Annotated in this window: 52 protein-coding genes (2 of these 52 cut by a window edge); 26 read left to right on the top strand and 26 right to left on the bottom strand. The window is 64.7% G+C overall.

Features of this window, described 5'->3' with window-relative positions; translation table 11 throughout:
* Positions 1 to 168, bottom strand: partial view of an efflux RND transporter periplasmic adaptor subunit gene (locus LPW30_RS01800; protein WP_239679918.1) — the 5' end (the start) only. Its footprint begins 969 nt before the window's first position; 168 of the gene's 1137 nt are visible here — the first part of the coding sequence; the start codon lies at positions 166 to 168; its stop codon lies off the left edge, out of view.
* A 203-nt stretch (positions 169 to 371) separates the two neighbouring features.
* Here LPW30_RS01800 and LPW30_RS01795 point away from each other — a divergent pair, with 203 nt between their 5' ends.
* Positions 372 to 761 (top strand): hypothetical protein, encoded by a 390-nt coding sequence (locus LPW30_RS01795; RefSeq protein ID WP_025280357.1) that lies wholly within the window; start codon positions 372 to 374, stop codon positions 759 to 761.
* Positions 762 to 815: 54 nt separating this feature from the next.
* Here LPW30_RS01795 and LPW30_RS01790 read toward each other — a convergent pair whose 3' ends face one another.
* The 4 genes from LPW30_RS01790 to LPW30_RS01775 form a co-directional block, all read right to left on the bottom strand.
* Positions 816 to 1817, bottom strand: coding sequence for an acrylyl-CoA reductase family protein (locus LPW30_RS01790; RefSeq protein ID WP_239679917.1), 1002 nt, complete (start codon positions 1815 to 1817; stop codon positions 816 to 818).
* A 5-nt stretch (positions 1818 to 1822) separates the two neighbouring features.
* A complete protein-coding gene (locus LPW30_RS01785; protein WP_239679916.1) occupies positions 1823 to 3238 on the bottom strand; it encodes an OmpP1/FadL family transporter in 1416 nt (471 codons plus the stop codon).
* Between the two features lie 50 nt (positions 3239 to 3288).
* The gene (locus LPW30_RS01780; RefSeq protein WP_239679915.1) at positions 3289 to 5109 is read right to left on the bottom strand and encodes an AMP-dependent synthetase/ligase; all 1821 of its coding nucleotides are present in this window, start codon (positions 5107 to 5109) and stop codon (positions 3289 to 3291) included.
* A 166-nt stretch (positions 5110 to 5275) separates the two neighbouring features.
* On the bottom strand, positions 5276 to 5797 hold the full coding sequence (locus LPW30_RS01775) for a protein disulfide oxidoreductase (RefSeq protein WP_239679914.1): 522 nt from the start codon (positions 5795 to 5797) through the stop codon (positions 5276 to 5278).
* A 137-nt stretch (positions 5798 to 5934) separates the two neighbouring features.
* Between LPW30_RS01775 and nadA the strand changes: the two genes are divergently transcribed.
* Both nadA and LPW30_RS01765 read left to right on the top strand, forming a co-directional pair.
* Positions 5935 to 7014, top strand: a complete 1080-nt coding sequence (gene nadA, locus LPW30_RS01770) for a quinolinate synthase NadA (protein WP_274520683.1) — start codon at positions 5935 to 5937, stop codon at positions 7012 to 7014.
* A 39-nt stretch (positions 7015 to 7053) separates the two neighbouring features.
* The gene (locus LPW30_RS01765) at positions 7054 to 8247 is read left to right on the top strand and encodes a hypothetical protein (protein WP_239679913.1); all 1194 of its coding nucleotides are present in this window, start codon (positions 7054 to 7056) and stop codon (positions 8245 to 8247) included.
* Between the two features lie 19 nt (positions 8248 to 8266).
* On the opposite strand, the gene LPW30_RS01760 is transcribed toward LPW30_RS01765, so the two are convergent.
* From LPW30_RS01760 to def, 9 genes are all read right to left on the bottom strand, one after another.
* The gene (locus LPW30_RS01760) at positions 8267 to 9214 is read right to left on the bottom strand and encodes an LpxL/LpxP family acyltransferase (RefSeq protein ID WP_025280350.1); all 948 of its coding nucleotides are present in this window, start codon (positions 9212 to 9214) and stop codon (positions 8267 to 8269) included.
* Positions 9207 to 9548, bottom strand: a complete 342-nt coding sequence (locus LPW30_RS01755) for a tetratricopeptide repeat protein (protein ID WP_063464042.1) — start codon at positions 9546 to 9548, stop codon at positions 9207 to 9209. The genes LPW30_RS01760 and LPW30_RS01755 overlap by 8 nt, the downstream gene beginning before the upstream one ends.
* A gap of 72 nt (positions 9549 to 9620) precedes the next feature.
* A complete protein-coding gene (trkA, locus tag LPW30_RS01750; protein WP_025280348.1) occupies positions 9621 to 10994 on the bottom strand; it encodes a Trk system potassium transporter TrkA in 1374 nt (457 codons plus the stop codon).
* Positions 10995 to 10997: 3 nt separating this feature from the next.
* A complete protein-coding gene (locus tag LPW30_RS01745) occupies positions 10998 to 12371 on the bottom strand; it encodes a sigma-54-dependent transcriptional regulator (protein WP_025280347.1) in 1374 nt (457 codons plus the stop codon).
* Positions 12368 to 14575 carry a sensor histidine kinase gene (locus LPW30_RS01740; protein WP_239679912.1) on the bottom strand — a complete coding sequence of 736 codons (2208 nt, stop codon included), beginning with the start codon at positions 14573 to 14575 and terminating at the stop codon, positions 12368 to 12370. The genes LPW30_RS01745 and LPW30_RS01740 overlap by 4 nt, the downstream gene beginning before the upstream one ends.
* Positions 14560 to 15153, bottom strand: a complete 594-nt coding sequence (locus LPW30_RS01735) for a DUF4390 domain-containing protein (protein WP_239679911.1) — start codon at positions 15151 to 15153, stop codon at positions 14560 to 14562. The genes LPW30_RS01740 and LPW30_RS01735 overlap by 16 nt, the downstream gene beginning before the upstream one ends.
* The gene (rsmB, locus tag LPW30_RS01730) at positions 15150 to 16445 is read right to left on the bottom strand and encodes a 16S rRNA (cytosine(967)-C(5))-methyltransferase RsmB (RefSeq protein ID WP_239679910.1); all 1296 of its coding nucleotides are present in this window, start codon (positions 16443 to 16445) and stop codon (positions 15150 to 15152) included. The genes LPW30_RS01735 and rsmB overlap by 4 nt, the downstream gene beginning before the upstream one ends.
* 8 nt (positions 16446 to 16453) lie before the next feature.
* On the bottom strand, positions 16454 to 17383 hold the full coding sequence (fmt, locus tag LPW30_RS01725) for a methionyl-tRNA formyltransferase (RefSeq protein WP_239679909.1): 930 nt from the start codon (positions 17381 to 17383) through the stop codon (positions 16454 to 16456).
* Positions 17383 to 17943 (bottom strand): peptide deformylase, encoded by a 561-nt coding sequence (def, locus tag LPW30_RS01720; protein ID WP_025280342.1) that lies wholly within the window; start codon positions 17941 to 17943, stop codon positions 17383 to 17385. Before def ends, fmt begins: the two co-directional genes overlap by 1 nt.
* Positions 17944 to 18126: 183 nt before the next feature.
* On the opposite strand from def, the gene LPW30_RS01715 reads away from it, so the two are divergent.
* The 6 genes from LPW30_RS01715 to hemF all read left to right on the top strand — a co-directional run bounded on the left by LPW30_RS01715 (position 18127) and on the right by hemF (position 25116).
* Entirely contained in the window at positions 18127 to 19263 is a 1137-nt protein-coding gene (locus LPW30_RS01715; protein WP_025280341.1) for a LysM peptidoglycan-binding domain-containing protein, read from the top strand.
* A gap of 93 nt (positions 19264 to 19356) precedes the next feature.
* Complete coding sequence (dprA, locus tag LPW30_RS01710) at positions 19357 to 20484, top strand: DNA-processing protein DprA (protein WP_239679908.1); 1128 nt, start codon at positions 19357 to 19359, stop codon at positions 20482 to 20484.
* 14 nt (positions 20485 to 20498) lie between these two features.
* The gene (locus LPW30_RS01705) at positions 20499 to 20972 is read left to right on the top strand and encodes a DUF494 family protein (protein WP_025280339.1); all 474 of its coding nucleotides are present in this window, start codon (positions 20499 to 20501) and stop codon (positions 20970 to 20972) included.
* A gap of 31 nt (positions 20973 to 21003) precedes the next feature.
* Positions 21004 to 23583: a DNA topoisomerase I gene (locus tag LPW30_RS01700; RefSeq protein ID WP_239679907.1), complete on the top strand. Its 2580-nt coding sequence runs from the start codon at positions 21004 to 21006 to the stop codon at positions 23581 to 23583.
* Between the two features lie 15 nt (positions 23584 to 23598).
* Positions 23599 to 24162, top strand: a complete 564-nt coding sequence (gene tsaC / locus LPW30_RS01695; RefSeq protein WP_025280337.1) for an L-threonylcarbamoyladenylate synthase type 1 TsaC — start codon at positions 23599 to 23601, stop codon at positions 24160 to 24162.
* A gap of 18 nt (positions 24163 to 24180) precedes the next feature.
* Entirely contained in the window at positions 24181 to 25116 is a 936-nt protein-coding gene (hemF, locus tag LPW30_RS01690) for an oxygen-dependent coproporphyrinogen oxidase (protein WP_239679906.1), read from the top strand.
* Here hemF and LPW30_RS01685 read toward each other — a convergent pair.
* The 3 genes from LPW30_RS01685 to LPW30_RS01675 are packed head-to-tail and all read right to left on the bottom strand — an operon-like array spanning position 25107 to position 29972.
* Positions 25107 to 26657, bottom strand: a complete 1551-nt coding sequence (locus LPW30_RS01685) for a SpoVR family protein (RefSeq protein ID WP_025280335.1) — start codon at positions 26655 to 26657, stop codon at positions 25107 to 25109. The two genes, hemF and LPW30_RS01685, sit on opposite strands and share 10 nt — an antisense overlap.
* Before the next feature lie 56 nt (positions 26658 to 26713).
* Positions 26714 to 27997, bottom strand: a complete 1284-nt coding sequence (locus LPW30_RS01680; protein ID WP_025280334.1) for a YeaH/YhbH family protein — start codon at positions 27995 to 27997, stop codon at positions 26714 to 26716.
* Between the two features lie 31 nt (positions 27998 to 28028).
* Positions 28029 to 29972 (bottom strand): PrkA family serine protein kinase, encoded by a 1944-nt coding sequence (locus LPW30_RS01675; protein ID WP_025280333.1) that lies wholly within the window; start codon positions 29970 to 29972, stop codon positions 28029 to 28031.
* A gap of 390 nt (positions 29973 to 30362) precedes the next feature.
* Between LPW30_RS01675 and LPW30_RS01670 the strand changes: the two genes are divergently transcribed.
* The 5 genes from LPW30_RS01670 (at position 30363) to LPW30_RS01650 (ending at position 36840) form a co-directional block, all read left to right on the top strand.
* Positions 30363 to 30725 (top strand): cysteine-rich small domain-containing protein, encoded by a 363-nt coding sequence (locus tag LPW30_RS01670; protein ID WP_025280332.1) that lies wholly within the window; start codon positions 30363 to 30365, stop codon positions 30723 to 30725.
* Between the two features lie 174 nt (positions 30726 to 30899).
* Positions 30900 to 32585, top strand: coding sequence for a magnesium-protoporphyrin IX monomethyl ester anaerobic oxidative cyclase (gene bchE, locus LPW30_RS01665; protein ID WP_025280331.1), 1686 nt, complete (start codon positions 30900 to 30902; stop codon positions 32583 to 32585).
* Between the two features lie 163 nt (positions 32586 to 32748).
* Positions 32749 to 34239, top strand: a complete 1491-nt coding sequence (locus tag LPW30_RS01660; protein ID WP_239680007.1) for a cobyric acid synthase — start codon at positions 32749 to 32751, stop codon at positions 34237 to 34239.
* Positions 34236 to 35771: a cobyric acid synthase gene (locus LPW30_RS01655; protein WP_239679905.1), complete on the top strand. Its 1536-nt coding sequence runs from the start codon at positions 34236 to 34238 to the stop codon at positions 35769 to 35771. Before LPW30_RS01660 ends, LPW30_RS01655 begins: the two co-directional genes overlap by 4 nt.
* An 85-nt stretch (positions 35772 to 35856) precedes the next feature.
* Positions 35857 to 36840 carry an NAD(P)/FAD-dependent oxidoreductase gene (locus LPW30_RS01650; RefSeq protein WP_025280328.1) on the top strand — a complete coding sequence of 328 codons (984 nt, stop codon included), beginning with the start codon at positions 35857 to 35859 and terminating at the stop codon, positions 36838 to 36840.
* A gap of 207 nt (positions 36841 to 37047) precedes the next feature.
* On the opposite strand, the gene LPW30_RS01645 is transcribed toward LPW30_RS01650, so the two are convergent.
* The 4 genes from LPW30_RS01645 to LPW30_RS01630 all read right to left on the bottom strand — a co-directional run bounded on the left by LPW30_RS01645 (position 37048) and on the right by LPW30_RS01630 (position 40428).
* A complete protein-coding gene (locus LPW30_RS01645; RefSeq protein ID WP_025280327.1) occupies positions 37048 to 37383 on the bottom strand; it encodes a hypothetical protein in 336 nt (111 codons plus the stop codon).
* A 6-nt stretch (positions 37384 to 37389) separates the two neighbouring features.
* On the bottom strand, positions 37390 to 37923 hold the full coding sequence (locus LPW30_RS01640; RefSeq protein ID WP_238624705.1) for a hypothetical protein: 534 nt from the start codon (positions 37921 to 37923) through the stop codon (positions 37390 to 37392).
* A gap of 23 nt (positions 37924 to 37946) precedes the next feature.
* Entirely contained in the window at positions 37947 to 38672 is a 726-nt protein-coding gene (locus LPW30_RS01635; RefSeq protein WP_239679904.1) for a DUF4197 domain-containing protein, read from the bottom strand.
* Positions 38673 to 38859: 187 nt separating this feature from the next.
* A complete protein-coding gene (locus tag LPW30_RS01630) occupies positions 38860 to 40428 on the bottom strand; it encodes an FAD-binding domain-containing protein (RefSeq protein ID WP_239679903.1) in 1569 nt (522 codons plus the stop codon).
* 253 nt (positions 40429 to 40681) lie between these two features.
* Between LPW30_RS01630 and LPW30_RS01625 the strand changes: the two genes are divergently transcribed.
* Positions 40682 to 41932, top strand: a complete 1251-nt coding sequence (locus LPW30_RS01625; protein ID WP_239679902.1) for an FAD-binding domain-containing protein — start codon at positions 40682 to 40684, stop codon at positions 41930 to 41932.
* Between the two features lie 42 nt (positions 41933 to 41974).
* Here the strand turns inward: LPW30_RS01625 and LPW30_RS01620 are convergent, their stop codons facing one another.
* Together LPW30_RS01620 and vapB are read right to left on the bottom strand one after the other, a co-directional pair.
* Entirely contained in the window at positions 41975 to 42388 is a 414-nt protein-coding gene (locus LPW30_RS01620) for a type II toxin-antitoxin system VapC family toxin (protein WP_239679901.1), read from the bottom strand.
* Positions 42385 to 42615, bottom strand: a complete 231-nt coding sequence (gene vapB, locus LPW30_RS01615; RefSeq protein ID WP_239679900.1) for a type II toxin-antitoxin system VapB family antitoxin — start codon at positions 42613 to 42615, stop codon at positions 42385 to 42387. Before vapB ends, LPW30_RS01620 begins: the two co-directional genes overlap by 4 nt.
* 249 nt (positions 42616 to 42864) lie before the next feature.
* Between vapB and tcuA the strand changes: the two genes are divergently transcribed.
* On the top strand, positions 42865 to 44238 hold the full coding sequence (tcuA, locus tag LPW30_RS01610) for an FAD-dependent tricarballylate dehydrogenase TcuA (protein WP_239679899.1): 1374 nt from the start codon (positions 42865 to 42867) through the stop codon (positions 44236 to 44238).
* Here the strand turns inward: tcuA and LPW30_RS01605 are convergent.
* Positions 44227 to 44838, bottom strand: coding sequence for a class I SAM-dependent methyltransferase (locus tag LPW30_RS01605; RefSeq protein ID WP_239680006.1), 612 nt, complete (start codon positions 44836 to 44838; stop codon positions 44227 to 44229). The genes tcuA and LPW30_RS01605 overlap by 12 nt on opposite strands.
* Positions 44839 to 44906: 68 nt before the next feature.
* Here LPW30_RS01605 and LPW30_RS01600 point away from each other — a divergent pair, with 68 nt between their 5' ends.
* The 6 genes from LPW30_RS01600 to LPW30_RS01575 all read left to right on the top strand — a co-directional run bounded on the left by LPW30_RS01600 (position 44907) and on the right by LPW30_RS01575 (position 50732).
* Positions 44907 to 45188, top strand: coding sequence for a type II toxin-antitoxin system mRNA interferase toxin, RelE/StbE family (locus LPW30_RS01600; RefSeq protein ID WP_025280284.1), 282 nt, complete (start codon positions 44907 to 44909; stop codon positions 45186 to 45188).
* 1 nt (position 45189) lies between these two features.
* Positions 45190 to 45450: a helix-turn-helix domain-containing protein gene (locus LPW30_RS01595; RefSeq protein WP_025280283.1), complete on the top strand. Its 261-nt coding sequence runs from the start codon at positions 45190 to 45192 to the stop codon at positions 45448 to 45450.
* Between the two features lie 33 nt (positions 45451 to 45483).
* Complete coding sequence (locus LPW30_RS01590) at positions 45484 to 47415, top strand: SLC13 family permease (RefSeq protein ID WP_239679898.1); 1932 nt, start codon at positions 45484 to 45486, stop codon at positions 47413 to 47415.
* 14 nt (positions 47416 to 47429) lie between these two features.
* The gene (gene tcuB / locus LPW30_RS01585; protein ID WP_239679897.1) at positions 47430 to 48551 is read left to right on the top strand and encodes a tricarballylate utilization 4Fe-4S protein TcuB; all 1122 of its coding nucleotides are present in this window, start codon (positions 47430 to 47432) and stop codon (positions 48549 to 48551) included.
* 91 nt (positions 48552 to 48642) lie between these two features.
* Positions 48643 to 49314 carry a RadC family protein gene (gene radC / locus LPW30_RS01580; protein ID WP_238624698.1) on the top strand — a complete coding sequence of 224 codons (672 nt, stop codon included), beginning with the start codon at positions 48643 to 48645 and terminating at the stop codon, positions 49312 to 49314.
* A complete protein-coding gene (locus LPW30_RS01575) occupies positions 49311 to 50732 on the top strand; it encodes a carotenoid oxygenase family protein (RefSeq protein ID WP_239679896.1) in 1422 nt (473 codons plus the stop codon). The genes radC and LPW30_RS01575 overlap by 4 nt, the downstream gene beginning before the upstream one ends.
* 7 nt (positions 50733 to 50739) lie before the next feature.
* Here the strand turns inward: LPW30_RS01575 and LPW30_RS01570 are convergent, their stop codons facing one another.
* Entirely contained in the window at positions 50740 to 52158 is a 1419-nt protein-coding gene (locus LPW30_RS01570) for a phospholipase D-like domain-containing protein (protein ID WP_239679895.1), read from the bottom strand.
* A 173-nt stretch (positions 52159 to 52331) separates the two neighbouring features.
* On the opposite strand from LPW30_RS01570, the gene LPW30_RS01565 reads away from it, so the two are divergent.
* Positions 52332 to 54155, top strand: coding sequence for an ABC transporter transmembrane domain-containing protein (locus LPW30_RS01565; RefSeq protein ID WP_238624695.1), 1824 nt, complete (start codon positions 52332 to 52334; stop codon positions 54153 to 54155).
* Between the two features lie 60 nt (positions 54156 to 54215).
* Here the strand turns inward: LPW30_RS01565 and LPW30_RS01560 are convergent, their stop codons facing one another.
* Positions 54216 to 55106 carry a universal stress protein gene (locus LPW30_RS01560; protein WP_025280276.1) on the bottom strand — a complete coding sequence of 297 codons (891 nt, stop codon included), beginning with the start codon at positions 55104 to 55106 and terminating at the stop codon, positions 54216 to 54218.
* Positions 55107 to 55355: 249 nt separating this feature from the next.
* On the opposite strand from LPW30_RS01560, the gene LPW30_RS01555 reads away from it, so the two are divergent.
* The 3 genes in view from LPW30_RS01555 to LPW30_RS01545 are tightly spaced (at most 33 nt apart) and all read left to right on the top strand, a layout consistent with a single transcriptional unit that may run on beyond the window.
* A complete protein-coding gene (locus tag LPW30_RS01555) occupies positions 55356 to 56504 on the top strand; it encodes an MFS transporter (protein WP_239679894.1) in 1149 nt (382 codons plus the stop codon).
* The gene (locus LPW30_RS01550) at positions 56497 to 56943 is read left to right on the top strand and encodes a hypothetical protein (RefSeq protein ID WP_025280274.1); all 447 of its coding nucleotides are present in this window, start codon (positions 56497 to 56499) and stop codon (positions 56941 to 56943) included. Before LPW30_RS01555 ends, LPW30_RS01550 begins: the two co-directional genes overlap by 8 nt.
* A gap of 33 nt (positions 56944 to 56976) precedes the next feature.
* Positions 56977 to 57081, top strand: the beginning of a protein-coding gene (locus LPW30_RS01545) for a bifunctional alpha/beta hydrolase/OsmC family protein (RefSeq protein ID WP_025280273.1). Its footprint extends 1125 nt past the window's final position; only the first 105 of its 1230 coding nucleotides appear in the window; it begins with the start codon at positions 56977 to 56979; its stop codon lies beyond the right edge, outside the window.

The raw sequence follows: 57081 nt of genomic DNA, 5'->3' as shown, positions 1-57081 counted from the left end.
GGAGGTCATGTCCTCGGGGGGCTCAAGGGTGAGGGCCAGCACCGGACGCTCCGGGGGATCCTCACGCATCTCCGGGGGCTGGTCGCAGGCGCCGAGCAGCATGGTGGCGGCGAGCACTAGCAACAGGAGCCCGATGGCATCCCTGGTAGGCGTGGTGTGGTTGGGCATGGGTCGTTTCCTTTCTTGCTGCGCCACAGTGTAACGAGGCATGGTGTTGCCGGGCCATCCTAGTCGTAATGCCAGCTTCGTGGCCGAGGGCCGCTCCCGAAGGGAGCTTGTGGCCTTGCGGTAACGGGGGCACATTTTTTCGGGGTGGCTGATAATTCTCACTGACGCATTCATCAGAAAGCGCTAATGTGAGCACCATGAAGATGAATCGTTCAATACTGTTTGTGTGCCTGATTCCGGCACTGTTGGCCGTGACCCTGCTGGGCTCCGGTTGCCGCCACGATCAGGGCGCATCCATGCCCGACCGCACCCTGATCGTCCATGTTCAGAACCGCACTTCCGAGACCATCCCCAAGGTGGAGATCGGCTATGCCAATGTGGACACCCAGCAGACCACCACGCTCCTGCAACTGGAAGCGGGAAAGACCCGCACCATCGTGCTGAACCACGAACCCGGTCTGGGCTACAACGTGGAGGCCCATCTGGCCAATGGCAATGTGCTGGAGATCTGCGGTGGTCGGCACCGGGAGAGTCGGGTGATGCGCGAAGTGATCACTCAGGAGTCGATCCTGTCGGGGATCGGCAAGCCTTGATGGTGCCTGTTTGAGGGCTTCGGCCGGGAAATGGGGTGAGGGTGGTCTTTGGAATTATCGCTGAAGATCCACCAGGATCCGCCCGTGCACATCCCCTGCCAGCATCCGCTTGCTGGCTGACTCCAGATCCTCCAGCCCGATCTCCTCGGTGACGATGTCATCCAGATGAGGGATGGCCCAGTCGGTAGCCAGACGCCCCCAGACCGCCGCGCGTCGCTCCGTGGGATAGTTGCTGGAACTCACCCCAAGCAAGGATACACCCCGCAGGATGAAGGGCATCACCGTGGTGCGCAGCTCCGCTCCGCCCGCCAGCCCGATGGTGACGATATTGCCCCACTCATCCACCGTGCGGGTGAGCCAGCCCAGGATCTCGCCGCCAACGGTATCCACCGCCCCCGCCCAGCGGGCCGTCTCCAATGGGCGCCAGCCCTGGGAGAGACCACGGCGGTCCATCACCTTCACCGCGCCCAGGGACTTGAGCCAGTCATGCTGGCGGGTCTTGCCGGACAGGGCCACCACCTCGTAGCCCTGGGCGGCCAGCAGGCTCACGGCAAGGGAACCCACTCCGCCACTGGCCCCCGTGACCAGGATGGGCCCCATGCCCGGGTCCTGATCGTTGGCGCGCAGGCGCTGCAGGGCCAGGGCCGCCGTGAAACCGGCGGTGCCCAGGATCATGGATTGCCGAAGGTCCAGACCCTTGGGCACGGGCACCACCCAGTCGGCGGGCACGCGGATGCGACCGGCAAAACCGCCATGGTGGATCTCGCCCAGCCCGCAACCGGTGACCAGCACGGGATCGCCGGCCTTTAAGCCGCTCTCCTCGGCGGCGGAGAGCACTTCGCCGGCAGCATCGATGCCGCCGACAAGGGGCGAGCGCCGCAGCACCCGACCGCTGCCGGTGATGCCCAGGGCGTCCTTGTAGTTGAGCGAGGAGTAACGGACCGCCACCTCTACCTCCCCGTCCATCAACTCCGACGGTTCCATGTCCGTGAGGCTGACACGATGGGACCCAAGGACCTCGTCACGGATCAGCAGGGCTGGGAAAGTGGAGGTCATGACGATCAGAACCGATAGCGCACGGCGGCGGCGAGGATGTGGACGTGGCCTTCGGTGGTGCCGGTGAGGTCGACGGTGGAATCAAGGGGCAACCCACCTCCACCAGGCGATGGAAGTTCAGCATCCTCGAAGAATTCCCTTCTCAAATCCAAAGACTCCCGGGATATATCGATGTAGGTGTAAGCCACGTCAAAGCCCCAGTTGGGCCCCTGCTCGTAACTGGCCCCGAACGAGTACCATGTACGGTCACCATCGGGGGTGCGGGTGGTGCGATACCCGTCCTGGGTGGGCGTACGGTCATACTGGAGGCCACCGCGCAGGGTCCAGCGGTCATCAAGTTGGTATTCGGCGCCGACGGACAGTGCCCAGCTGTCCTTGTAGTTTTGCTCGACCACATTGTCCCGGCGGTCGGAATCGAAACGGACGCGAATCTCATCGAAGTTGGACCACTTGAACCACTTGTACTGGGCCATCAAGGTCCAGCGATCATTCACTTCCTGACGGAGACCCAACGCCACCATATCCGGCAAGTGCAAGTCAGCACTGCCATCTTCACTGAATCCCTCGTTCCCCAGCGCCGCCAGGGTCTGTGGACTGCGCACCCTGGCCTTACCGTCCAGGGTGTGCTTGATACCCTGTCGATAGTGCAAACCCACCCGGGTCGTATCGGTGGCCTGCCACATCAGGCCTAGATTGAAACCGTAGTCCCAGCTATCAGCGTCCAAACGCTGCTCTCCATCAGTGACAACCGAGGGACCCTCGGGACCTGCCCCGGGATCCGGGATGGCGTTCTTCAACGTGGCATCCGCATACTGGATATCGATACCTCCACCAATCGCCAGTCGATCCGTAAGCCGGTAAGCCAAGCTTGGCTGCAGGTTGAGCACCTTCAGGTCGGTTTCGGTGGAATCGTAGCGGGCGAAGAAGTCATCGTCATAATGATTGGCCAGGCCGAACGGGGCAGTGAGGCCAAATCCAAACCAGATACGGTCATCATGCTGGTGTGAGATGAATAGGTTGGGGACAGGTGTGGGGTCGTAGGGGTTACCGCCCCCCCCGCCTTCATATGAGCCGTTGTACCCGGGGATTGGCCCACCCATTTCTGGTGGTAACGGTAAGCCTTGACCGCTGGCCGTCGACCCCCCATCGCTCACATCCGCCTTCGGCACCAGCAAATGCACCGCCGCCTGCACCTCGGTGCCCGGCAGGAACACCATCCCCGCCGGGTTGAAGAAGATGGTGCTGGAATCCTGAGCCACCGCCGCCTCGCCGGCGAAGGCGCGGCCCAGGCCGCTGACGCTCTGCTCCTGAATGTAAAAGCCCGCTGCCTTCACCGGTGAGTGCCACAGGGTGGCTCCGGACAGGGCCAGCGCGCCAGCCACGGCGCAGGACAGGGCGTTGCGAGACTGAATGAAAGACATGTATCCCCCTTGGGTGATTCTTTTATGATTTTTATAGGTTCGGCAACGGATCAGCGCTTGCTGTGGGCCTCGTACATGGCCTCGATCTGCTTGCTGTAGCGCTCCAGGATCAGCGCACGCTTGAGCTTCATGGTGGGTGTGAGCAGGCCGTTGTCCACGTCCCAGGGCTCCAGGGTGGGCGTGAGGCGGCGTACCTGGGCGTAGCCATGGAAATCGGTCAACTGCTTGCCGGCCCGCTCCAGCAGGGCCTTTTCCACCTTGCGGCTGTACAGATCCTCGCTGCTATCCGGATCCACCTCCAGCTCCTCGGCCAGCTTTTTCCACTCATCCGGGCCGAGCACCACCAGGGCGGCGAGATAGGGCTTGCCCTCACCCAGCACCATGGCCTGCTCAAAGATGGGATCCAGGGTGATGGCCATCTCCATGTCCGCCGGGGGCACCTTCTCGCCGTTGCCCAGCACCAGGATCTCCTTGATGCGACCGATGATGAAGATATGGCCCTGCTCGTCGATGCGCGCCTTGTCGCCACTGTGCAGCCAGCCGTCCTTGTCGATGGTGTCGGCGGTAGCCTCCTCGTTGTTCCAGTAGCCCTGCATCACCGAGGGGCCACGCACCAGCAATTCCTCATCCTTGCAGATGCTCACCTCCACGCCGGGCAGTGCACAGCCCACACTGGCGGGAACATTATCGTCGGGCCGGTTGACGGCCACCACCGGGCTGGCCTCGGTCATGCCAAAGCCATGGAACACGGGCAGCCCCAGGCCGATGAAGAATCGGGCGATGGGCGGGGGCAGCGGCGCGCCGCCGCAGACGGCATAACGCAGACGCCCGCCCAGGCGCTCTGTCACCTTGCCGGCAACGATCTTTTTCAGCAGCGGCCATAACAGCAGCTTGGGATGCCAGCCGACTCGGCCCTGCTCGTGCTCGAAGCGGTGCCAACCCACGGAAACGGTGGTGTGAAACAGGAAGCGGGCGAAACCGGACTTCTCCTCCAGGCCCGAGGTGATGCGCCCGTAGATGCGCTCGTAGATGCGCGGTACAGAGATGAGCACGGTGGGGCGCAGGTTCATCAGATCCTCCGCCAGACCCTGCACCGAGCGGGCAAAGGCCACCTGGGCACCCACCATCATGGGCATGTAGCAGCCGCCGGTGCGCTCCAGGGTGTGGGACAGGGGCAGGAAGGAGAGGAACAGGTCCTCGCCACCCATGGGGGCGCACTGCTGAGCGGCATAGGCGTTCTGCAGGATGTTCTGGTGGGTGAGCATCACCCCCTTGGATCGGCCCGTCGTGCCCGAGGTATACACCACGGTGGCCAGGGAGTCGGGATCCACATCACGGGTGATCAGTTCATGATCGCCCTCGGGGGCCCATTCATCCAGGGACTTGAGGCGCGTGTCCTCGGGGAATTCTCCCGGGTCCACCGCTTGCACGGTGACGATGCGATTGACCGTGTCCAGCCGCTCGCGAACCTCCTGGAGGCGCTTCCATTGCTGTCGACCGCCCAGGAGCAGTAGCTTGGCCCCGGCATCCTTGAGGATATAGGCGATGTTGTCGGGCCGGTCATCGGTGTATAGCGGCACCGTGATCAGGCCAAGGCCAAGGCAGGCCTGGTCGAAGATGACCCATTCCTGGCAATTGCGCAGCATGACGGCGACGCGGTCGCCCGGAGAAAGGTCTTCCTTTTGCAGTGCCGCCTGCCAGCGGGCCACCTGCTCGCTCACCTCCTGCCAGGTGCGTGACACCCATTCGGAAGTGGCCTGATCATACTGTTTGTAAGCCACCGCATCGGGGCTTCGCTTGACTCGCTCCCTGAACAGTCCGGCCAGGGTCCTCGCCTCCCCTGGCGTGACCACGTGATTGGGCTCGCCCATGTTGACTCCTCTGCTGACGGGGTACTTGGCCCCGGGTTCTTGCCCTGGAGGGGATCCCGCTCTGCGCCGCCTCATCGCGAGACCGCGCATGATTTCCCCGGGTTTCGCCTGAATATATCGCGACTGCCCAGTATAATCACTGGATGGGCCATTTTGGTGTGCTGTGTCAGTTCAACGCGTCGGCGGCCCACAGGCGGGCCCGCAGACCCCAGCCGGTGGCAAAGCCACGCTGGCGAAAGCGCACCTCGCCATCGGCGTTCACCACGAAGGTGGCCGGCACCGCCCCCACGCCGAATCGGGCGGACAGGGCACCGGTCTCGTCCACCAGCACCGGATGGGTATAGTCGTTCTCCTGCATGTATTCCCGCAGCGCCTGGGCATCCCCGGACTGCATGGCCACGGTGAGCACGGGCCAGTCCTGACTGATGGATTCGATGGCCGGCTGTTCCACCCGGCAGATGCCGCACCAGGTGGCCCAGAAATGCACCAGCACCGGCTGGCCCTGATAGTCCGACAGGCTCACCGGTGAGCCGTCCAGCAGCACGCCCTGCAGCGGCGGCGCCTCGCCGGAGACCATGTCCCGCTGCAGCCAGGCCTTGATGGCCAGAAACACCAGCAGGATGATGATCAGTTCCAGTCCGCGGCGCAGCCAGCGCCGCCGTCCGGTATGCTTGGGAGTGTCACTCATGGCTGGGAGATGGGCGCCTGCCGCGCAAATGAAGGGTTGATCGAACGCCATGGGAAGAACATGACGGGTTGATACCGGTCAAAACCATTATCAACAGGCCCAAGGCCTGCCCGCAAGCCAACGGGGACTCAAGATTCATGACCACATCCACCGTACAACCGCTGCGCCACTTCAAGGTTCCGGAAACCGCCTGGGTGGAACGGCAGATGCCTCACTACACCGGCGCCGAGCGCGAACGGGTGATCGAGCGCATCAAGACCCTGCTCAAGGAGCAGGAGGCCACCCTCGTGGCCCACTATTACGTGCACGAGGACCTGCAGATGATCGCCGAGCAGACCGGCGGTTGCGTGTCCGACTCCCTGGACATGGCCCGTTTCGGCAAGGAACACCCGGCCTCCACCCTGGTGGTGGCGGGCGTGCGCTTCATGGGGGAAACAGCCAAGATCCTCAGCCCTGAAAAAAGGGTGATCATGCCCACCCTGGAGGCGGAGTGCTCCCTGGACTTGGGCTGCCCGGCAGATGAATTCATCGCCTTTTGCGATCAGCATCCGGATCGCACGGTGGTGGTTTATGCCAACACCTCTGCCGAGGTGAAGGCGCGCGCCGATTATGTGGCCACCTCCAGCATTGCGGTGAAGCTGGTGGAGCACCTGAAGAACGAGGGCAAGAAGATCCTCTGGGCTCCCGACCGCCACCTGGGGGCCTATATCCAGAAGACCACCGGTGCCGATATGGTGCTGTGGGATACCGCCTGCGTGGTGCACGATGAGTTCCGCACCCGGGCCCTGGTGGACCTGAAACAGGAGCACCCGGATGCCGCCGTGCTGGTGCACCCGGAGTCCCCCGCCGGGGTGATCGAACTGGCCGATGCGGTGGGCTCCACCTCACAATTGATCAAGGCGGCCCGGGAACTGCCCCATGAGACCTTGATCGTGGCCACCGATAGCGGCATCTTCTACAAGATGCGACAGGCGGCACCACACAAGACCTTCCTGGAGGCGCCCACTGGCGGGCATAGCGCCACCTGTCGCAGCTGCGCCCATTGCCCGTGGATGGCCATGAACGGCCTGGGCAATCTGCTGGAGGTGCTGGAAAAGGGTGGCAACGAGATCCACGTGGACGAAACCGTGCGCCAGGGGGCGCTGCGCTCGACCCAGCGCATGCTGGACTTCGCCAGCAGCCAGCACACGCTGGTGCTGGGACGTGGGGACGCCTGATCCCATGGCGCTGGCGGATCGCTGCCTGGCCACGCGCTCATGAGCAGCAAGGCAGGAGCGCAGCCCGTCATCCCCATGGCGGTGTTTCGCAAGATGGTGGCTCAGTTGCCGGCGGAGGAGCTGTCCCGCCTGCCGCCAGAGAAGCTGCCGGAGAACATCCCCCTGGATCTGGTGGACGAGGCACCTTACTACTCCCGTCGCGCGGTGGAGGGGCTGATCCTGTCGGCCAACGCCTATCATCTGGAGCGGCGGCTGCACATCCAGGAGCAATACGGTCCAGAGGTGATGAGCGCCCTGGACAAGTCCCAGGTGGTGGGCAACACCGCCAATGTGAAGATCTTCTGGCAAAAGCTGGAGGACCTGGGACGGATGTACGAGCAATGGCGCAAGGATCCAGGCCCGCAGAATCTGGACCGTCTTGGCAATCAGATCCGCACTCTCAATGCACTGCTGCTGGACGTGCGCGCCGAGAACGCAGACACCACCCGTTCTGCGCAGTTGCTGCGGGAGCAGGTCTGTGGTCCGGAGCTTGAAGCCATGTTCCAGCAGGCCATCGAGCGCTTGCACGAGCACAGCGAGCGCATCGAGAACCTGCTGGCCCGGTATTTCCGCATCCGCATCACGGTGGCCCAGCACGAGATGCAGGTGCGGCTCAAGCAGATCAACACCCTGGACCGGCAGGCGGAGAACCTGCGCGAGCAGATCGAGGATCTGCGCACCCAGCTTGAGGACTCCCAGACCCTGTGGCGCCGCGCGGTCAAGCGACTGCACGCCGACCAGCAGGCCGAGCATCTGCAGTCGCGCATCATGGCACTGGCAGGTGAACTACGCTCCCGCGAGGTGAGCATTTCGGAGACCCAGCTCACCCAGTGGCTGGATGCGCTGGTGGACGCGGCCCTGCACCCCCTGACCCGACCCTCGGTCTCCAGCCATATGGGCGACGGGCGCATGGCCCTTTACAGCCTGCTCAGCCGCTATTGTCAGCAGCAGGAGAACTCTGCCCGACAGATCGCCCGCAACCCCTTCCTGCAGGTGGACCCGGCCCAGGCCATCCGTTTCGTGCTGCTCTCCGAGCAGTTCATCCTGGATTATTTTCGCAAGAAGCGGAACGAGACCACGGCCTGGATCAGCGACGTGGCCCAGGTAAAGAGCGAGGATCTGGACGGTCTGGAACGGGAAATACTCAGCGAGTTGAAACGTTCAAGCCGGTTCAAGCGCAAGCCCGGCGGGTGAGGACCTGAAGCGGCCGGTTTCAATACACCTTGGGCTCACCTCGCGGGCGGGTCTTGAAGAACCGCAGCGTCCACAGATACTGGGCCGGATCGCGACGAATCAGGGCCTCCAGGGCGGCATTCATGCGGGCTGCATCCTGCACGTCGTCGCCGGTGGGAAAATCCGTCAGGGGTTTGGCCATCACCATCTCGTAACGGTCCGCATCGATCCGATAAAAGCCCATGCTGGGCACCACCGGCGCGCCGGTGAGGCGCACCAGGCGGCCCAGCGCGGGGATGGTGGCCTTGGGTTCGCCAAAAAACGGGGCAAACACGGTGTGTGCGGGCCCCAGGTCCTCGTCCGCCAGATAGTAGAACACCTTCCCCTGCCGGGTGTGACGAATGGCCGGACGCAGGCCCTGATCCCGGGCAAAGACGGCAGCACCATACTGGGAACGGCTGCGGGTGTTGATCCACTCGATGATGGGGTTCTTCATGGGCTTGGCAAAGGAGACACCGCCGCATTCCAGGCTCAGCCTCAGGCCACCAAAATCCAGGGCCGGGGCATGGGCGGCGCAGACGATGGCCGGCTGACCCTGGCGCTGCATCTCCAGCACACCGGCTTCATCCACCAGATGGATGCGCGCCCGATGGCGCCGATGGCTGCCAAACCAGAGCAAGGGATAATCCACGAAACACTGCCCGAGAATGCGGAAATGCTGGCGCAACACCTTCTCGCGTTGTTCTTCCGACCATTCGGGAAAGCACAGCCGCAGGTTCACACGACCCACATGCCGACGACGCCCGCCAGTCACCCAGGCCAGCCAGCCCACTGCCCGCCCCGCGACCCGGCCCACGGGCCGTGGCAGCCACATGATCACCCAAAGCAGGGCAATACCCAGCCAGGTGCCCCAGTAGCGCGGGTGCAGCATGGCCCATTCGAAGCAGGTGCGGTAGCCCTCCGGGGCCTGCACCGCGGTATCAGTCATGGCTCCCCTCTTCCGCCGCGATCCGTTTTTCCACTCGTTTGCGGAAAATCCGCATCTCCTTGGCCGCCTGAATATCCCCTCGTGACTCGGCCACGGTGATCCCTTCATTGTAGGCATCCAGGGCCTCGAACAGCGCCCCACTCTCGTCCAGGGCCCGCCCCAACAATTTCCAGGCGGCAGAGTAGGCCGGATCATGGCCCACAGCGGCCCGCAGATGGATGGACGCCTCTCCGGGGCGACCGTCGGCCAGATAGGCATTGCCCAGGGAAAAGCGCAGCAATTGATTATCCTGACCGTCGGCCAGCATGGCCTCGAAGCGTTCGATATTGGTCATGTTTGGCCCGTTCGTTTTACAGAATGTGCAACAAGTATAACGTCAACCGAAGCGGGCAAAACCCGGAGAGGCCTACAGGAATGTCACGCTGACCTGAAACAGGCGCTCCACCTCGTTGACGCGCTGCTTGTCGGTGAGGAACAGAATCACGTGGTCCTCCGATTGCACCACGGTGTCGCGGTGGGCAATGATCACCTCATCGCCGCGCACCAGGGCGCCGATGGTGCAGCCCTTGGGCAGCTTGATCTCCTCCACCCGGCGGCCGACCACCTTGGAGGTCTTGCGGTCCCCATGGGCCACCGCTTCGATGGCCTCGGCGGCGCCGCGACGCAGGCTGTGCACGGCCACCACATCGCCGCGGCGCACGTGGGTGAGCAGGGCGCCGATGGTCACCTGCTGGGGGGAGATGGCGATGTCGATCACGCCGCTCTGTACCAGTTCCACATAACTGGGGCGGTTGATCAGTGACATGACCGTACGCGCGCCCAGGCGTTTGGCCAGCATGGCGGAGAGGATGTTGGCCTCGTCATCATCGGTGACTGCCACGTAGACGTCCGTGCCCTCGATGTTCTCCTCCATGAGCAGTTCCTTGTCGGCAGCATCCCCCATCAGCACCACCACGTGATCCAGGGTTTCGGCCAGCTCCTTGGCCCGCGCCGGGTTGCGTTCGATGAGCTTGACGGAAAAATGGGGTCCCAGGTTCTGGGCCAGGCGCTTGCCGATGTTGCCACCCCCGGCAATCATCAAACGCCGATAGGGCTTGTCCAGGCGCCGCAGTTCACTGGTGACGGCCCGGATATTACGCCGTGCGGCGATGAAGAAGACCTCATCATCCACCTCGATGACCGTGTGGCCCTCGGGGAAAATGGGCTTCTCGCGCCGGAAGATGGCTGCCACCCGGGTCTGCACACCCGGCATGTGGGTGGCAAGATGCCTGAGTTCCTTACCCACCAGGGGGCCCCCATGATAGGCGCGCACCGCCACCAGGGAGACCCGCCCGTCGGCAAAGTCCAGCACCTGCAGGGCACCGGGATGCTCGATGAGGCGCTGAATATAATTGGTCACTACCTCCTCGGGACTGATGAGCACATCAATGGGCAGCGACTCCGGGCTGAACAGGGCCCGGTACTGCAGATACTCCAGGCCCCGCACCCGGGCGATCTTCGTGGGGGTATGGAACAGGGTGTAGGCCACCTGGCAGGCCACCATGTTGGTCTCATCGGAATTGGTGACCGCGATGATCATGTCCGCATCCCTGGCGCCGGCGCTGATGAGCACGTCCGGATGGGAGGCAAAGCCAACGATGGTGCGCAGATCCAGGCGGTCCTGAAGGGCCTGCAGGATGTCCGGGCGGGTGTCCACGACGGTGATGTCGTTGGCCTCGTTGGCCAGGTTGTGGGCCACCGTGCTGCCCACCTGGCCCGCGCCCAGTATCAATATCTTCATGGTTCAGTCCCGGGACTTCTTCGGCTCGATGCCAAGGGCGCGCAGTTTACGATACAGATGCGTGCGTTCAAGCCCCACCCGCTCTGCCAGCCGGGTCATGTGACCATCCACCTGCTCCAGCTGACGCAGCAGGTAGTCCCGCTCGAACTGTTCGCGGGCCTCGCGCAGCGGCAGTTGCGTATTGGGCTCCGGGCTCTCCCGGTGTTCCACGGGCTGGGGGGCAATCCCGGTCAGCGCCGCCTCCACCTCGGCCGCATCCACCTCATCAGCATTGCCCAGGATCAGCAGGCGCTGCACCAGGTTGCGCAGTTCACGGATGTTGCCCGGCCAGGGGTGGCGAGCCAGGCGGGCCCGGGCACCGCCGCTGAAATGGCGCCGTGGCAGGCCCTCCTCCTGGTGAAAGGCCTGAACGTAATGCTCCAGCAGTTCCGGTATATCGTCCACATGCTCGCGCAGCGGCGGGATGTGCAGGGGCACCACGCTGAGGCGGTAGTAAAGATCCTCGCGGAACTGCCCGGCGGTCACCCGGGCACGCAGATCCTCCTGGGTGGCGGCCACCACGCCCACATTGACGGCAATGGGATCGCTGCCCCCCACACGGGTCATGCGCTGTCCCTCCAGGGCGGTGAGCAAGCGACCCTGGGTGTGCAGGTCCATCTGTGCCACCTCGTCCAGGAACAGGGTGCCGCCGCTGGCCTGCTCCAGCAGACCGTAGCGGATACGATGTCCCTGCTCCTGACCAAAGATCTCCACCACCGCCTCGTCGGCGCTCATGGCCCCCACCGGCACCTCCACGAAGGGCCGCGCAGCCCGGGCGCTGCAGGCGTGCAGGTAACGGGCGAAGGTCTGCTTGCCCACCCCGGCCTCGCCGGTGATCAACACCCAGGTATCATGCTGGGCAATGCGGCTCACCTGATCGCGCAGGGCCTGCATGGCGGTGCTGGACCCCTCCGGCTCGACGGTGTTGTGGGAACGCCGGCGCAGGCCGATGTTCTCCCGGGTGAGACGGTCGGCTTCCAGGGCCCGCTCCACGGTGAGGGTGAGCTTGGCCAGGGAGAGCGGTTTTTCCAGGAAATCATAGGCCCCCAGGCGAGTGGCCTCCACGGCACTCTCCACGGTGCCATGGCCCGACATCATGATCACCGGGCTGGGTTGCCCCCCGGCCTCGATCCATTCCTTGAGCAGGGAAATCCCATCCCCATCGGGCATCCAGATGTCCAGCAGAATGAGGTCGAAGCGGCGCTTGCGGCGCTGCTCACGGGCCTCCTCCACGGTACCGGCCACGGCCACGCCATAGCCTTCGTCTTCCAGGATTTCCTGTACCAGACCCCGAATATCCGGTTCGTCATCCACCACCAGGATGTAGGATTCGCTCACACTGCCTCCCGAGACTCATGGGTATCGGCAGGGCTGTTTTCGGAGAGCGGCAGGTTGATGCTGACCACCACGCCACCCCCGGGGCGATTGGCCGCCCGCACCATGCCGTTATGCTCTTCAACCAGTTTCCTGACGATGGCCAGGCCAAGCCCGGTGCCCTTGGGCTTGCTGGTCACATAGGGTTCGAACAGCCGTGTCATCATGTCTTCCGACAGGCCGCGGCCATTATCCAGCACGAGGATTTCCACCATGTTGCGGTGACCGTCCACCTCCTGGCGGGTCTGGAGCGTCAGGCGGCCATCGTCCATCCCTTCCAGGGCCTCCAGGCCGTTCTTGATGAGATTGTGCAGCACCTGACGCAAGCGGCCCGCATCTGCCCGCAGTGGCGGCAGGCGCTCATCCAGGCTCAGCTCCACACGCACGCCAATGTCGCCGTGACGATACAGCTCGGCCACCTCGCGCACCAGTTGATTCAGATCCAGGGGCTTGATGGCCAGGGCCGGGGGCCGGGCATACTCACTGAAGGCGTTGACCATGGCCTTCATGGCCTCCACCTGATTGATGATGGTCTGGGTGGAACGCTGCAGCATGCTGGCCTCGGCCTCCTGGAGATGCGGGTGCAGCTTGCGCTCCAGTCGCTCGGCAGAGAGCTGGATGGGAGTGAGCGGATTCTTGATCTCGTGAGCCAGCCGCCGGGCCACCTCTGCCCAGGCAGCATCCCGCTGGGCCTGGATCAGGGTGGTGATGTCGTCGAACACCACCACCGGGCCGCCGCGCAGCCCGCTGCTATGGGACAGCCAGACTCCCCGGCACATGAGCACCTTGCGACCTCCGGAACCGAAGGCGGTGAGCTGCTCGCTCCACTCAGGCCGTCGCGAGGAGAAATGCGGCCCCAGTTCTTCCTGAAATCGCTCCACCACCCCGGAGTGGCGGGCAATCTCACCCAGGTCATGGCCCAGATGGCGCTCCAGATCCACCTCCAGGATCTGCGAGGCGGCGGCATTGGCGGTGCGCAGGGTGAGGCGGCGATCCAGGGTGATGACCCCGGAGGAGAGATTCTGCAACACCGCTTCCAGGTACATGCGCTGACTCTCGGCCAGGCGCCGGCTGCGTTCCACCTCGTCGCGGGTGGCGGCCAGGGTGGCGGTCATGGCATTGAACGAGCGCACCAGAAAACCCAGTTCGTCGTTCTGGGTGACGGGGAGCTTCTTGTGATATTCACCGGCCGCCACGGCGCGGGTGCCCTCGGCCAGTTCCTGGATGGGCGCCACCAGACGTCCGGCCGAGTACAGCGCCCCCCAGACCGCGGCCATCACCGACACCAGCAGGGCCAGGGACAGGGTGATGGTGAAGCTCTGCTTGATGGGGCCCCGCAGATAAGCGAATTCCTTGTACTCGGAGAAGGCATCCTGGACGCTGTCGGCCAGCACACTCATGCGTGGCGCCACCGGATACACCGCCTGCAGGATGCGGCCGTCCCCGGAAGGAGTGCGGCTGGGCACGGGCGCAACCACGCGGATGTGCAGACCATCGTCATACACCGGCTCCAGGGCCGAATAGGTGCGTCCCTGGGAGAGGATCATCAGCACCTCCCCGGCGGGCAGTGTGGGCAGGCGCTGCAGGGTGGCGCCACTGGTGTAGGCGATGATGCGATTGTCGGCGCCGAACAGGGTGAGTTCCATGGCCCGGCTGTCATCGCGCATGTCTCCCAGACGCAACGCCGCCAGGCCCTGGGAGACGTCCATCAGGTCCCGGGCCAGGGACTCGGTCTCCTGGGTGTGCTGGCGCACGCGCAGATCCAGGGAGGAGCGGGACAGCTCAAGGGCATCCTCCAGGGCCTTTTCCACGCGCACGTCGAACCAGCTGTCGATCCCCTCGTCCAGAAAGGTGATGGAGAAGTAATACACCACCATCACCGGCACCAGGGCCAGCCCCACGAAAAGGGTCACCAGCTTGAGGGTGAGCCGCGACCCGGGCTCATTGCGCAGCACCCGGCGGGTCACGAGAAACAGCTTGGTGCCGATCAGGGCGGCCATGAAAACCAGGGCCAGCGAGTTGAACAGCAGCAACCAGATGTAGAGACGCTCGAAGCGTTCGGAGTTCTGGGCCGCATCGCCCATCACCAGCAGCGACAACAGCAGCACCACGAAGATGATGCCCATGGGCACCAGGCCCAATGATAATCGTCTCAGCGCAGTGACCATGTGTACCAGTCGCTCGCCGGGCTCCAGTCACGCATCACGTAACCGCGCACACGCAATGGCAGGGGCAAGGCATCCACCCGGAGCCGGGCGCGCACCCGGGCCTCATATTCCTGCCCATCCTGGAGCAGCGAGGCATCCAGCAGCGGCAGCTCATCCAGTTCCCCCAGGGTGAACAAGGCCGACTCCAGACGGTAGAAGGTGCGCTTCACGCCCGTATTCAGATGGGTGAGCACGTACAGGCGGCTCAGGGCATGATATTCCAGGCGATAACGCTGAGAGAGCTCGGCCACGGTGGCGTCCCAGATCCAGTCCCGCCCGCGGCTGATCTCCACCTGCACCTCGAAGGTGAGCTTCACCCCATTGTGCAGCGCCTCCTCCAGATTGGGGGTGAGGCGGTAATCGATGGTGGCGTTGAGCAGATACAGGCCGTTGGCCAGTTCGGTGTGGGCGGATCGGACCTTCAGGGGCGCGTCACCGGACAGGGCGTTGATCGGCAGGGCCACCAGCACGGACAGCAGGCACGACAGCAGCAGCGCCCGCAAGCCGTGTATTCGGGCCTGTGACGCCAGGAGGGTCAATGTTTGATCAGCCGGGCGTAATAGAAACCGTCCATTCCCTGATCACCGGAGAGGATCTGGCGACCCGCAACCTGAGCGCGGCCCCAGGGCGCCTGCAGGGGGGATTCGCTGGCCGAGGGTTCGTCCTGGAGAAATTGGGCCACGGTCAAGGCGTTTTCATCCGGCAACAAGGAACAGGTGACATACAAAAGCATACCCCCAGGTGCCAGCAGGGGCCAGAGCGCACGCAGCAATCGGGCCTGCTCGGCAGCCAGGGCGGGGATGTCCGCGTCCCGGCGCAGCAGCTTGATGTCCGGGTGTCGACGGATCACCCCGGTGGCGGAACAGGGGACATCCAGGAGGATGCGATCGTATGGCGCCCCCTGGTGCCAGTGGTCCGGCTCGGCCCCGTCGCCGCTCACCAGGCGGGCCTGATACCGGCCCCGCTCCAGGTTCTCCCTGACCCGATCCAGGCGCCCGGCATGGGCATCCAGCGCCGTGACATCCAGGTCGCCACCGGCGTGTTCCAGAAGGTGCAGGGTCTTGCCCCCCGGGGCCGCACAGGCATCCAGCACCCGCTGCCCCGGGCGGCAGTCCAGCAAGGGTGCCGCCAGTTGCGCGGCGGCGTCCTGAACCGATACCTCGCCGTCCTGAAAACCAGGCAGGGCCTCCACGGCCACCGGTTCGGACAGGGTGAGGGCCGAGGGCACGTGTTCATGAGGCTGTGCCTGGACACCCTGCCTTTCCAGCCGGGCCTGATAATCCTGGCGCGATCCCCGGTGCAGATTCACCCGAAGGGTCATGGGGGGATGGGCGTTCATGGCCTGACAGAGGCGGTCGGTATCATCCCCATAGGCCCGCTGCAAACGGGCGAACAGCCAATCCGGCAGGGCATGACGCACGGCGGGCGAGGCATCCACCTGCTGCCCCCGGGCCTCACCCTCGCGCTGGGCCCGGCGCAGTACACCGTTGATCAGGCCCACGGCCCAGCGCTTGCGCAGGCTGCGGCCCAGGTCGGCGGTCTGCTGGATGACGGCATAGTCGGGAGTGTTCATGTACTGCATCTCGAACAGTCCCATCAGCAGGGCACAGGCCACGTCCTGATCCCTGCCCCGCAGGGGTTTGTCCATCCAGCCATCGAGCATGGCCTGCAGGCGGCGGTGCCAGCGCAGGGTGCCGTAGCACAGGGCCTGGGTCAGGCCCCGATCCCGGGGTGGCACCTGCTGCAGATGATGTGGCAGGGCATCGGAGAGGGAGGCACCGTCCTTGAGGACGCGCAACAGAACCTTGAGGGCCGCTTCACGGGGTGACATGTGTTGTCCTATTGTCCCAGCACGCGGCCCAGCAGGGAGCGTCCATTCAGGAATTCCCGGGCCGACAGCGGCTTGCCGCCCGGCAATTGCAGGCGGGTGATGCGCAGCAAACCCTCGCCGGTGGCCACGTCGATGCCCTGGGGGCCTTCGGCAACCACCGTGCCCGGCGCCGCCGTGGCCTGTCCCGCAGGCAGTTCCGACATCCACAGGCGCAAGGGCTGCCCTTCGTGAAGGGTCTGGGCCACAGGCCAGGGGTTGAAGGCGCGCACGCGACGATCCAGACAGACGGCTCGCCGTGTCCAGTCCAGTCGGGCCTCGGCCTTGCTGAGCTTCTCGGCATAGGTGACCCGGGCCTCGTCCTGGGGGTCTCCCCGCAGCGATCCGGCCTCCAGGCCTTCCAGGCCCTGGAGCAGCAATTGCGCGCCCTGGGCCGCCAGCGTGTCATGCAGCGTGGCCGCTGTGTCCTGTTCGGTGATGGGGCAACGGGATTTGAGCAGCATGTCGCCGGTGTCCAGCCCCGCGGCCATCTGCATCAGGGTGATACCGGTCTCGTCATCTCCGGCCAGCAGGGCACGCTGTATGGGGGCGGCTCCACGCCAGCGGGGCAGCAACGAGGCATGCAGGTTCACGCAGCCCAGGCGGGGGATGTCCAGCACGGCCTGGGGCAGAATCAACCCATAGGCTGCCACCACCATCAGGTCCGGGGCATGGGCCCGCAGGGTTTGCTGATCGGCCTCGTCACGCAGGCGCTCGGGCTGTTCCACGGGGATTCCATGGGCCTGGGCCAGTTGCTTGACGGGGCCGGGCTTGAGCTTGCGCCCCCGCCCGGCGGGGCGGTCCGGCTGGGTGTAGACCGCCACCACCGTGTGGGGGGAGTCGATCAGGGCCTGCAGGGCGGGCACGGCAAAATCCGGCGTGCCGGCATAGACAATCCGCATCAAACCGCCTCGCGCTGCCGCGTGGCCCGATTGGGGGTGCCGTGGCGGTTGGTCTTTTCCAGTTTCTTGCGGATGCGATCGCGCTTGAGCTTGGACAGATGGTCGACGAAGAGCTTACCGTCCAGATGGTCGATCTCGTGCTGGATGCACACCCCCAGCAGGCCACTTGCTTCCATCTCGAAGCGCTTGCCATTGCGGTCCAGGGCCCTCACACGGATGCGCTCGGCACGAGTCACCGGTTCGTAGTAGCCCGGCACGGACAGGCACCCCTCCTCGCAATCTGCCTCTCCCCAGCGATCAACGATCTCCGGGTTGATGAAGCACAGAGGGCGCAGGCCCTGGCCCGAGCGCTCCTCGGAGCCCTCCTCGGCCACGTCCATCACGATCACGCGGCGCAGGACGTTCACCTGAACGGCCGCCAGGCCAATGCCCTCGGACGCGTACATGGTCTCGAACATGTCGTCCACGAGCTTGCGGATCTCACCATCCACAACTTTGACCGGGTCGGCCTGACGACGCAGCCGGGGATCGGGAAAACGCAGGATTTCTAGTAGTGCCATGACCGCCTATCCGCTCAATGGGTGTATTTGTGCAGCGTCAAAACCATTTCTGCTAAAGTTGTGATTTCATCAGAACATGCCGTCCGAGCTTGCGCTCAGGGGAGCCGGGACGGCCGCAACCCGCCGTGGATCGGCGGGAAAACCGCATCCGGGCCATTGGCGCCCCGGCGACGAGGGGGAACGATGTTCGCTCCATATCCGCTGCGTGTCGGACACGCGATGTCCGTCGTGACGCTTATTCTAGCGTTCCTGGCCTCGGGTTGCGCCACCGCGCCCGAACCTTCACCGGAACCGGAGCCCGAACCGCCCCGGGTGCAGGCACCACCGGAGCCCGAACCGGAACCGGAAATCCGCATTCAGCCTACCGCCCCCGAACGCTACGTGGTACAGCCGGGCGACACGCTCTGGGACATCTCCAACCACTTCCTGCGCGATCCCTGGTACTGGCCGGAGTTGTGGGTGGCCAATCCGCAGATCCCCAATCCCCACCTGATCTACCCCGGCGATATCATCACACTTTACTACGTGGATGGGCGTCCGCACCTCACGGTGGATGGCGGCCCTCGCGTGCGGCCCACGGTGAGACTCTCGCCCCGGGTGCGTGCCGAACCCCTTCCACCCAGCCTGGATGTGCCCATTCAGGCGCTGCAACAATTCCTGGTGCGTCCTCGTATTGTGACAGAGCAGCAGATGGAAGATTCCGCCTATCTGCTGGCCTCTCAGGACGAACGCATGGTGTTTGGTGCCCATGACCGCGTCTATGCCCGACGTCTGGCCGAAGATCCCCTGGGCACCCGCTACAATGTCTACCGCGCCGGCGGAGAACTGCGCGACCCGGTGACCGGTGAGATGCTCGGTTTCGAGGCCATCCCCGTGGGCGACGCCGAACTGGTGCGTGAAGGCGATCCGGCCACGGTGGTGCTGACCCGCAGCGACCGGGAGGCCCTGACCGGCGACCGGCTGCTACCCCAGGACGACAGCGACCAGGCCTTCCTGTTCACCCCCAGCACGCCCGACCCTGATGCCGAAGGGCAGATCATCTCCCTGTTCGATGCCATCAGCCAGATCGCCCGCTTCCAGGTGGCCGTGATCAACCTGGGCGAACGCGAGGGCATTGAACGCGGGCATGTGTTTGCCACCTATCAGTCGGGTCGCCAGGTGCGCGACCGCTTTGCCGGGCGCGGCAACGAGACCGTGACCCTGCCGGACGAGCGGGTGGGCCTGATGATGGTCTTTCGCACCTTCGAAAAGGTGAGCTATGCCCTGGTGATGGAGTCCACACATCCCATCGAGCGCGGCTATGCCGTCAAGCATCCCTGATCACTGACGATCCCTCGGGGCGAGACCTCCGGTTTCGCCCCGATCCGGGATGCCCCTTCTCTTCCCCCTTCAAGCTTGAGACCTGTACAGACCATGGACACGGCCGTCCTCTCCTCCTGGCTTCACCTGTGGCATACCCCCGGCGTCGGGCCCGCCCTGTTCCGGCGCATCCTGGAACAGTACGGCACTCCCGAGGCCTTCCTGCGAGCCCCACGCGGGGCCTGGCGGGAACTGGAGCTGCGTGATGAGGCCATCGCCGTCCTGGAACAGGATGCCCCGCCACCGGGCGTGACCGCCGACCTGGACTGGGCGGCGAGCGATCGGCACCACATTCTGCTCCTTGAGGATCCCGGTTACCCGCCCCGCCTGCGGGACATCGCCAGCCCCCCGCCTGTACTGTATGTGGTGGGGGACCCCCAGGTGCTGCATTGGCCCATGCTGGCGGTAGTGGGCAGCCGTCACCCGACCCCGGGCGGTCGCGAGACCGCCAAAGCCTTCAGTGCCCACCTGGCGCGCCAGGGCCTGGTGATTGCCAGCGGCCTGGCCCAGGGGGTGGATGGCGCCGCCCATGCCGGGGCCCTGTCGGCAGGAGGTCTGACAGTGGCCGTCACCGGCACGGGGCCGGACCGCATCTACCCCGGCGCCCACCGGTCGCTGGCCCAGCGCCTGGTGGCCGAGGGGGCCATGGTCACGGAGTTCCCCGTGGGCACGCAGGTCAAGCGGGAGCACTTCCCCCGTCGCAACCGCATCCTGTCGGGCCTGAGCATCGGCACCCTGGTGGTGGAGGCTGCGGCCCGCAGCGGGTCCTTGATCACCGCGCGCCGCGCCGTGGAACAGGGCCGCGAGGTCTTCGCGATCCCCGGCTCCATCCACAACCCCATGGCCCGGGGCTGCCATCGTCTCATCCGCGAGGGCGCCAAACTGGTGGAAACGGCCGATGACATCCTGGAAGAACTGGGAGCCCAGGCGCTGGTCCCCGCCGCATCCCTGCCCAGCGCCAGGTCTGCCTCCGTGGGTAAAGGCCCCCATGACGATGCGTCCGGGGAGACGGAACCGGACCATGCCAGGCTGCTGGAAGCCATGGGGCACGACCCGGTTTCGGTGGATCAGCTCGTGGGACGCACTGGATTGACCGTGGCCATGGTTTCCTCCATGCTGCTGCTCATGGAGTTGCGCGGCCAGGTGGCCTCCCTGTCCGGTGGTCGTTACGTCCGCCTGTAGCCGGAATAGCGAAGATGAAAGAGAACGTGCTCGACGTACTGATGTATCTGTTTGAAAATTATATAGACGACGATACGGAGCTGGAGCCGGATCGCGAGCAGCTGCACAACCTGCTGCTGGACGCCGGCTTCCCGGTCGCCGAGATCAACAAGGCGTTTGACTGGCTGGAAAACCTGGCCAGTCAGGACTCCTCGCTCAGGACCCTGCACACCGACTCGGCGCTGCGCCTCTATACCGAGCCCGAAATGAACCGCATGGACGCCACCAGCCGTGGCTTCCTGCTGTTTCTGGAGCAGAACGGCGTCTTGAGCCCCTCCACCCGCGAGGTGGTGATCAACCGGGTCATGGACCTGGACACGGAAGAAATCGGCCTGGATGAACTCAAATGGATCACCCTCATGGTGCTCTTCAACCAGCCCGGCCAGGAGGCCGCCTACACCTGGCTCGAGAGCCTGATGTTCGAGAACCCGCCGGAGTATCTGCACTGACCCCCTGCCACACAACACAGGTAGCCAGGACATGAGCAAGCACCTGGTCATCGTCGAATCGCCCGCCAAGGCCAAGACCATCAAGAAGTACCTCGGAAACGATTTCGAGGTACTGGCTTCCTATGGTCACGTTCGTGATCTGGTGCCCAAGGAGGGCGCTGTGGATACCGAAGATGGTTTCCGCATGAATTACCAGGTGATCGAACGCAATGAAAAGCATGTGGAGAGCATCGCCAGGGCCCTGAAAAAGGCTGACAGCCTGATTCTGGCCACTGACCCCGACCGCGAAGGAGAGGCCATTTCCTGGCATCTCTACGAGTTGCTGAACGAACGGGGCTTGCTCAAGGGCAAGGACGCCCAGCGGGTGGTATTCCACGAGATCACTCAGCGGGCGGTGCGCGAGGCCATTGAGCACCCCCGTGGCCTGTCCAACGACCTGATCAACGCCCAGCAGGCGCGCCGCGCCCTGGACTATCTGGTGGGCTTCAATCTTTCGCCGCTGCTGTGGAAGAAGATCAAGCGCGGCCTCTCCGCCGGACGGGTACAGAGCCCGGCCCTGCGCATGATCGTGGAGCGTGAACAGGAGATCGAGGCCTTCGTCAGCCAGGAGTACTGGACGGTGGATGCCCATGCAGCCAAGGACGCCGAAGGCTTCACGGCCCGGCTGCAGGTCTATGCGGGCAAGAAGCTGGAACAGTTCGACATCAACAACGAGGCCGATGCCCAGAAGGCCCGCGAAATCCTGCTGTCGTCCGCGAACGGTCGCCTGCATGTGGCCAAGGTGGAAAAGAAACAGCGGCGCCGCAACCCGGCCGCCCCCTTCACCACCTCCACCCTGCAGCAGGAGGCCTCGCGCAAGCTCGGCTTCTCCGCCAGCCGCACCATGCGTGTGGCCCAGCAGTTGTATGAGGGCATCGACCTGGGCAGCGGGCCCATCGGGCTGATCACCTACATGCGGACCGACTCCTTCACCCTGTCCAATGACGCCATTCAGGAAATCCGGGGGCTGATCGAGGAGCGTTACGGCAAGCAGAAGGTGCCGGATAGCCCGCGCATCTACAAGACCAAGTCCAAGAACGCCCAGGAGGCCCATGAGGCCATCCGTCCCACGTCGGTGCAGCGCCTGCCCGACGAGGTGAAATCCCATCTCTCCCAGGACCAGGCCCGGCTCTACGACCTGGTGTGGAAACGCACCGTGGCCTGCCAGATGATCCATGCCACCCTGGACACCGTGGCGGCCGATCTGCAGGCGGGGAGCGCCGATCACGTCTTCCGGGCCACCGGTTCCTCCGTGCGCGACCCGGGCTTCATGGCCGTGTACCGGGAAGACCAGGATGACACCAAGGTGGAAAGCGACGAGCGCCTGCTGCCGGAACTCAAGGAAGGCGAGGATATCGACCTGCGGGACGTGCAGGCGGATCAGCACTTCACCGAACCCCCGCCGCGCTACTCCGAGGCCAGCCTGGTGAAGGCCCTGGAAGAGCATGGCATCGGACGTCCCTCCACCTATGCCTCCATCATCAGCACCCTGCTGCAGCGGGAATATGCCGAGTTGGTGAACCGGCGGTTCATACCCACGGACATCGGCCGCATCGTCAACACCTTCCTCACCCAGCATTTCACCCAGTACGTGGACTACGACTTCACGGCCCGGCTCGAGGATGAACTGGACGAGATTTCCCGGGGCGAGAAGGAGTGGGTGCCGGTGATGGAACGGTTCTGGGACCAGTTCCACGAACAGGTCAAGGAGAAGGACGCTTCGGTCACCCGGGAAGAGGCCGTGCAGGCCCGGGAGATCGGCACCGATCCCAAGTCGGGCCGACCCGTCTCGGTGCGCATGGGCCGCTACGGGCCCTTCGTGCAGATCGGCACCAAGGACGACGAGGAAAAGCCCCGTTTTGCAGGGCTGCGCCCCGGACAGAAGATGGACAGCATCACCATGGACGAGGCCATGGCCCTGTTCAAGCTGCCCCGCGAACTGGGCGAGACCCCGGAAGGGGAACCGGTGCTGGTGAACATTGGCCGTTTTGGCCCCTACGTGAAATTCGGGGATCGCTATGCCTCCCTGAAGAAGGAAGACGACCCCTACACCATCGAACTGCCCCGTGCCCTGGAACTGGTGGCCGAGAAGAAGGAAATCGACGCCAACCGCTTCATCAAGACCTTCGAGGAAGAAGGGATCCAGGTGCTCAATGGCCGCTATGGCCCCTATATCACCAACGGTGCCAAGAACGCCCGCATTCCCAAGGATCAGGAACCCAAGGACCTGACCCTGGAGCAATGCCAGGAACTGCTCGCCGCCGCGCCTGAAAAGAAGGGTCGCGGTCGCAAGGCCCCGGCCAAGAAGGCGGCGACCAAGAAGGCAGCCACCACCAAGAAAACCACGACCAAGGCGAGCACCACGAAGAAGGCCTCGAAAGCATCGTCGGACACCGGCAAGACGGCCACGAAGGCCGCCAGCAAGTCCACCACCAAGGCCAAGACCGCCAGCACCAGCAAGAAGTCCACGGGCAGCGGCACCAAGGCCAAGGCGTCCACGGGGAAAGCGAGCACCCGTCAAGGCAAGAAATCGGCCGAGGACAGCACGGCCGGCGTCTCCAGCGGCACCTGATCACAGGCAACGGGAATGGCCAGACTGACCCGGGACGTGCAGCACGCCGCCGCCATGATTCGCGGTGGAGGCTTGGTGGCCTACCCCACCGAGGCCGTGTTCGGGCTGGGCTGCGATCCGCGTAATGAGCTGGCGGTGCACCGTCTGTTGACCGCAAAACACCGCCTGCCGGACAAGGGACTGATCCTCATCGCTGCTGATTTTTCCCAGCTGGCGCCCTTTCTGCGTCCCGTGGAGGCAGCCCTCCAGGCGCGGGCCATGGCCACCTGGCCGGGCCCCGTCACCTGGCTATGGCCATGCCGCCCCGACGTGCCCCCCTGGCTCACCGGGGATCGGGACGTACTGGCCGTGCGGATGACCGATCACCCCCTGGCCGCGGACCTCTGCCACCAGGCCGGTCGTGCCCTGGTCTCCACCAGCGCCAACCGCTCCGGAGAGCCCCCGGCCCGGGACGCGCACACCGTGCAGCAGACCTTGGGCAAACTGCTGGACACCATCCTGGAAGGTGATACCGGAGGCCGTGACAAACCCAGCGAGATCAGGGACCTGGTCACGGGAGACATCGTTCGGGATGGCTGACATGACTGAACAGGGATCATGAGCGACGCGCCCCGACTCACGCCCATCCTGGACTACTTCCGTCACCTGCAGGCACACATCTGCCGGCACTTGGCGGAAGTGGACCCCCATGCCCCCTGGGTGGACGATCGCTGGGAACGTGCCGAGGGTGGCGGTGGACGCAGCCGGGTGCTCAAGGGCGGTGCAGTCTTCGAACAGGCAGGGGTCAACTTCTCCCACGTGCGCGGCGCCCGCCTGCCGCAGACCGCCAGCGCGCGACGACCGGAACTGGCCGGACGCAGCTTCGAGGCCACCGGTGTCTCGCTGGTGATCCACCCCCTGAACCCCCATGTGCCCAGCTCCCACGCCAACGTGCGTTTTTTCCTGGCCGAGAAGCCCGGCGAGGTGCCGGTGTGGTGGTTCGGCGGTGGCTTCGATCTCACGCCCTATTACGGCGTGGAGGCCGACTGCGTGCACTGGCATGAGAACGCCCGACGGGTGTGTGAGCCCTTCGGGGAGGATGTCTACCCGCGGTTCAAGGCGGGCTGCGATGAGTACTTCTTCCTGAAGCACCGCAACGAATCACGAGGGGTGGGCGGCCTGTTCTTCGATGACCTGAATGCCTGGGGTTTCGAGCGCTGCTTCGAGTTTGTCCGGCGGGTGGGGGATGGCTATCTGGATGGCTTCGGGCCCATCGTCGAGCGCCGCAAGGACACGCCGTACACCCCATCGCAACGGGATTTCCAACTGTACCGGCGAGGACGCTACGTGGAGTTCAATCTGCTCTACGACCGGGGGACGCTGTTCGGTCTGCAGTCGGGGGGGCGCACCGAGTCCATCCTCATGTCCATGCCACCGCTGGTGCGTTGGGAATACAACCATCAGCCGCAGCCGGGCAGCCCCGAGGCGGAACTGGTGGAACGATTTCTCCAGCCCAGGGACTGGCTGAATCCCTCAGACCGCCATCAGGGCTGAGTGGGCTCCACGTCCACGAACTCATTGATCACCGTATCCGTGCGGGCATCCACCTCGTACAGGCGCACGGCATAACCCCACAGATTGGCCAGGTGCTGGAGCACGCGCCGGGCGTCCTTTTCCTCCAGCAGACGGCCATCCTGGGCACGATGCTCCAGGATCAGCTTGCGATCCCCCGCCAGGTCAACGTCCACCACCTGGATGTCCGGCTCGTGCCGGGCCAGATCGTACTGGGCCGACAGGGCCCGGCGCACCTCCCGGTAGCCCGCATCGTCGTGGATGGCCTCCACCTTCAGGTGGGGCTCGGCCGCGTCGTCATGAACGGCGAACAGACGCATGTCCCGCATCACCTTCGGCCCCAGGAACTGCAGGATGAAGCTCTCGTCCCGATATTCCGCCCAGGCGTGCTTCCAGGTGCCCAGGAAATCCCCGTTGCCGGCGATGTCCGGGAACCAGCGCCGATCCTCTGCCGTGGGAGCAAGGCACATTCGCTTGAGGTCCTGCAGGATGTTGAAGCCCAGGGCATAGGGGTTGATGCCCGAGAAGCGCGGGTCGTCGAATTCCGGCTGGAACACCACGTTGGTGTGCTGGTGCAGGAATTCCATGAAGGCCCCTTCGGTCACCTGCCCGGTCTCGTACAGCCGGTTCATGATGTGATAGTGCACCGAGGTGGCGCAGCCTTCGTTCATCACCTTGGTCTGCTTCTGCGGGTAGAAATACTGCGACACCATGCGCACGATGCGCAGGATCTCTCGCTGCCAGTGCTCCAGCTTGGGGGCCCGTTTTTCCAGAAAATACAACAGGTTTTCCTCGGGCAGACCCAGGGCCTGATGACGTGCACTCACATCCTGGGCGCCAGGCTCCTCATCTTCGTCACCACGACGCGGCAAGGTGCGCCACAGGTCGTTGAAGGTCTGTTCCTCGTAGCGGGCCCGGTCCCGCTTGCGCTGCATTTCCTGCACCAGATTCAGTGGCTGTCGACGCGGGTAACGGTGCACCCCGTGGGACATCAGGGCGTGGGCGGCATCCAGCACCCGTTCCACCTCCCAGCGTCCGTAGCGTTCCTCGCACTGGGCCACATAGGACTTGGCGAAATCCAGGTAGTCCAGTATGCCCTCGGCATCGGTCCAGGACTTGAACAGGTGATTGTTCTTGAAAAAATGGCTGTGCCCGAAGGCTGCATGGGCCATGACCAGGGTCTGCATGGTCATGGTGTTCTCTTCCATGATGTAGCACAGGCAGGGATTGGAGTTGATGACGATCTCGTAGGCCAGACCGGTCATGCCCTTGCGGTAATACATTTCGTCGCGGGCAAAGTGCTTGCCGAAGGACCAGTGACGGTAGAACAGGGGCATGCCCATGGAGGAATAGGCATCCAGCATCTGCTCGGAGCTGATCACCTCCACCTGGCTGGGATAGGGATCCAGGCCCATCTCGTCCACGGCGATGCGCTCGATGGCGTCGTGGGCCCGTTTGATCAGGGCGTAATCCCAGTCGGCGCCGGTGTAGAGCAAGCAGGCATCATCAGTGATGGTGTTCATGGTATCTGGTCTCCTGATTGTCCGGTCATTCGGCCCTCTCCCACCACAGCGGGCACCTACCTTCTCAACTCCACCGGCGTGAACAGGTCCCGGAAGACCGGGAAGATGTCTCCCCGGTTGCGCACCTTGCGCATGGCCAGGGGGCGTCCGGAAGTTGCCAGGCGCTCGTACACCTGCCACAGGTCCGTGGTCATCTCCCAGCCGCGGTCCTCGGCCACCTCGATGTAGGCGAAATACCGGCACACCGGCAAGATCACCGACTCCATCATCTCCAGCACCGCCGGGTTGTCAGCGGGGGTGTTGTCCCCGTCGGAGGCCTGGGCGGCATAGATGTTCCAGTCCGCCGGGTCGTAGCGATCCGCCACCACCTTGCGCATCTCCTCCAGGGCCGGCGACACCAGGGTGCCGCCCGTCTCCCTGGAGTAGAAGAAGGTGTCCTCATCCACCTCCTGAGCGATGTGCGTGTGGCGTATGAAGACGATGTCCACATGCCGGTAACGCCGCTGCAGGAACAGATACAGCAGCATGAAGAAGCGCTTGGCCAGATCCTTCATGTCCTCGGTCATGGAACCGGAGACGTCCATCAGACAGAACATCACCGCCTGGGAGATGGGCCGGGGTACCGGGGTGAACCGGTTGTAGCGCAGGTCGATGGGGTCGATATAGGGGATGGACCGGGTCCGCCGGGTGACTTCCTCCCGCATCTGGATCAGGTCCCGCAGCCGCTCGGGCTCCTTGCCGGTGCGCTCCAGGCGGTCGATCTCCTCGTCCAGGGCGCGGGTCTCCTCCCGCTTGGGACGACGCAGGGCCAGGCGGCGGGACAGGGAATTGCGCATGGTCCGTGCCAGATTGAGATTGGAGGGCGAACCGGACACGGAATAACCGGCGCGCTGAATGCCGTGACGCTCCACCTTCGTCACCTGGGTGTGCGCCAGGTCGGGCAGCTCCAGGTTTTCGAAGAAAAGATCCAGAAACTCGTCCTGACTCACGGTGAACTGGAACGGATCTTCCCCCTCGCCCTGGGGGCTGCCGCCACGGCCACCGCCCCCCTGGCCACCTTCGGGTCGAGCGATGGTGTCTCCGGCGACGAACTCCTTGTTGCCCGGGACCACATGGTCACGCACGCCACGGCCGGTACCCTTGCGGAAGCTGGGCTCCTGCAGGCCGTCGGCGGGGATGCTGATCTCCTCCCCGCCCTGACCGATGTCCGCCACCTTGCGACGCGACGACACATCCCGCACCGCGTCCAGGATCTGACGCTTGGCACGGCCGATGAAGCGCTGGCGGTTGGCCAGGCTCTTGTCCTTGGGGTTCAGACGGCGGTCGACGATATTCACCACAGGGGGCGCACCTCCCGCAGACGGGGCTTGATCAGCCTGCCTGCTTGACTCGCATGTACCATTCCACCAACCGGCGGACCTGGCGTTCGGTATAGCCGCGTTCCACCATACGCTGCACGAAATCGTTGTGCTTGCGCTCCATCTCCGAGTCCGTCTTGGCCCCGAAGCTGATCACCGGCAGCAGGTCCTCCACCTGGCTGAACATGCGCTTCTCGATCACCTCGCGGATCTTCTCGTAGGAGGTCCACGAGGGCATCTTGCCGCCCTGAGCCGCCTGCGAACGCAGCGCGAACTTGACCACCTCGTTACGAAAATCCTTGGGGTTGGCGATGCCGGCGGCCTTCTCGATCTTGGTCAGCTCCTGATTCAGGGACTGACGATCCAGAAGCTGACCGGTGTCCGGATCCTTGAAGTCATGGTCCTCGATCCAGGCATCGGCATAGGCCACGTAACGCTCGAAGAGGTTCTGCCCGAAGTCGCTGTAGGACTCCAGATAGGCCTTCTGGATCTCGTTGCCGATGAAGTCCGCGTACCGTGGCGCCAACTCGGCCTTGATGAACTCCAGATAACGCCGTTCGGTTTCCTCCGGGAACTGCTGGCGACGAATGGACTGCTCCAGCATGTAAAGCAGATGCACCGGGTCGGCCGCCACCTCGCGGGTGTCATAGTTGAAGGTCTCGGAGAGCACCTTGAAGGCGAAGCGGGTGGACACCCCATCCATGCCCTCGTCCACGCCGGCCATGTCCCGGTATTCCTGCATGGACTTGGCCTTGGGATCGGTATCCTTGAGGCTCTCGCCGTTGTAGACCCGCATCTTGGAGAACAGGTTGGAGTTCTCGTGCTGACGCAGACGGGTGAGCACCGAGAACTTGGCCAGCATGTCCAGGGTGGCGGGAGCGCAGGAAGCATCGGCCAGTTCACTGCTCTGGATAAGCTTCTCGTAGATCCGCGTCTCCTCGTTCATGCGCAGGCAGTAAGGCACCTTGACCACGGAGATGCGGTCGATGAAGGCTTCGTTGTTCTTGTTGTTCTTGAAGGCCTGCCATTCCGATTCGTTGGAGTGGGCCATGATGATCCCCTGATAGGGGATGGCACCGATGTTCTCCGAGCCCACGTAGTTGCCTTCCTGGGTGGCGGTGAGCAGGGGGTGCAGCATCTTGATGGGGGCCTTGAACATCTCCACGAATTCGAGGATGCCCTGGTTGGCCCGGTTCAGGCCGCCGGAGTAGCTGTACGCATCGGTGTCGTTCTGGCTGTAGAGTTCCAGCTTGCGGATGTCCACCTTGCCCACCAGCGACGAGATATCCTGGTTGTTCTCGTCGCCGGGTTCCGTCTTGGACACGCCGATCTGCCGCAACCGGGAGGGGTACATGCGTCCCACGGAGAATCGGGAGATGTCGCCACCGAACTCGTCCAGGCGCTTCACCGCCCAGGGGGACATCAGCCCGCTCAGGCGCCGACGGGGAATCCCGAAACGCTCTTCCAGATCCTGCCCCATGGCGGGATCGAACAGCCCCAGGGGGCTCTCGAACACCGGCGATACCTCATCACCGGCCTTGAGCACGTAGATGGGGAATTTCTCCATGAGCGCCTTGAGCCGCTCCGCCAGGGACGACTTGCCGCCCCCCACCGGCCCGAGCAGGTAGAGGATCTGCTTGCGCTCCTCCAGGCCCTGCGCCGCATAGCGGAAGAAACCCACAATGCGCTCGATGGTCTCTTCCATCCCGTAAAAGTCCTCGAATGCGGGATACACCTTGATGGTGCGGTTCATGAAGATACGACCCAGACGCTCGTCCTTGGCGGTGTCCACAACCTTCGGCTCACCGATGGCCTGTACCAGGCGCTCGGCGGCAGTGGCGTACCGCATGGGGTCGTCCCGGCATCCTTCCAGGTACTCACTCAATGACATGTCGGCCTCCTGCCGCTTCTGATAGGAACGTGCATACTGAGCAATCAAGGCTTCGGCCGAATCCATCGCAATCACCCCCTTGTTGGAGTCCGATCTCACTGTGCATTCCCCATGCAAGGGAGATACCACAGTCAGCAATTGTCGCACCCGAGTCACCAGGCTGCCCCGTCGCGAACGGGGCCCGGATGGGGACAGCCTGCATGGGATCGTGGGTGGGATGCCCGGGCCTTCTCAAAGCGTGGCCCGTGGCTCGTCTGTTGAGTTGGACGCTGACCCGGGCGCGCAGTTCCTGTGCATACCCGGGTTTTTGCCTCAGGATTGTGCAGGCGGACCCCACACCGGCAAGCCGTTAAGATACCGTGCCGGACGTTTACTGAGCATAGACCATGGCAGCGAGCATTCAGTGCCCACTGGCCGAAGACCCAACTTCCCCGATCCCGGGGACCGGAGTTCAACATGGAACCCAAAGACAGCACCCGAAACGAGGCCTTCAAGGGTTTCACCAACGACGCCTGCCCGTTCATGCCCTGCCACCAGGGGGTGAAACGCGAATTCAATTGCCTGTTCTGTTACTGCCCCCTGATTGCCTACGAATGCCCCGGCCCCTACCGCGTGATCACCGACCGCCACGGCATGCGACGCAAGGATTGCAGCCCCTGCAACCTGCCCCATAACGGCTATCTTCAATCGTGGAGCTTCATCCAGAAATGGCTGGAGCGACCGGTGCTTTGGGACGGTCACGAGCAGACCCGTTATCAGGTGGACCTGCCCGAGGATGCCGAGCCCCGGCGTGGTGGGCCGCAAGGGGAGACTGATTGACGGAGATCAGGTGAAGCCAGGGCCAGGATACCCAACTGTCCACCGAGGTTGACAGTCTTTAAAACGCGCGGGTAGGATCAAGCGATCCGGGGACCCAAGGAATCTGCCCCGCCTGTATTGTTCGTCTCCGCCCGCCGGGCGGGGGCGATGAATCCTTTTCGCGGGAGCGTACGTATGCGAATCCTCTTCGTCCATCCGAACTACCATTCCGGTGGCGCCGAAATCGCCGGTAAATGGTCACCCGCCTGGGTGGCCTACCTGGCCGGGTATCTCAAGACTCATGGCTACGAGGACTACACCTTCGTGGATGCCATGACCGACGAGATCTCCGACGAGGATCTGCGCAAGATCTTCGCCGAAGCCCAGCCGGATATCATCGCCTGTACCGCCGTGACCCCCGCCATCTACAAGGCGGAGGAAACCCTCAAGATTGCCAAGGAAGCCTGCCCCAATGCGGTCACGCTGCTGGGCGGCATCCACGCCACCTTCATGTTCCAGCAGGTGCTCACTGAAGCCCCCTGGATCGATGCCATCATCCGAGGCGAAGGCGAAGCCGTCACCCTGGACCTGGTGCGCACCGTGGACGAGGGTCGCTGGCCCGAGGCCCGCAGCGAAGTACGCGGCATTGCCTACGTGGAAAACGATCAGGTGGTGGCAACCCCCGCCGCCCCCACCATCCGGGACGTGGACTCCATCATCCCCGACTGGGGCGTGCTGGACTGGAAGAAATACATCTACATCCCCATGGGCGTGCCGGTGGCCACCCCCAACATGGCACGCGGCTGCCCCTTCACCTGCAGCTTCTGCTCCCAGTGGAAGTTCTGGCGTGACTACCGGGTGCGCGATCCCAAGAAGGTGGTGGACGAGATCGAGATCCTGGTCAAGGAGCATGGCGTCGGCTTCTTCATCCTCGCCGACGAAGAGCCCACCATCAACAAGGCCAAGTTCGTGGAGTTCTGTCAGGAACTCATCGACCGCGACCTGGGCGTGCTCTGGGGCATCAACACCCGCGTGACCGACGTCATGCGCGACGAGGATCTGCTGCCCTTCTACCGCAAGGCCGGTCTGGTGCACATCTCCCTGGGCACCGAGGCGGCGGCACAGCTCAACCTGGACCTGTTCGTCAAGGAAACCACGGTGGCCCAGAACAAGCGCGCCATCGAACTGCTGCGCAATGCCGGCATCGTCACCGAGGCCCAGTTCATCGTCGGCCTGGAGAACGAGACCGCCGAGACCCTGGAAGAGACCTTCAAGCTGTGCATGGACTGGAATCCCGACATGGCCAACTGGGCCATGTTCACCCCCTGGCCCTTCTCGGATCTGTACACCGAGATGGGCGACAAGGTGGAGATCCACGACTTTGCCAAGTACAACTTCGTCACCCCCATCATGAAACCCGCGGCCATGACCCGGGGCGAACTGCTGGACCGGGTGATGCACAACTATCGCCGCTTCTACATGAAGAAGGCCTTCCTGGGCTATCCCTGGGAGCGCAACCCGCTGCGTCGCAAGTACCTGCTGGGTTGTCTCAAGGCCTTCTTGAAGAGTGCCTTCGAGCGTCGCTTCTACGACCTGGGCAAGGCCGGTTACTGGGGCCCGCAGTCCCGCAAGACGGTGGACTGGAAGTTCGACCACTCCCGCAAGCTGGTCAAGCCGGACGCCCAGCTGGAAGAGCAGATCGTGAAGTGGAAGAGCGCCCCGGCCCGCAAGCGCGGCGGCAAGCCCGCCAAGGCCGGTGCGGCTGCCGAGGCCACGCAGATGGATCCGTCCCAGGTGAAGATCTGCGGCGGTGGCGATCAGCAGCTTGAAGAGAGCCTGGATGACGCCAAGATCAAGGAGAAAATCAAGGAAAACGCCTGACCCCTCGGGCTGACCTGCTCTAACCTGATCCGCAATTGTAAAGGGCGCCCCATGGGCGCCCTTTTTCTGTCCGCTGAGGAAAAACCCCGTGATCGATGACCCTACTGCCCCCATCGACTTCCCTGCCCTGCCCCAGGCCGGCCCGCGCCAGGCGAAGGCGCTGATGATCCAGGGCACCAGCTCGGACGTGGGCAAGAGCCTGCTGGTGGCCGGCCTGTGCCGGGCCTATGCGCGACGGGGCCTGAAGGTGCGACCCTTCAAGGCCCAGAACATGAGCAACAACGCCGCCGTCACCGCCGACAGCGACCTGCCGCCGGGAGCCGACGGCCAGGTACCCCGGGGCGAGATTGGTCGGGCCCAGGCGCTGCAGGCCCGGGCCTGCGGCGTGGAACCCTCCATCCACATGAACCCGGTCCTGCTCAAGCCCCAGACCCTCATCGGCTCCCAGGTGGTGCTGCGCGGCCGGGTGCTCGGCAACTGCCGCGCCAAGGTCTACCACAAGATGAAGCCGCAGTTGCTGCCGGCGGTGCTGGACAGCTTTCACCGCACCGCCGCCCAGGCGGACCTGGTGCTGGTGGAGGGTGCCGGCAGCGGTGCCGAGGTGTACTTGCGCAAGTCCGACATCACCAACATGAAGCTGGCGGAACTGGCCGACCTGCCCGTGGTGGTGCTGGGCGACATCGATCGCGGCGGTGCCCTGGCGGCCATCGTGGGCACCCATGCCCTGCTCAACGACGATGAAAATGCCCGGGTGGTGGGTTACATCATCAACAAGTTCCGGGGCGATCTCTCCCTGTTCGAGCCCGCCTGCGAACTCATGACCCAGCGCACCGGCTGGCCCTGGCTGGGTGTGGTGCGCTGGTTTGAATCCGCTTCACGACTGCCGGCGGAGGACTCCCTGGCCCTGGAGCGACCGGCGGAAGGTGAGGGACACGGTCTCAACATCGCCGTACCGCAGCTCTCCCGGGTGGCCAATTTCGACGATCTGGATCCCCTGGCGGCCGAACCGGGCGTGAGCGTGAACTGGGTGAAACCCGGCACGCCGATCCCCCGGGAAACCGATGTGGTCATCCTGCCAGGCTCCAAGTCCACCCGCGCGGATCTTGAAGTGATGCGCCGCGAGGGCTGGGACATCGACATCCTGGCCCATGTGCGCCAGGGCGGGCGCGTGGTGGGCCTGTGCGCCGGATTCCAGATGCTGGGCCGTGTGGTACGCGACCCCCAGGGCATCGAGGGTGAGCCCGGCGAGACACCGGGGCTCGGGCTCCTGGACGTGGAGACCGAGATCAGCGGCGAGAAACAACTCATCGACCTGGATGCCAGGGATCAAGCCAGTGGCTGTCGTGTCACCGGCTACGAGATGCACATGGGCCGCACCCACGGCGCCGGCCTGGATCGCCCCTGGCTGATGCTGGAGGACAAACAGGGCAAGCCCCGGCCTGAAGGCGCCATGTCTGCCGATGGTCGGGTCACCGGCGCCTATGTGCACGGCATCTTCGGCAATGATGATTTTCGCGCTCACTGGCTGCGCCGCGTGGGAGCCGAGGCCTCCACCCTGGACTACGAGGCCCGCGTCGAGGCGGCCCTGGAAGCCCTGGCGGATCACTGCGAGGACAACCTGGATCTGGACGCACTGCTGGCGCTGGCGCGATGACATCTAAGCTGAACATGGCCCGGGTGCTCATGATCCAGGGCACCAATGCCGATGTGGGCAAGAGCCTGGTGGTGGCCGGCCTGTGCCGGGCCTTCACACGGCGCGGCCTGACCGTGCGCCCCTTCAAGGCCCAGAACATGAGCAACAACGCGGCGGTCACGGTGGACTCGGATGCGCCGCCCCGGGCCGATGGCACACCGGTGCGCGGCGAGATCGGCCGGGCCCAGGCCCTGCAGGCCCTGGCCTGTGGCGCACCCAACTCGGTCCATATGAACCCGGTACTGCTCAAGCCCCAAAGCGACATGGACAGCCAGGTGGTGCTGCGGGGCCGGGTGCTCGGCACCTGGTCCGCTGCCGGCTATCAGACCATGAAGACGGACCTGCTGCCCGCCGTGGTGGACAGCCTGCACCGCCTGGCCGCCGAGTCGGACCTGGTGCTCATCGAAGGGGCCGGCTGCGGTTCGGAACGCTATCTGCGGGCCCGGGACATCACCAACATGGGCCTGGCCGAAGCAGCGGACATCCCGGTGATCCTGCTGGGCGAAGATGCCCGGGGCGGCATCACCGCCTCCGTGCTGGGATCGCACCAGCTGTGGACTACCTCGGAACGGGCCCGCGTCCAGGGTTATCTGGTGAACCGCTTTCGCGGCGATCCGGCCGTCTTCGCCCCCGCTGCCGAGGACATGACCCGCGCCACCGGCTGGCCCAACCTGGGCCTGATCCGCTGGTTCGACGGCGCCGCCCGTCTGGCCCAGGAGGACTCCCTGGCCCTGGACCAGCAACATTCAAGTTCAGGTCCCGGCCTTCGCATCGTCGTCCCGCGCCTGCCCCGGGTGGCCAATTTCGACGACCTGGATCCCCTGGCCGCCGAACCGGGGGTGGACGTGCGCTGGATCCCACCGGGCCAGCCCCTGCCCCGGGATGCGGACGTCGTCCTGCTGCCCGGCTCCAAGGCCACCCGCAGCGACCTGGAATGCCTCTACCGGGAAGGCTGGCATCATGACATCCACACTCATGTGCGCCATGGCGGCCACGTGGTGGGCCTGTGTGCCGGCTACCAGATGCTGGGTCGGGTGATCCGCGACCCCGAAGGGATCGAGGGACCGGCCGGCGATACCTCCGGCCTGGGCCTGCTGGACATGGAAACCACCCTCACCGGCGACAAGCGCCTGCTGGACCTGGACGCCCGCGACCGGCTCAGCGGCGAGGCCCTCACCGGCTACGAGATGCACATGGGCCGCACCGCCGGCCCCGCCCTGGAGACTCCCTGGTTGATCCTTGAGGACACCGAAGGCACCCGCCCCGAAGGTGCCCGATCGGCCAACGGGCGCATCATGGGGGGTTACGTCCACGGCCTCTTCGCTGCCGACGGCTTCCGCCGCCACTGGCTGGAAGGCCTGGGTGCAAAAACCTCCGGGCTCAATTACGCTGAACGCGTGGACGCCACGCTGAATGCCTTTGCCGACCAACTGGAAGCGGACCTGGACCTGGATCGGCTCTGGGAGCTGGCGCAGCCACCGGGGCTCAAATAGCGCCAGAGGGACCGCTGTCAGGGGATACGGCGTCGGAGATAACCTGCGAGAAAATGATGACATCACTGGTATTCGAGGCCTGCCCATGAACCGTATTGCGATCATTGGTGCCGGTATGGCCGGACTGGCTGCCGCACGACGCCTGGCAGACCAGGGGCATGACTGCACGGTGCTCGAAAAAAGTCGGGGCCTGGGCGGGCGCATGGCCACCCGCCATGCCGACGCATTGCGATTCGATCACGGGGCGCAATACTTCACTGCGCGAGGCGAGTCACTGAAGGCATACGTGCGAGGCTGGCAGCAGGAGGGGGTCGTCGCGGAATGGGGACCAGACCGACTGGTCGGTTGCCCCGGCATGACCGCGCCGGCCTGGGCCATGGCCCGCGGCCTGAGCATTCATCGCAACTGCCGGATCACACATCTGGAACACCGTCCGGAGGGCTGGCAACTGCACACCGAGCCAGGACCGGATCATGAGGCCCTGGCAAAACCCTTCGACGCCGTGCTGCTGGCCATTCCCGCACCCCAGGCCATCACCCTGGCCGCCACCGCGGGGATCGAGTTCCCGGCGATGGCGCAGGTGCGCTACGCCCCCACGATCACGTTGATGGCCGCGTTCGATCACCCCCTCTCATTGCCCGATGTGGCATTCGAGCCCACCGAGGGGCCGTTGGCATGGATCGCCCGCAATGCCACCAAGCCGGGGCGGGACACCGAGCCTGAGACTGTGGTGGCCCACGCCGGCAGCGAATGGTCACGGACCCATGTGGACACGCCTGCCGAGGAACTGGGCGAACCCCTGCTGGAGGCCTTGCGCGCCATTGTGGGCAAGGCGCAACCGTTCCATTGGCAGGTTCACCGCTGGTTGTATGCCCGTGTGGAACAGGCGGCCGGAACGCCATGCCTGTGGGATGCCCAACAGCGGATCGGCGCCTGCGGCGACTGGGCCCTCGGCGCCCGAGTGGAAGCGGCCTTCGACAGCGGCGAGGCACTGGCTGCCGCGGTGATCCGGTCCACAGGGGTCGACCAGGGGCAGGCCAAAGGACCCAACCCGGGACCCTCTGCCTGACAGCCACCATTCCTTCCTTGACCGGGAAGCCCCTGGGCGCTCGCAAACTACGAGCGGATGTGAGCGCCGCACGTCTTTTGCGTGTGCTGCAGGCACTGTGTTTGGGTCGGATCTCATGTCATCGAGTTGCACCCGACACGCTTTGTCTTCACCTGCTTGAGCCCCTTGCCTGCCCGGATCATTCAGAATCGGCATGGTTGTCCGAAATCATCTCCGCCGCCCACCTTTCGGCTTGAAGCCATCCGGCTTGCTGGCAATCCAGCGGGTGAACGTGCTGATGTCCGGGTGGCTGAGCAGGGCCTCCAGGGTGTTGTACTCCCGCTCCAGGGTTTTCTCATCCAGTACCCGGTGAACCTGGCTGTGACATGGGCGGCAGACCCAGATGACCCGCTCCCGCACCTCCACACGATCGAACATCCGCTTGTTGCGCCGATTCCGGTGACGGGCCCGCGGAATCAAATGGTGGCGCGTCAGATGCTCCACGGTCCGCCCGCAGAGCTGGCAACCAGTCGAGTGAACGTCTTCCGGCTCGGTGGTCGACATGGCCGGTCATGACTTGGGCAGCACATGCCCGCCGATGACCTTCGATTCGCCCCCCGCCTCGCCTTCGATAATCGACGACAACAGGCCATAAGCGACCCTCCAGTGCGTCGCCCCTACCTGCACACCGGCTGTCTTCGGGTTCAGCTTGGTCACCTCCCCGAACAGCTCGTTTCCCTTGCGGTCCTTGAAGGCCACCTTGTCACCGATCCGGAGGGTATTTCGGTCCAGTTTGCCGCCGGGATTCGAGATGGCCACATCGGCGCCATCGAGGTTGATGAAGTGGAGCGGGATGCTCCAGCGCTGGCCATCGTGGCGGTCGGCCACCAGGGCCCTGGTGGTTTTCAATTCGATGATGCTGGCCTCGATCAGGCGGTTTTGCTGTGCATCAAAGTACTCGATCTCCTGCCCCACCTTCAGCGCACGCCGAATCTGCAGGATCCTTTGAGGGTCTTCCAGGTTCCGCTGAATGGCCTGCTGGAGACGGTAGAGTTCGAAAAGGGACGCCTTGTTCAAGGCCTCAAGGATCTGGGAATAGTTCATCAGTCTGCGCCCTCCGTCGCCGCTTACCGCCCGAACAGGTGTCTGAGCATCTGACCGCCCTGCCCCACCGGGTCCTCCCGGATCATGCCCTCGCGTTCCGCCATGAGTTCGAACAGGCCCTCCACGGTCTTGTCGTTCACGTAGGCATCCAGGTCGAAATCCCGCAGCCCACTCATCCCCGGCAGCCGGTTGCCGACGCGGTCGATGAGACGGGAGAGCGCCTCGGTGGCGCCAGTCTCTTCCAGGGCGCGCCGGGTCTCGGGGAGCAGGGCCTGAGTGACCCGCTCTCCCTGTCGATCCTGCAGATGCCGAGTGGCCCCATCGGAGGACCCCAGGATGGGTTGCACATCCTCGAAGCGCACATCCCGGATAGCCTCGGCCAGGATGGGGCGCGCGGCCGGCGCGGCCCGCTCCGCTGCTTCATTGATGGCCGCTTCCAGATCGTCGAGTTGCTGCGACAGGCCCAGGCGACTCAGCAGGCTCTGTGCGTCTTGCAGCACCCCGGGCAAGGGGATTTTGATGCCCGGATTGTCCAGGAACCCGCCACTTTGCGAAGCTGCGGATACGGCGTGATCACTGCTGCTGCCGAGCAACTCCCTCAGGCCCTCCACCTGCCCCGATGCAGGCCTTTCGGCGTCGCCGCCCGGCAAGGCTCCGCGAAGACGATCCGCCCAGTCGGCCTGAGCAGCCATCGGCAGCGCCAAGGCCATCACCAGGGCAGCAATCAAGCCAGTGGAATGGATCTTCATCGTATATTTCCTCTTCATTGTGCTGCCTCTTCAGTGCTGCCACGGTGCCAGATCAGAGGGTGACGCATCAGGTGCTTCATGTCTCCCCCGCACAGCCATGCACTCGCCGACGGGAGCATTTTAACCCGGGCGGAGGCATGGCTGAGGCACAAGTAACCCGCATTGGGAAGCGGTGGCCGTCCCTCGTTCAGCGGTCCGTTTCGGGGAAGAGATCGAGCTGACCGGGAGCGGGCGGGGTGCGTCGGGTGGTGGTGCGTGCAGAGGGTCGGCGACGGCTACCATGGCGCTGTTGGATGCCGTCACGCTCCTGGCGCGATGCCGCCTCGCCACGTACCCCTTTGAAGCGCGCGCGGGCCTCTCGCGCCGCCTGCTCATGATCCACGATGGGCGCCGGATAGTCGTGGCCGATGCGACAACCAAACTCACGCTGCAGCGCCGCCGGCATGCGCCATGGCTGGTGGATCCAGTCCCCCGTCACCCGCGCCAGTTCCGGCACCCATTTGCGAATGAAACGACCCTCCGGGTCCTGATCCACCGACTGCTTCACCGGATTGTAAATGCGCAGGGCGTTGATGCCCGTGGTGCCGGATTGCATCTGCATCTGACTGTAGTGAATGCCGGGCTCGTAGTCGGTGAAAACCCGGGCCAGGTGCAGTGACGGCTCGCGCCAGTGCAACCAGAGGTGATAGGAGGCGAAGGCCACCACCATCGCGCGCATGCGGAAATTGATCCAGCCATGGTCGCGTAGCGCACGCATGCAGGCGTCCACCAGGGGATATCCCGTGAGACCCTGCTGCCAGAGCCGCATGCGCTCCACGTCGAACGCGTCCTCGCGCAGACCGTCACAGGCACGGTGCAGATTGGCAAACTCGATGGAGGGCTGATCCTCCAGCTTCTGCATGAAGTGGCAGTGCCAATGCAACCGTTCCTCGAACTGACGCAGGGAACGCTGCCAGGCCGTGCGTTGGCGATCCCCGGCAGGCATCTCACCCACCTGGGCCTTGCGCTCCCGGGTGGCCTGCAACACCCGACGCAGCGACAGCGTGCCATAGGCCAGGTGCGGGCTCAGCCGTGAACTGGCCGTCCAGGCCTTTTCCGGGCTGCTGATGCCGCCGGCATACCGCTGGCCGCGCGCCTCAAGGAAGCCCCGCAGGACGGCATGACCGGCCTCCAGCCCGGGCGCCTGAAGCGATATGGGAAGATCCGCCGCCACACCCGCCGGGCAATCCGGCAAGGTCTCGATGCCGCCCACCACCCCATGGCAGGGTGTGAGCGATTCGGGGAGTGCGGCCACAGGCTCGCCCATCAATTGCTCCCATTGCGCCGCCCAGCCATCGCGGCTACGGAGCGGGCGAACCACGCCATGCTGACGATACTCATGCCAGGGGATGCCACGCTCCCGCAGTCGGCGGGTGACCGCCCGATCCCGATTGAAGGTCCAGCCATTACCGGTCTCCTGGTGGCTATGGACCGCCGCAATCGGCAGTTCCTCGCACAGCCGGTCGAGCACCGTCCCGGCCTCCCCCTCACGTAAGATCAGCGGCTGTCCGAGCTCGCGCAAGCCCCGGTCCAGATCCCGCAGGCTGGCGCGAATGAAATCCCAGTGCCGACGACTGGTATCCGGCTCATCCCAATAGCCCGGCTCCACGATATAAAGTGGCAACACGGGCCCGTTCTTTGCCGCCTGGCAGAGCGGGGCATGATCATCAACGCGAAGATCACGTTTGAACCAGACCAGGTGTATCGGGGCGGACATTGTGGATCTCCTTGCACGTATTGCCGCTGATCAAGGGTGATGGAGCTGCGGCAGTGCGCGGGTTGTGTGGCAACATCATGCATGGATGATCATGCAGCGTGCGACGGCATCGTCCGATAGACCGCCTCCAGGGGAGTTTGTGCCGCTGAAGCTCGCGCCCCCTGGATCCGCTGTTGCGCTGAAACACCCCCGGTGCGAGGCTAATGGACTCCTTCCATGCCCTCAGTGCCCCACGCAATGCCCGCACACACCCATGGCTGACCATCACGAAACCCTGCGCGACAACGACCTCTTCCCTCCGAACCATGCCGCCGCACTGGAACGCCTTCAGGCATTCGTTCCGGGCGCTGGGCGACGCTATGCAGCGGAGCGCAATCGGGATGCCGGGCCGGGGCGGCGGGACAATGTCTCGATGCTCTCGCCGTATATCCGGCATCGTGTTCTGAGTGAACGGCAGGTGATCCAGGCCGTGCTGGCTCAGCACAGCGCCGAGGGGGCCGAGAAGTTCATCCAGGAGGTGTTCTGGCGCACCTACTGGAAGGGCTGGTTGCAAATGCGTCCGCAGGTGTGGCGGGCGTTCCTGCGGGAACTCGCGGCGGATCGGGCGCGCCTGGAACAGGATGCGGGACTGCGGTCGGCGGTCACTGCGGCCCAGGAGGGTCGTAGCGCGGTGGAAGGGTTCGATGACTGGGCTCGCGAGCTGGTCCAGACCGGATACCTGCACAACCATGCGCGCATGTGGTTTGCCTCCATCTGGATCTTCACGCTCGGATTGCCCTGGACGCTCGGGGCCGAGTTCTTTCTGCGCCATCTGCGCGATGCCGATCCGGCATCCAACACCCTGGGGTGGCGATGGGTCGCCGGCATCCAGACTCCGGGCAAGACCTACCTGGCCCGTGCCGACAATATTGCCCGTTATACCGACAATCGCTTCAGGCCCGACAACCTGGCCACCGAAGCCCAACCGATCCGGGAGGAATCCCCCCCACCGCCCACGCCCCTGCCAGCACCGCCAACACTGCCCCCTGGGCAGCGGGTATTGCTCTTGCTGCATGGCGACGACCTGGGCGGTCATGAAGCATTGCCCGCCGGAATCGATGTGGGCGGGATCGCCGTCGCCCGGCAGGGTCATCCCGATGACCCGTGGCCCTTCGGGGAGGCGACCGCCCGCTGGTTCGCGGTGCTGGCCGAGGATGCCGCGCAGCGGGCCAGCAGCGCCCTGCAACAACCGGCAAGCGTATGGCCCCACCTGGATGCCGACAACCTGCGCGGGGCCTGCGACCAGGCCAATGCTCGGGCGATTGCCACCCCGGAGGCGCCTGTGGGACCGATGGCCGATGCGCTCGCGCGCGTGGCTGCGACATTGTCGGTCGATGGAATCCAGCTCATCCCATTACGCCGCGAATGGGATCACCTGGCCTGGCCGCATGCCACCCACGGTTTCTTCCGCTTCAAGCGTGAGATCCCTGATCTCCTGGCCCGCAATGCCCTCACACACCCATGATGTCCTCATCAAGCGATCTTCATTCCAGTCAGCGCCTTTGCCTCAATCGCACCAGTCTTCGTGAACCAGGCCCGGAACACGACCAAATTCACGCACGTTGTTAGTGACCAGCGTGCAAGCAGACGAAATCGCGTGCCCTGCGATCGCCGTATCGTTCGGCCCGATGGGCGTACCTGACTTGCTCAATTCGCGCATCACTTCCACTGTGGCGTCCACTGCCTGCCGATCCCATGGCAGCACTGCATCGAGGCGCTTCACAAATTCATCCACCAGCATCCTGTGTCTGGCTGATGCCTTCCTGCCGATCTGCCCGTAACGCATCTCTGCGTAAGTCACGGCAGATACAACGATCCGGTTCCCCGCCTCAACTTCAGCCGCCAACCGCTGGATCACCGAGGCCGGGTGCTCTCGCATGATGAACGAGCAGATACAGGTATCGAGCATATAGGTCGTCACAGATAGAACCTGCCCTCATCGCCAACGACAGTGGGCCGATCTTTCAGGAAGTCGTCGTCAGCCTTTGGTAGGTCATGCAAAGACGACCAGGAAGGTCGCGCGGGGCGAAGCGTGATCACGTCACCCTCCTTCGTGATTTCCAGCTCCCCAATGCCGTCATAGGCCATGTCGGCGGGCAGGCGAACTGCCTGATTCTTACCGTTCCTGAAAATTGACACGGTACGCATCTTTGGCACCTCCAAGCATATGCTTTACATATGTCAATGTAGTAGCCGGATTAGAGATATGCAAGGCATATGCTGATCAACCAAGCATTCCTCGCATCAACGGGTTGTCTTCAAGAAACATCTGGGGCCCCTGAGCGACCGGATGCGAGAGCCGGCACCCGCAGACCCTCGCCCCCAGCCCCCATATGCTGTACAACACGTCCCGTGCCCCCGCGGATATCGATAACGCCCCATTCAACGACCTCCACAATGCCCTCACACACCCATGATGTCCTCGTGATCGGTGGTGGCCTGGCGGCCCTGTGTGCCGCCATCTCGGCGCGTGAACACGGGGCCACGGTGCAGATGGTGGACCGCGCGCCGACGTATCAGCGGGGCGGCAACTCCCGCCATTCGCGCAATCTGCGCATTGCCCATGAGGCGCCCTCGGCCCTTTTCCCCGGCCGCTATACGGTGGAAGAGTTCGTCGAGGACCTGCGCCAGACCAGCCAGGGGTGCTGTGATGACGCGCTCACACGCACCCTGGCCGAAGGTTCGCTGACCTTGCCGGCATGGCTGCAGGCACAGGGTGTGCACTTCGAGCGCCCGGCCCAGGGCACCCTGCCCTGGTCGCGCAAGACGGCCTTTTTCCTGGGGGGTGGGCGCAACATGATCAATGCCCTTTTCGCCCGCGCCCAGGCCCTGGGTGTGGACATCCTCCAGGACACGCGGGTGGAGGATGTCGTCCTGGAAGACCGGGAGGTGCATGAAATCCAGGCCCGTCAGCACGATCAACCGCTGACGCTACGGGCCCGGCGCGTCATCGTCTGCAGCGGCGGCTACCAGGCCGACCGGGAGGCCCTGGCCGCCACGCGGGGCGATGCGGCGCAAGGCTTCATCGTTCGTGGCAGTCCGCATGTACGGGGTGAGTTGCTGCTGTCACTGCTGCGCCAGGGGGCGGCTCCCAGCGGCCAGCCCGGGGCCTGCCACCTGGTGGCGGTGAATGCCCGATCACCGGATGCGGACGGCGGCATCGTCACCCGGGTGGACGGCATGCCCTGGGGGCTGGTGGTGGATACCCATGGACATCGCTTTCGGGACGAGGGCGAGATCATCTCCCCCAGACGCTATTCGGCCTGGGGCCGCTGGGTAGCCGAGCGCCCCGATGCCCGGGCCCATCTGATCCTGGATGCGCGGGGTCATGCCCGGGCGCCCACATCCATTTATGCGCCGGTCGTGGCCGACACCCTGGAGGCCCTGGCCATGCAGCTGGGCATACCGCCGCAAAATCTGGTGAACACTGTCGAGTGCTATCATCAGGCGCGGGTTCCCGGTGGTGATGATCCCGAGACACACCACACCCAGGGACTTGAGCCACCCAAGAGCCGCTGCGCCCTGCCCCTGTCCCAACCGCCCTACTTCGCCCACACCATGGCGCCCGGCGTGACCTTCACCGGCCATGGCCTGAGGGTGGACACCCAGGGCCGCATCCGCCGCAGCCAGGACCCAACCTGCCAGACGCTGCTGGCCGCCGGCATGATCATGTCGCCAGCGATCCTGGGCACCGGCTACGTGGCCGGGGCAGCGCTCACCATCGGAGCCGTCTTCGGTCGCATCGCGGGGGACACGGCGTCACGGGGTTGAGGTGGCCCGGGCGATGATGAGGCAGGAGGCTCGATGGCCATGTCGGGACAGCACCGTGAAAGCTTCAACCTCCAGTCCGGCGCCGCGGATCTGGGCCTCCAGCTCTTCCCGGTAGGTGACCCGCCCGAAATCGATGCTGGTCAGCCGCCGGAGCCAGGGCTTTAAGGTTTCCATCCAGCGTGAGCGGCGTTCCTGGATGGTCTGGGTGAAGAAGATGCACCCGCCAGGGTTCAGCAGGTCGCAGCAATGCCGCAGGGCCTGTTCCGGGTGGGGCAGGAGCATGAAGCTGGCGGAAAAGTACACGGCGTCGTATGGCCCGCCCCGATGCTCATGGACCGACTCGAGCCGCACCTGAACCCGGTCCTCCACGGGCGACCCCCGCAGCCGCTGCCGGGCGCGCTCCACGTAGTCGGCATCGATGTCGATGCCCGTCACGCGCAGCGCCTTGTCCCTCAACCGCCCGGCATTGGCCAGCAGCGCCCCCGCCGTGCCGATACCCACATCCAGCAGCACCGCTCCCTCCGGTATCCGCTCCAGCACCTCGGCATACCAGCGCGAGGTGAGTTTCAGGATCAATCTGTCGTAGATAATGCCTCGAATCATGAACCTCTACCCATGGCGGCGAAAGAGCTTGACATACCATATTTGGTATATATACTACAATGGGTATGTGGGAGGTCTACGAGCATCGAAAAGTTCCTCGCCAGCTCGGCAAGATACCGGGAGAGGTTCTGCTGCGATATGAAAAATGGAAGGATATTGTTCAGCTGTCAGGGCCGGATGGGTTGCGAGCAATCCGGGGCTTCAACGATGAGGCCTTGAAAGGTGAGTGGAAGGGCTTCCGATCTTCCCGCTTGAACAAACAGTATCGCGTCATTTACACGATTGAACAGCACAACATCCTGGTGAAAGTGGTTGAAGTCACGCCGCACGACTACAGGAGCAAGTGACATGCAAGATTATCAGAAGGCCAAGAAGAATGTGGAAGTCACCGTGGGTGAATCGGTCCGTATCATTCGCGAACTTCAGGCGTTAAGTCAGAATCAACTGGCTGAATTGACCGGCATTCCCCAGTCCACCCTCTCGGCAATCGAGAACAACCGCGTGAGCCTGGGCGTTGAAAGGGCCAAGGTATTGGCAAAGGCTCTACGCTGTCATCCTGCTGTTCTGGTATTCCCTGGCTGGGAAATCGACAACAATCAAGCAGCCTGATCACAACGGCCCCGCACGACTCCCGAGGCATGCATGACCCAGGATCAGTGGCTCATTCTCGCCATCCTGACCGCGACGGTCGCCATGTTCCTGTGGGGGCGCTGGCGTCACGACATGGTGGCGGCCGGCGCGTTGCTGGCCTGTGTGCTGGCGGGTCTGGTGCCCACGGGCGAGGCGTTCGCCGGGTTCGGCCATCCGGCGGTGATCACGGTGGCCTGCGTGCTGGTGCTCAGCCGTGGGCTGCAGCTCTCGGGCGCGGTGGATGTGCTGGCGCGCAACGTGATGCCGGCCCAGTCCGGGCGCCTGATCAGCCTCATGGCATTGATGGGGCTCGGGGCCTTCCTGTCGGCCTTCATGAACAACGTGGGCGCCATGGCGCTGCTGATGCCGGTGGCCATCCATCTGTCCCAGCGCCTAGAGCTCACCCCCGGACAGGTGCTCATGCCACTGGCCTTCGGCACCATCCTCGGCGGCATGACCACGATGATCGGCACCCCGCCCAACCTAATCGTCTCCGGCTTTCGCTCCGAAGCCGGGCTGGGCAGCTTTGCCATGTTCGACTTCACCCCCATCGGCCTGGCCGTGGCACTGGCGGGTGTGCTGTTCGTCGCCCTGGTGGGCTGGCGACTGGTGCCGGCACGCAAGCAGGCCGGCATCGAGGGTTTCGAGTCGGGTGCGTATGTCACCGAGGTGCGTGTCCTGGAAGACAGCAAGGCGGCGGGCCTGCGGTTGCGGGAGATCGAGGCCGAGCTCGCCGATGTGGATGCGCAGATCATCGGCATGGTGCAGCGGGAGGTGCGCCTCATTGCCGCCAACCCCGGGCGCCGGGTGCATGCCGGCGACATCCTGATGATCGAAGCCGAGGCCGAAGCCCTCAAGGATGTGCTGTCCATCCTCGGCCTGAAGCTGGAAGAGGAGGTCAAACCCGAGAAGGAGGATAAAGCCTCCGAAGAGGATGATGATGAGGAGGAGGAGGATGAGGAGAAGGGCAAGGGGGAAGAAAAGGAGAAGGAGAATGCCGCCGCCTCAAGGGACAAGGACTCAGACAAATCCGGCAAGCAGGAAAACGGCGATGAGGCCGAGGCCACCGAATCCTCGCCGAAGTCCGGCGATCTGGTGCTGATGGAACTGGCTGTGCTACCCAACTCCCCCCTGAACGGACGCTCGGCCAGCGACATCCTGCTGCGCACGCGCTATGGGGTGAACCTGCTGGCCCTGTCCCGGGAGGGCCAGCGCTCCATGAAACGACTGCGTTCCATGGCCTTCCAGTCCGGGGATCTTTTGCTGATGCAGGGCCCGCCCGAATCCATCTCGGAGTTCGCGTCGGACAATGGCTGCGTGCCCCTGGCCGAGCGGGAACTGCGCATCCCCAACAAGCGCAAGATCTGGGAGGCCAGCCTGATCATGCTGTTTGCCATCGGCGGCGCCGCCTTCGGGCTGTTGCCGGCGGCCGTGGCCTTTGCCCTGGGCGTCCTGGCCTCCATGGCCCTGCGCACCGTGCCGCCACAGGCGGTGTATCATGCCATCGACTGGCCGGTGATCGTGCTGCTGGCGGCCCTGATACCGGTGGCGGGCGCCATGGCAACCACCGGCACGGCCGACCTGATTGCCCGCCTGCTGATCGAGAATGTGGCTCAGGGGCATGCCGTTGTCGGCTTGGCGCTGATCCTGGTGGTCACCATGTTCCTGTCCGACCTGATGAACAACGCAGCCACCGCCGCGGTGATGTGCCCCATTGCCATCGGCACCGCCAACGCCCTGGGGGTGAGCCCCGATGCCTTCCTGATGGCCGTGGCAATCGGCGCCTCCTGCGCCTTCCTCACCCCCATCGGTCATCAGAACAACACCCTGATCCTGGGCCCGGGCGGGTTCCGTTTCAGTGACTACTGGCGGCTGGGGCTGCCGCTGGAGATCATCGTGGTGGCCATCGCGGTGCCGCTGCTGCTGGTGGTGTGGCCGCTGTGACGGAGAGGAAAGCCTTGCAACAATCCGAACCCGACAAAGAAGCCGAGCCCCGCCGGGTAATGCAATTGTGCAACGTGTGCAGCTTCTGCACCGGACTGTGCGACGTCTTCCCCGCCTCGGAACGCCGGCCGGATCTGACCGGCGCCGATCTGGATTATCTGGCCAACCTCTGCCACAACTGCCGAGCCTGCTGGTATGCCTGCCAGTATGCGCCGCCCCATGAATTCGCCATCAACGTGCCCGCCACCCTGGCCCGTCGCCGCACGCAGAGCTACAGGCACTACGCCTGGCCGCGGCCCCTGGCCGCCCTGCTGGCCCGCAGCGGGCTGGCCACCACGCTGGTCAGCCTGGGCGCCACGCTACTGATCCCCCTGCTCACCCTGCTGCTGGTGCCCTTCGACACCCTGTTTGCAATCCACCAGGCCGAAGGGGCGTTCTATGAGGTCATCCCCTGGGGCGTGATGAGCGCGGTGGCAGCCCTCACCTTGGGGTTCTCCGTGCTGGCGGTGATGGTGAGCGTGATGCGCTACTGGCGGGACATCAGCACCCAGGGGCCGCCGGCCATCCCGGTATGGCGTGCCCTGCCCGCGGCCGCCCGGGATCTGTTCACCCTGCGCAATCTGGATGGCGGCGGCGGGGGCTGCAACGACCGCGATCATCGGTTCAGTCAGGTGCGGCGACGCTTTCACCACGCTCTGTTCTATGGCTTTCTGCTCTGCCTGGCGGCCACCACCGTGGCTGCGGGCTATCACCACTTTCTTGAGTGGCAGGCCCCCTACCCCTTCTTCAGCCTGCCCAACCTGCTGGGTACCGTAGGCGGAATAGGCATGATGGTGGGCGCCACGGGTCTGGTATGGGTGAAATGGGGCGCCGATCCGGAACCCACCGCCACCGAGACCCTGCCCGCCGACTACGCCCTGCTGGTGCTGCTGTTCGCCACTGCCGCCACCGGGCTCATCCTCATGGCCCTGCGGGAGACGCCTGCCATGGGTCTGCTGCTGGCCTTGCACCTGGGCACTGTGCTGGGGTTTTTTCTGATGATCCCCTACAGCAAGTTCGTGCACGGGGCCTATCGCGCCGCCGCCCTGCTGCAGGCTGCCCGGGAACGTCCCCTTCATCGGAGCGTTGCCGGCTGAAGGCCCCGGGTTTACAGTCGGACCTGACGGATGAAGGCCCCGCGCCGCACGGGAGGCGGGCGGGAGAGACAAACAACAAGGAGGTTGCACCATGCGCATCACCGACTGGCCCGCCAGCGAGCGGCCCCGTGAAAAACTGCTGGCCCAGGGGCCCGAGGCCCTGTCCGACGCGGAGCTGCTGGCCATTTTCCTGCGCACCGGCGTGAGCGGACTCACCGCCGTGGACCTGGCCAGGGATCTGCTCAACCGGTTCGGCGGACTGCGGCCGCTGCTGCAGGCAGACATCAAGGACTTCTGCAGCGCCCGGGGCCTGGGCGAGGCCAAGTATGCCCAGCTGCAGGCGGTGCTGGAGATGGGGCGCCGGCATCTGTCCGAGTCCCTCAAGCGGGGCGATGCCATCACCAGCCCCGAGCACACCCGTCGTTATCTGGCGGCGCGGCTCAGGGACTACCCTTTCGAGGTGTTTGCCTGCGTGTTCCTGGATAACCGGCATCGGGTGCTGGCCTTCGAGGAGCTGTTTCGTGGCACCATTGACGGGGCCAGCGTCCACCCGAGGGAGGTGGTGCGCCGGGCCCTGCATCACAATGCGGCGGCCCTGATCCTGGCCCACAATCATCCCTCGGGCATTGCCGAGCCGTCCCGCGCCGACCAGAACATCACCGAGCGGTTGCGCGACGCCCTGGGCCTGGTGGATGTACGCGTGCTGGATCACATCATCGTCGGCGATGAACTGGTATCGTTCGCGGAGCGAGGGCTGATATGACAGCAAGGGTTGGGTATCACCTGGGCCTCACCTCCCAGGGCCGGGAAGTGGAACAGGCCACCCTGCCCCTGCGCGGGCATTTGCCCGACTGGCTGCAGGGGGTGCTGCTGCGCAATGGGCCCGGCCTGTTCGAGGTGGGCGGTTACCGCTGCCGGCACTGGTTCGATGGCCTGGCCATGCTGCAGGCCTTCATCCTCAGGGACGGGCGCGTGGGGTTTCGTAACCGGCACCTGATCACCCGCACCCTGGAGCAGGCCCGACGCAGCGGACGCATCGAAGGCTCGGGATTTGCCACCGACACCAACCGCTCCCTGCTCAAGCGCCTGCGGGGCATGATGCGCCCCAACCTCACCGACAACGCCAACGTGAGCATCGCCCACCTGGCGGGGCAGACCGTGTGCCTTACCGAAACCCCCCTGCCCGTGGCCTTCGATGCCGACACCCTGGAGACCCGGGGCATCCTGCCCTTTGAGGACAACACCACGCTGCACATGAGCACCGCGCATCCAGTGGCGGATCACCATGGCGGCGATCTCTATGGCTTCGGCATACAATTCGCGCTCACCAGCCACTACCTGCTGTACCGCATCCCGGCGGGCAGCCGCCAGCGCCGCATCATCGCGCACCTGCCAGTGAAGACCCCGTCCTACATGCACAGCTTCGCGGTCACCGAGCATCATGTGATCCTCAGCGAGTTCCCCCTGGTGATCCGCCCTGTGGATATGCAGATCACGGGGCGGCCCTTCATCGAAAACTTCCGCTGGGAGCCCGACAGGGGCACCCGGTTCCAGGTCTTCGACAAGCACCGCGGCACCCACCTGGGCACGTGCGTGGGCAAGCCCTGTTTTGCCTTCCACCACATCAATGCCTTTGAGGACCAGGCCGGCCGGCTGCAGGTGGACCTGGCCGCCTATCCCGATGACGGCGTCATCCGCCGACTCTATCTGGAGCCCCTGTGCCAAGGCTGGCAGGAACCGGCCTGCGGGCAGGCCTGGCGCTTCACCCTGGATCTTCGGGATGGCAGTGCAACCCGCACCCGCCTCGCCGAGCGCGGCCTGGAATTACCGCGCATCCATGGCGATCGCTGCAGCGGACGTGACTATCGCCATGTGTACGGCACGGGCAACCATGTGCCCGGTGAGCTGACCGATGAGTTGGTCAAACTGGATGTCCGCCAGGGCACCCATCTGACCTGGAGCGAGGCCGACTGCTATCCCGGGGAACCGGTGTTCGTGCCCCGCCCGGGTGCCGATGACGAGGATGATGGCGTGCTGCTGAGCGTGATCCTGGAGGCCGCGGCCGGCACCAGCAGCCTGCTGATCCTGGATGCGCGCACCCTGGAGGAGCAGGCCCGGGCCACCCTGCCGTTTCATCTGCCGTTCGGCTTTCACGGGGAGTTCCTGCCCGATCAGGGATAGAGACCCATCACAGATAGGGGGTCAGCAGGCGGGCCGTGCCATCCCGCAGGCGGATGGGCAGGGAGCGTTGATCCGCCTCCTGCAGGGTCAACCGCCTCGCAGCGGTCAGGCGCTGGTCCACCCAGTCGCTCAACTCCCGGCCCAGATCGGCGTCGTAACACTCCATGTCGAATTCAAAGTTGAGTCGCAGGCTGCGCGGATCCCAGTTGGCCGAGCCCATGAGCAGCCAGTGGCAGTCCACCAGCAGGAGCTTGGTGTGGTCGAAGGGGGGCGGCGTGAACCAGATGCGGCAGCCCCGCTCCAGCAACTGCCAGTGCAGGGCCTGGGAAGCCCAGTGCACCAGCACGTGATTGTTGCGGGCAGGCAGCAGGATGTCCACGCGCACGCCGCGCAGCGCGGCGGCATTGAGGGCCGACATGAGCACGTCATCGGGCAGGAAGTAGGGCGTCATCACCACCACCCGCTCCCGGGCCTCGCCCACGGCCGTGTGCATGAATTGACGCAGGGGATCCCGGTGCTCGTCCGGTCCGTCAACCACGCCTCGCACCAGGGCCTCTCCCACGGGTTCCAGTGGGGGAAAGAAAGCAGGATCTGTCAGATGCTCGCCGCAGGAGAAGTGCCAGTCCTCGTTGAAGATGGTCTGCATCTGCGCCACGGCGGGGCCCTCCACCCGGAACTGGACATCCTGAATGGCGTAGGGATAGGGCGCCCGGCGTCGATGCCCCTCGCGGATGTTCATGCCGCCGGTGAAGCCGAGGCTGCCATCCACGATCAGCAGCTTGCGGTGGTTGCGCAGGTTGAACACGGCCAGGGTGCGCGGCAGGTGCATGGGCAGGAACAACTGGGCCGGCACCCCCCGCTGACGCAGTTCGCGTACCACGCTGCGGCGGCTGTAGCGGGCGCCGACCCCATCAATGAGCACCCGCACGGCCACCCCTCTGGCGGCGGCCGCCACCAGTGCCTCGATGAATTCCTCGCCCGCCGGATCATGATCGAAGATGTAGGTGGACAGGCAGACTCCGGCGCGGGCCTCGCCGATGGCCTGGAGCATGGCGGGATAAGCCTGCTCGCCGTTGATCAGGGCCTGCAGCCTATGGCCCGACTGCAGGTTGAAGGGGCTGAGGGCGTCCCCGGCCCGGGCGAGACGCCGCCAGCGTTCGGGCACGAGGGTGGCGCCGTCAACGGGACTCGATTGGCGGTGCAATCCGTCGTGCCGCAGGGCCTTTGCCTGGCGGGCAATGCGGTTCACCCCCAGCAGCCAGTAGAGGATGGAGCCCAGCAGGGGCAGCAACATGATCAGTCCCACCCAGGCGATCACTGCCCGGGTGTCGCGTTTGTAGATCACGGCGTGTCCGGCGCTGTACACGGCAAAACCCAGCACACCCAGGGCCGTGGCGCTGGCCACGAGGGCCTGCCAGTCGAACAATGAGGGCTCCTTGGAGGGAGAATGACGGTGAAACCATACCAAGGAGTGGGGCCGTGACCAATGTGTGGGGGGTGGAACTTTCGCGGGCAAGGCCCGCTCCCACAGGGGCCCCGTGAAGGGCTGGGCTGCGTTACCATGAAACTGTTTCACGCCATCTCAGGGATCATCCATCCGTGTCTGAACACGCTTCCACCGAACTCACCGATCGCCCCACCAGCCTGAATCTGAGCGTGCTGGGACGTCTGCTGGATTTTGTCCGACCCCATGGCTGGCGGGTGCTCGCCGCCATCACTGCGCTGGTGGTGGGTTCGGGCGCGGTCCTGGCCTTCGGTGCCGTGCTGCGCCTGGTGATCGATCGGGGGCTCACCGCCGGCAATGCCGACGCCCTGAACCTGGCTCTGATCCTGTTGCTGGGAGTGGTACTGGTCATGGCCGTGTCGGTGGCCCTCAGGCTCTACCTGGTCACCTGGATCGGTGAACGGGTGGTGGCGGATCTTCGCCGGGCCGTGTTCGCCAAGGTGCTGCGCCTGGATCCGGCGTTTTTCGAGATGACCCGCACCGGCGAGGTGATCTCCCGTCTGACCACCGACACCTCTCTGGTACAGGTGGTGGTGGGCTCCACCCTCGCCATTGCCATGCGCAACGCCCTGTTGTTCGCCGGTGGCCTGGTCATGCTGTTCATCACCAGCCCCAAACTCACCCTTTGGGTGATGATGGGGGTACCGCTGGTATTCATCCCCATCTGGATCCTGGGGCGCCATGTGCGTCAGCTCTCGCGCCAGACTCAGGATCGGGTGGCGGACATCGGCGCCTATATTGACGAGACCCTGTACGGCATCCGCACAGTGCAGGCGTTCTGCCACGAAGCCGTGGACGCGGTGCGTTATGGTCGGCAGGTGGAGCGGGCCTTTGATGCCGCCATCCGCCGCACCCAGGTGAGTGCCCTGCTCAGCGCGGTGGTGATGCTGCTGATCTTCACTGCCATCAGCCTGGTGCTGTGGGTGGGGGGGCACGATGTGCTGGCCGGGCGCATGACCAATGGCCAACTGGCGGCCTTCGTCTTTTACGCCGTGCTGGTGGCCGGTGCCGTGGGCGCCCTGAGTGAGGTCATCGGCGAGTTGCTGCGGGCGGCCGGTGCTGCGGAAAGGCTCATGGAGCTTCTGGACACCGAGCCCACCATCAAGCCTCCGCCGCACCCCAAGGCCCTGCCACAGCCACCCCGTGGGCAGGTGATCCTGGACCAGGTGGTATTCCGCTATCCCTCAAGACCCGAACCCCCTGCCCTGGCGGGTGTTTCCCTGACCCTGGCGCCGGGCGAGAAGGTGGCACTGGTGGGGCCCTCCGGCGCGGGCAAGTCCACGGTGCTGCAATTGCTGCTGCGGTTCTACGACCCCGAATCGGGTGTGATCCGGTTCGATGGTGTGGATGTACGCGAGACCGACCCGCCGGACCTGCGTCAACGCATGGCCCTGGTGCCTCAGGATGCGGTGATCTTCGGGGCCAATGCCTGGGAGAACATCGCCTTCGGCATGCAGGATGTGACTCAGGAAGAGATTCGCGCCGCCGCCGACGCGGCTCATGCCAGCGAGTTTCTGGATCAGTTGCCAGAGGGCTTTGACAGTCATCTGGGTGAGCGGGGGGTGCGCCTCTCCGGCGGTCAACGCCAGCGCATCGCCATTGCCCGCGCCATCCTGCGCGATCCGGCCCTGCTGCTGCTGGACGAGGCTACCAGCGCCCTGGACGCGGAGAGCGAGCGTCTGGTGCAGGAGGCCCTGGAGCGCCTGATGGAGGGCCGCACCACGTTGATCATCGCCCATCGCCTGGCCACGGTACGCAAGGCAGATCGGATCGTGGTGATGGATCAAGGGGCGATCGCGGCGGTGGGTACCCACGATGAGCTGGTGGCTGCCGGTGGGCTGTATGCCCGCCTGGCGGCACTGCAGTTCCGGGATGGGGCTGATGAGGCGGGGGAGGTCTTGCGGACGGGAACGGATTGAGGTGATCAAGCCCCTCTCCCGCCAGCGGGAGAGGGGTCGGGGTGAGGGTGGGATCGGCCGTCAGGCACGCACCAGCAGCACGTCGGCATCCTTCACCTGGTGTACCACCCGCCGGGCCACGCCGCCCAGCAGGGCATCCTGCAGCCGATTGCGGCCGTGAGTGCCCATGACCACCAGCTGTGCCTTCCACTCCAGCACCGCGCGATCCAGCACGTCCGGCGCATAGCCCGTGCGCAAGTAACCCTCCACCTGCTCCGGGCTAACATCGCAACTCATGAGGAAGGCATCCAGCTCCTGCTGGCGCTCCGCCCGCACCTCCGACTTGATGCGCTCCACCTCTTTGCGTTCCACCCGATTGCGCAGCACATTATCCAGGGCATCCAGGTTGTGGGCATGCACGGCGTGCAGCTTCTTGCCCGGCGCCAGCGATGCACCCAACTCAAGAGCAGAACGGGTACGTTTGGAGAAGTCCACGGGCACCACCACGCGCTCATAGGGGCCATCCACCGGGCGTTTCACCACCAGGACGGGGCGATCCGTGTGGTGCACCAGGTTCTGGGTGGTGGTACCCAGCAGGACATCCTGCAGGGTGCGATCCCCGTGGGAACCCACCACGATGAGATCGGCACCACAGCTGCGGGCCTCCGCCAGGATTCGCTTGTGCCCCTGACCCTGAATGCAGTGATAATCGATATCTTCGTCATCGGATGCCCCCAACGCCTGCATGCGCTCCCGCATGGCCACCTCAGTAGCCTCTGCCAGGTCGGTCATCATGTCCCCGGGGCTGCCACGCAGACGACGCATGACCTCCTCGTTGACCACAGGGGCATTCAACACATTGATCACCCGCAGGTTGGCGCCATGATCCCGGGCCAGTTGCAGGGCGCGTCGACCGGCATCGTCGGCACCGGGCGACAGATCAGTGGCATAGAGGATCTTTTCGAGTTTCATGGCATGCTCTCCCGCACGACGCGCAGGGATGCCCGCCGCACCGTGGATGGATATGTTCGATAGGTTACCAGTGTCGCATAGCCACAAGGACATGCAAGCCACTTCGGCCACGTGCCCCGGACACCCACCCGGGCGGCGGATGGAAACGGGGCATTTCGGGTATCATGGGTCACCGAAATGCCGCTTGCCGGCCCGTCTGTTCATCCTTTCTCCCGCCCGGCAACCGGGCGCTGTTTCGGGGAATCCGCATTGCCTGCCCGTCATCTTGCCATCGTGCTGTATTGCGCGGTTCTGGTCTTTTCCGCCCTGTATGCCCCGCAGCCGCTGCTGCCGGTACTCGCCGACGCCTTCGCGGTGAGCGAGGCCAAGGCCTCGCTGCTGATCACCGTAGCGCTGCTGCCGCTGGCGGTGGCGCCCATTGCCTACGGTTTCCTGCTGCAGCGCTTTTCGGCCCGGCGCCTGCTGATCGCCGCCACCTGGCTGCTGGCCGCCACTCAGGCCCTGGCGTTCTTCGTCACCAGCTTTGAACTGCTGCTGATGCTGCGTCTGGCTCAGGGGCTCATCATCCCGGCCATGCTCACCTCGCTGATGACCTATCTGGGGGCCAGCGCCGCGCCGGGGCAGGTGGCCCGCGTGATGGCCCTGTACATCGCCGGCAGCGTGATGGGCGGTTTTCTGGGGCGCATGGCCTCGGGGCTGATCTCCACGCATCTGGGCTGGCGCTGGTCATTCCTGTGCCTGGCCGGCGCCATCGCCCTGTGTGCGCTGCTGCTGCAGCGCCTGCGCAGCGACCCGCCAGCCAGTTTCCAACGCCTGGAGCTGGGTGCCATCCTCAAGGTGCTGCGTGAGCCCACCTATCTGCGCCTTTACCTGGTGGTCTTCTGCGCCTTCGGCGCCTTTGCCTCGTTGCTGAACTTCCTGCCCTTCCGCCTGGTGGAACTGGGCACGGGCCTGAACGAGACGGGCATCGCCCTCATGTATGCCGGCTATCTCATGGGCGTGGTCACCTCGCTGCTGTCGTTGCGTCTGTCGGACTACATCGGCGGCACCGTGAACACCATGATCCTGGGCACGGCCGTGTTTCTGGCCGCGCTGTTGTTCTTCACCGGAAGTCAGGTCTGGGTGATGTTCGTGGGCATGTTCGTGCTGTGCGCGGGCATGTTCCTGATCCATTCCCTGGCCCCGGGAGTGCTCAACCAGGGGAACGACGGCCAGCGGGGGGTGGTCAATGGGTTGTACATTGCCTTTTACTATGCCGGAGGCGCCACCGGTTCCTTCCTGCCGGGGTATCTCTATCACGGGCTGGGCTGGCACGCCTACCTGGGATCACTGGCGGTGATCGTGGGACTGGGGGCCTGGCTGCTATGGGGACTCAAGGGGAAACTGACGCATGCGTGAGAACAAAAAAGAAGAAAAGCAATCCGGCGGGCTGCCTCGCTGGGCCAGGCTGCTGGTCACGCCCCTGATCCTGGTGGTGGCGGGCGCATTGATCTGGAGCCAGTTACCGAAGGGGGCCTACTCCACCGACCTGTCGCGCATTGGCGATGGACGCCCCGCCCTGGTGCTCACCTACGACGCGGCTTACATGACCGGGATGCAGGTGATGGATCTGATGGACCGGATCCGGGATGAGTATCGTGATGAGGTGGAGTTTCTGGTGGCCAACCTGGGCACCCCCGATGGCCGGGATCTGGCCACGCGGTTTCGGGTGAACGACGGCGCGGTGATACTGTTTCGGGGCGACGGACAACCGGTTCAGTTGCTGCAAAGCCCGCGCCATGAACAGGTTCTGCGCGATGCCATGCACGAACATCTGGGCGTCTCGCCCGCCCGGTAGCGACGCCACCCACTCTTCCCGGAGACGCCCGACATGCCCGATCATAACCCCCGCATACGCTTTCCCGGCTCCCAGGGTAACGAGCTCTCCGCACGCCTGGACATGCCCGAGGGTCCTCCACGTGCCTATGCCCTGTTT

It is taken from the genome of Ectothiorhodospira variabilis, from assembly GCF_022227625.1.
In the GTDB taxonomy this organism is placed as follows: domain Bacteria; phylum Pseudomonadota; class Gammaproteobacteria; order Ectothiorhodospirales; family Ectothiorhodospiraceae; genus Ectothiorhodospira; species Ectothiorhodospira haloalkaliphila.
Note: the sequence above shows the minus strand (reverse complement) of the source record. Positions and strands in the feature narration are given on the sequence as shown.

Bases quoted from the DNA above. Each gene is read 5' to 3' on its own strand.
- LPW30_RS01795 (WP_025280357.1), top strand. From the start codon at position 372: ATGAATCGTTCAATACTGTTTGTGTGCCTGATTCCGGCACTGTTGGCC.
- LPW30_RS01790 (WP_239679917.1), bottom strand. From the start codon at position 1,817: ATGACCTCCACTTTCCCAGCCCTGCTGATCCGTGACGAGGTCCTTGGG.
- LPW30_RS01785 (WP_239679916.1), bottom strand. From the start codon at position 3,238: ATGTCTTTCATTCAGTCTCGCAACGCCCTGTCCTGCGCCGTGGCTGGC.
- LPW30_RS01780 (WP_239679915.1), bottom strand. From the start codon at position 5,109: ATGGGCGAGCCCAATCACGTGGTCACGCCAGGGGAGGCGAGGACCCTG.
- LPW30_RS01775 (WP_239679914.1), bottom strand. From the start codon at position 5,797: ATGAGTGACACTCCCAAGCATACCGGACGGCGGCGCTGGCTGCGCCGC.
- nadA (WP_274520683.1), top strand. From the start codon at position 5,935: ATGACCACATCCACCGTACAACCGCTGCGCCACTTCAAGGTTCCGGAA.
- LPW30_RS01765 (WP_239679913.1), top strand. From the start codon at position 7,054: ATGAGCAGCAAGGCAGGAGCGCAGCCCGTCATCCCCATGGCGGTGTTT.
- LPW30_RS01760 (WP_025280350.1), bottom strand. From the start codon at position 9,214: ATGACTGATACCGCGGTGCAGGCCCCGGAGGGCTACCGCACCTGCTTC.
- LPW30_RS01755 (WP_063464042.1), bottom strand. From the start codon at position 9,548: ATGACCAATATCGAACGCTTCGAGGCCATGCTGGCCGACGGTCAGGAT.
- trkA (WP_025280348.1), bottom strand. From the start codon at position 10,994: ATGAAGATATTGATACTGGGCGCGGGCCAGGTGGGCAGCACGGTGGCC.
- LPW30_RS01740 (WP_239679912.1), bottom strand. From the start codon at position 14,575: ATGGTCACTGCGCTGAGACGATTATCATTGGGCCTGGTGCCCATGGGC.
- rsmB (WP_239679910.1), bottom strand. From the start codon at position 16,445: ATGTCACCCCGTGAAGCGGCCCTCAAGGTTCTGTTGCGCGTCCTCAAG.
- fmt (WP_239679909.1), bottom strand. From the start codon at position 17,383: ATGCGGATTGTCTATGCCGGCACGCCGGATTTTGCCGTGCCCGCCCTG.
- def (WP_025280342.1), bottom strand. From the start codon at position 17,943: ATGGCACTACTAGAAATCCTGCGTTTTCCCGATCCCCGGCTGCGTCGT.
- LPW30_RS01715 (WP_025280341.1), top strand. From the start codon at position 18,127: ATGTTCGCTCCATATCCGCTGCGTGTCGGACACGCGATGTCCGTCGTG.
- dprA (WP_239679908.1), top strand. From the start codon at position 19,357: ATGGACACGGCCGTCCTCTCCTCCTGGCTTCACCTGTGGCATACCCCC.
- LPW30_RS01705 (WP_025280339.1), top strand. From the start codon at position 20,499: ATGAAAGAGAACGTGCTCGACGTACTGATGTATCTGTTTGAAAATTAT.
- LPW30_RS01700 (WP_239679907.1), top strand. From the start codon at position 21,004: ATGAGCAAGCACCTGGTCATCGTCGAATCGCCCGCCAAGGCCAAGACC.
- tsaC (WP_025280337.1), top strand. From the start codon at position 23,599: ATGGCCAGACTGACCCGGGACGTGCAGCACGCCGCCGCCATGATTCGC.
- hemF (WP_239679906.1), top strand. From the start codon at position 24,181: ATGAGCGACGCGCCCCGACTCACGCCCATCCTGGACTACTTCCGTCAC.
- LPW30_RS01685 (WP_025280335.1), bottom strand. From the start codon at position 26,657: ATGAACACCATCACTGATGATGCCTGCTTGCTCTACACCGGCGCCGAC.
- LPW30_RS01675 (WP_025280333.1), bottom strand. From the start codon at position 29,972: ATGGATTCGGCCGAAGCCTTGATTGCTCAGTATGCACGTTCCTATCAG.
- LPW30_RS01670 (WP_025280332.1), top strand. From the start codon at position 30,363: ATGGAACCCAAAGACAGCACCCGAAACGAGGCCTTCAAGGGTTTCACC.
- bchE (WP_025280331.1), top strand. From the start codon at position 30,900: ATGCGAATCCTCTTCGTCCATCCGAACTACCATTCCGGTGGCGCCGAA.
- LPW30_RS01660 (WP_239680007.1), top strand. From the start codon at position 32,749: ATGATCCAGGGCACCAGCTCGGACGTGGGCAAGAGCCTGCTGGTGGCC.
- LPW30_RS01655 (WP_239679905.1), top strand. From the start codon at position 34,236: ATGACATCTAAGCTGAACATGGCCCGGGTGCTCATGATCCAGGGCACC.
- LPW30_RS01650 (WP_025280328.1), top strand. From the start codon at position 35,857: ATGAACCGTATTGCGATCATTGGTGCCGGTATGGCCGGACTGGCTGCC.
- LPW30_RS01645 (WP_025280327.1), bottom strand. From the start codon at position 37,383: ATGTCGACCACCGAGCCGGAAGACGTTCACTCGACTGGTTGCCAGCTC.
- LPW30_RS01640 (WP_238624705.1), bottom strand. From the start codon at position 37,923: ATGAACTATTCCCAGATCCTTGAGGCCTTGAACAAGGCGTCCCTTTTC.
- LPW30_RS01635 (WP_239679904.1), bottom strand. From the start codon at position 38,672: ATGAAGATCCATTCCACTGGCTTGATTGCTGCCCTGGTGATGGCCTTG.
- LPW30_RS01630 (WP_239679903.1), bottom strand. From the start codon at position 40,428: ATGTCCGCCCCGATACACCTGGTCTGGTTCAAACGTGATCTTCGCGTT.
- LPW30_RS01625 (WP_239679902.1), top strand. From the start codon at position 40,682: ATGGCTGACCATCACGAAACCCTGCGCGACAACGACCTCTTCCCTCCG.
- vapB (WP_239679900.1), bottom strand. From the start codon at position 42,615: ATGCGTACCGTGTCAATTTTCAGGAACGGTAAGAATCAGGCAGTTCGC.
- tcuA (WP_239679899.1), top strand. From the start codon at position 42,865: ATGCCCTCACACACCCATGATGTCCTCGTGATCGGTGGTGGCCTGGCG.
- LPW30_RS01600 (WP_025280284.1), top strand. From the start codon at position 44,907: ATGTGGGAGGTCTACGAGCATCGAAAAGTTCCTCGCCAGCTCGGCAAG.
- LPW30_RS01595 (WP_025280283.1), top strand. From the start codon at position 45,190: ATGCAAGATTATCAGAAGGCCAAGAAGAATGTGGAAGTCACCGTGGGT.
- LPW30_RS01590 (WP_239679898.1), top strand. From the start codon at position 45,484: ATGACCCAGGATCAGTGGCTCATTCTCGCCATCCTGACCGCGACGGTC.
- radC (WP_238624698.1), top strand. From the start codon at position 48,643: ATGCGCATCACCGACTGGCCCGCCAGCGAGCGGCCCCGTGAAAAACTG.
- LPW30_RS01575 (WP_239679896.1), top strand. From the start codon at position 49,311: ATGACAGCAAGGGTTGGGTATCACCTGGGCCTCACCTCCCAGGGCCGG.
- LPW30_RS01560 (WP_025280276.1), bottom strand. From the start codon at position 55,106: ATGAAACTCGAAAAGATCCTCTATGCCACTGATCTGTCGCCCGGTGCC.
- LPW30_RS01550 (WP_025280274.1), top strand. From the start codon at position 56,497: ATGCGTGAGAACAAAAAAGAAGAAAAGCAATCCGGCGGGCTGCCTCGC.